The 56544-nt window shown below is 72.0% G+C and carries 51 protein-coding genes and 2 pseudogenes (2 of these 53 only partly in view); 23 read left to right on the top strand and 30 right to left on the bottom strand.

What is annotated here, in order from left to right; genetic code table 11:
• Together cofD and ACWCO8_RS25855 are read left to right on the top strand one after the other, a co-directional pair.
• On the top strand, nt 1-344 hold the 3' portion of the coding sequence (cofD, locus tag ACWCO8_RS25860; RefSeq protein ID WP_362015006.1) for a 2-phospho-L-lactate transferase. Its footprint begins 613 nt before the window's first position; only the last 344 of its 957 coding nucleotides appear in the window; the start codon falls outside the window, past its left edge; its stop codon occupies nt 342-344.
• Nucleotides 341-1741 (top strand): coenzyme F420-0:L-glutamate ligase, encoded by a 1401-nt coding sequence (locus tag ACWCO8_RS25855; RefSeq protein ID WP_451034251.1) that lies wholly within the window; start codon nt 341-343, stop codon nt 1739-1741. Before cofD ends, ACWCO8_RS25855 begins: the two co-directional genes overlap by 4 nt.
• Before the next feature lie 18 nt (nt 1742-1759).
• Here the strand turns inward: ACWCO8_RS25855 and ACWCO8_RS25850 are convergent, their stop codons facing one another.
• The 3 genes from ACWCO8_RS25850 to ACWCO8_RS25840 form a co-directional block, all read right to left on the bottom strand.
• A complete protein-coding gene (locus tag ACWCO8_RS25850; protein ID WP_451034250.1) occupies nt 1760-2776 on the bottom strand; it encodes a DNA-3-methyladenine glycosylase family protein in 1017 nt (338 codons plus the stop codon).
• Nucleotides 2777-2928: 152 nt separating this feature from the next.
• Entirely contained in the window at nt 2929-4011 is a 1083-nt protein-coding gene (locus ACWCO8_RS25845; RefSeq protein WP_451034249.1) for a sugar phosphate nucleotidyltransferase, read from the bottom strand.
• 113 nt (nt 4012-4124) lie between these two features.
• The gene (locus ACWCO8_RS25840) at nt 4125-5477 is read right to left on the bottom strand and encodes a peptidoglycan recognition protein family protein (protein WP_451034248.1); all 1353 of its coding nucleotides are present in this window, start codon (nt 5475-5477) and stop codon (nt 4125-4127) included.
• 138 nt (nt 5478-5615) lie between these two features.
• Between ACWCO8_RS25840 and ACWCO8_RS25835 the strand changes: the two genes are divergently transcribed.
• The 4 genes from ACWCO8_RS25835 to ACWCO8_RS25820 all read left to right on the top strand — a co-directional run bounded on the left by ACWCO8_RS25835 (nt 5616) and on the right by ACWCO8_RS25820 (nt 11661).
• Nucleotides 5616-6368: a TIGR03089 family protein gene (locus tag ACWCO8_RS25835; RefSeq protein ID WP_451034247.1), complete on the top strand. Its 753-nt coding sequence runs from the start codon at nt 5616-5618 to the stop codon at nt 6366-6368.
• A gap of 183 nt (nt 6369-6551) precedes the next feature.
• Nucleotides 6552-7796 carry an LCP family glycopolymer transferase gene (locus tag ACWCO8_RS25830; protein ID WP_451034246.1) on the top strand — a complete coding sequence of 415 codons (1245 nt, stop codon included), beginning with the start codon at nt 6552-6554 and terminating at the stop codon, nt 7794-7796.
• 269 nt (nt 7797-8065) lie between these two features.
• Nucleotides 8066-9829: an LCP family protein gene (locus tag ACWCO8_RS25825; RefSeq protein ID WP_451034245.1), complete on the top strand. Its 1764-nt coding sequence runs from the start codon at nt 8066-8068 to the stop codon at nt 9827-9829.
• A 47-nt stretch (nt 9830-9876) separates the two neighbouring features.
• On the top strand, nt 9877-11661 hold the full coding sequence (locus tag ACWCO8_RS25820; RefSeq protein ID WP_451034244.1) for an LCP family protein: 1785 nt from the start codon (nt 9877-9879) through the stop codon (nt 11659-11661).
• Between the two features lie 95 nt (nt 11662-11756).
• On the opposite strand, the gene ACWCO8_RS25815 is transcribed toward ACWCO8_RS25820, so the two are convergent.
• On the bottom strand, nt 11757-12779 hold the full coding sequence (locus ACWCO8_RS25815; protein WP_362014981.1) for a glycosyltransferase family 2 protein: 1023 nt from the start codon (nt 12777-12779) through the stop codon (nt 11757-11759).
• Between the two features lie 126 nt (nt 12780-12905).
• Here ACWCO8_RS25815 and ACWCO8_RS25810 point away from each other — a divergent pair, with 126 nt between their 5' ends.
• On the top strand, nt 12906-14381 hold the full coding sequence (locus ACWCO8_RS25810) for an LCP family protein (protein ID WP_451034243.1): 1476 nt from the start codon (nt 12906-12908) through the stop codon (nt 14379-14381).
• Between the two features lie 60 nt (nt 14382-14441).
• Here the strand turns inward: ACWCO8_RS25810 and ACWCO8_RS25805 are convergent, their stop codons facing one another.
• Entirely contained in the window at nt 14442-14975 is a 534-nt protein-coding gene (locus ACWCO8_RS25805) for an acyl-CoA thioesterase (protein WP_451034242.1), read from the bottom strand.
• A gap of 119 nt (nt 14976-15094) precedes the next feature.
• Between ACWCO8_RS25805 and ACWCO8_RS25800 the strand changes: the two genes are divergently transcribed.
• Both ACWCO8_RS25800 and ACWCO8_RS25795 read left to right on the top strand, forming a co-directional pair.
• On the top strand, nt 15095-16348 hold the full coding sequence (locus ACWCO8_RS25800) for an LCP family protein (protein ID WP_451034241.1): 1254 nt from the start codon (nt 15095-15097) through the stop codon (nt 16346-16348).
• A 94-nt stretch (nt 16349-16442) separates the two neighbouring features.
• Nucleotides 16443-17771 (top strand): UDP-glucose dehydrogenase family protein, encoded by a 1329-nt coding sequence (locus ACWCO8_RS25795; RefSeq protein WP_451034240.1) that lies wholly within the window; start codon nt 16443-16445, stop codon nt 17769-17771.
• 83 nt (nt 17772-17854) lie between these two features.
• On the opposite strand, the gene ACWCO8_RS25790 is transcribed toward ACWCO8_RS25795, so the two are convergent.
• The 4 genes from ACWCO8_RS25790 to ACWCO8_RS25775 all read right to left on the bottom strand — a co-directional run bounded on the left by ACWCO8_RS25790 (nt 17855) and on the right by ACWCO8_RS25775 (nt 21934).
• On the bottom strand, nt 17855-18778 hold the full coding sequence (locus tag ACWCO8_RS25790; RefSeq protein WP_451034239.1) for a membrane dipeptidase: 924 nt from the start codon (nt 18776-18778) through the stop codon (nt 17855-17857).
• Between the two features lie 179 nt (nt 18779-18957).
• Nucleotides 18958-20196 carry a dipeptidase gene (locus tag ACWCO8_RS25785; RefSeq protein ID WP_451034238.1) on the bottom strand — a complete coding sequence of 413 codons (1239 nt, stop codon included), beginning with the start codon at nt 20194-20196 and terminating at the stop codon, nt 18958-18960.
• Complete coding sequence (gene purE / locus ACWCO8_RS25780; protein ID WP_362014968.1) at nt 20193-20723, bottom strand: 5-(carboxyamino)imidazole ribonucleotide mutase; 531 nt, start codon at nt 20721-20723, stop codon at nt 20193-20195. Before purE ends, ACWCO8_RS25785 begins: the two co-directional genes overlap by 4 nt.
• Nucleotides 20720-21934: a 5-(carboxyamino)imidazole ribonucleotide synthase gene (locus tag ACWCO8_RS25775; RefSeq protein ID WP_451034273.1), complete on the bottom strand. Its 1215-nt coding sequence runs from the start codon at nt 21932-21934 to the stop codon at nt 20720-20722. Before ACWCO8_RS25775 ends, purE begins: the two co-directional genes overlap by 4 nt.
• Before the next feature lie 87 nt (nt 21935-22021).
• On the opposite strand from ACWCO8_RS25775, the gene ACWCO8_RS25770 reads away from it, so the two are divergent.
• Nucleotides 22022-22540: a GtrA family protein gene (locus tag ACWCO8_RS25770; RefSeq protein ID WP_362014962.1), complete on the top strand. Its 519-nt coding sequence runs from the start codon at nt 22022-22024 to the stop codon at nt 22538-22540.
• Nucleotides 22541-22576: 36 nt separating this feature from the next.
• Here the strand turns inward: ACWCO8_RS25770 and ACWCO8_RS25765 are convergent, their stop codons facing one another.
• Nucleotides 22577-23848, bottom strand: a complete 1272-nt coding sequence (locus ACWCO8_RS25765; protein ID WP_362014959.1) for an ATP-binding protein — start codon at nt 23846-23848, stop codon at nt 22577-22579.
• Between the two features lie 105 nt (nt 23849-23953).
• The gene (locus tag ACWCO8_RS25760; RefSeq protein ID WP_451034237.1) at nt 23954-24631 is read right to left on the bottom strand and encodes a response regulator transcription factor; all 678 of its coding nucleotides are present in this window, start codon (nt 24629-24631) and stop codon (nt 23954-23956) included.
• 429 nt (nt 24632-25060) lie between these two features.
• Here ACWCO8_RS25760 and ACWCO8_RS25755 point away from each other — a divergent pair, with 429 nt between their 5' ends.
• Nucleotides 25061-26581, top strand: a complete 1521-nt coding sequence (locus ACWCO8_RS25755; RefSeq protein ID WP_451034236.1) for a peptide MFS transporter — start codon at nt 25061-25063, stop codon at nt 26579-26581.
• A 91-nt stretch (nt 26582-26672) separates the two neighbouring features.
• Here ACWCO8_RS25755 and ACWCO8_RS25750 read toward each other — a convergent pair whose 3' ends face one another.
• The 6 genes from ACWCO8_RS25750 to ACWCO8_RS25725 all read right to left on the bottom strand — a co-directional run bounded on the left by ACWCO8_RS25750 (nt 26673) and on the right by ACWCO8_RS25725 (nt 31829).
• Nucleotides 26673-27992, bottom strand: coding sequence for a hypothetical protein (locus ACWCO8_RS25750; RefSeq protein WP_451034235.1), 1320 nt, complete (start codon nt 27990-27992; stop codon nt 26673-26675).
• 14 nt (nt 27993-28006) lie between these two features.
• Complete coding sequence (locus ACWCO8_RS25745; RefSeq protein ID WP_451034234.1) at nt 28007-29164, bottom strand: hypothetical protein; 1158 nt, start codon at nt 29162-29164, stop codon at nt 28007-28009.
• On the bottom strand, nt 29161-30018 hold the full coding sequence (locus ACWCO8_RS25740; RefSeq protein WP_451034233.1) for a hypothetical protein: 858 nt from the start codon (nt 30016-30018) through the stop codon (nt 29161-29163). The genes ACWCO8_RS25745 and ACWCO8_RS25740 overlap by 4 nt, the downstream gene beginning before the upstream one ends.
• Before the next feature lie 23 nt (nt 30019-30041).
• The gene (locus ACWCO8_RS25735) at nt 30042-30734 is read right to left on the bottom strand and encodes a peptidase (RefSeq protein ID WP_451034232.1); all 693 of its coding nucleotides are present in this window, start codon (nt 30732-30734) and stop codon (nt 30042-30044) included.
• A gap of 144 nt (nt 30735-30878) precedes the next feature.
• The gene (locus ACWCO8_RS25730; RefSeq protein ID WP_362014944.1) at nt 30879-31352 is read right to left on the bottom strand and encodes an ATP-binding protein; all 474 of its coding nucleotides are present in this window, start codon (nt 31350-31352) and stop codon (nt 30879-30881) included.
• A gap of 108 nt (nt 31353-31460) precedes the next feature.
• Nucleotides 31461-31829, bottom strand: coding sequence for an STAS domain-containing protein (locus tag ACWCO8_RS25725; protein WP_451034231.1), 369 nt, complete (start codon nt 31827-31829; stop codon nt 31461-31463).
• Nucleotides 31830-32047: 218 nt separating this feature from the next.
• Here ACWCO8_RS25725 and ACWCO8_RS25720 point away from each other — a divergent pair, with 218 nt between their 5' ends.
• The 3 genes from ACWCO8_RS25720 (at nt 32048) to ACWCO8_RS25710 (ending at nt 36410) form a co-directional block, all read left to right on the top strand.
• Nucleotides 32048-32983 carry an RNA polymerase sigma factor SigF gene (locus ACWCO8_RS25720; protein ID WP_362014938.1) on the top strand — a complete coding sequence of 312 codons (936 nt, stop codon included), beginning with the start codon at nt 32048-32050 and terminating at the stop codon, nt 32981-32983.
• Between the two features lie 174 nt (nt 32984-33157).
• A complete protein-coding gene (locus ACWCO8_RS25715; protein WP_451034230.1) occupies nt 33158-34372 on the top strand; it encodes a DegT/DnrJ/EryC1/StrS family aminotransferase in 1215 nt (404 codons plus the stop codon).
• Nucleotides 34365-36410 (top strand): lipopolysaccharide biosynthesis protein, encoded by a 2046-nt coding sequence (locus ACWCO8_RS25710; RefSeq protein WP_451034229.1) that lies wholly within the window; start codon nt 34365-34367, stop codon nt 36408-36410. Before ACWCO8_RS25715 ends, ACWCO8_RS25710 begins: the two co-directional genes overlap by 8 nt.
• 3 nt (nt 36411-36413) lie before the next feature.
• On the opposite strand, the gene ACWCO8_RS25705 is transcribed toward ACWCO8_RS25710, so the two are convergent.
• From ACWCO8_RS25705 to ACWCO8_RS25670, 8 genes are all read right to left on the bottom strand, one after another.
• The gene (locus ACWCO8_RS25705) at nt 36414-36665 is read right to left on the bottom strand and encodes a DUF6406 domain-containing protein (protein ID WP_451034228.1); all 252 of its coding nucleotides are present in this window, start codon (nt 36663-36665) and stop codon (nt 36414-36416) included.
• Between the two features lie 4 nt (nt 36666-36669).
• Nucleotides 36670-37827 (bottom strand): C2 family cysteine protease, encoded by a 1158-nt coding sequence (locus ACWCO8_RS25700; RefSeq protein ID WP_451034227.1) that lies wholly within the window; start codon nt 37825-37827, stop codon nt 36670-36672.
• A 52-nt stretch (nt 37828-37879) separates the two neighbouring features.
• Entirely contained in the window at nt 37880-38947 is a 1068-nt protein-coding gene (locus ACWCO8_RS25695; protein WP_451034226.1) for a glycoside hydrolase family 26 protein, read from the bottom strand.
• The gene (locus ACWCO8_RS25690) at nt 38944-39360 is read right to left on the bottom strand and encodes a hypothetical protein (RefSeq protein WP_451034225.1); all 417 of its coding nucleotides are present in this window, start codon (nt 39358-39360) and stop codon (nt 38944-38946) included. The genes ACWCO8_RS25695 and ACWCO8_RS25690 overlap by 4 nt, the downstream gene beginning before the upstream one ends.
• 20 nt (nt 39361-39380) lie before the next feature.
• Complete coding sequence (locus tag ACWCO8_RS25685) at nt 39381-41270, bottom strand: hypothetical protein (RefSeq protein ID WP_451034224.1); 1890 nt, start codon at nt 41268-41270, stop codon at nt 39381-39383.
• A 115-nt stretch (nt 41271-41385) separates the two neighbouring features.
• Entirely contained in the window at nt 41386-42192 is an 807-nt protein-coding gene (locus ACWCO8_RS25680) for a polysaccharide deacetylase family protein (RefSeq protein ID WP_451034223.1), read from the bottom strand.
• Nucleotides 42189-43451, bottom strand: coding sequence for a glycosyltransferase (locus ACWCO8_RS25675; RefSeq protein WP_451034222.1), 1263 nt, complete (start codon nt 43449-43451; stop codon nt 42189-42191). Before ACWCO8_RS25675 ends, ACWCO8_RS25680 begins: the two co-directional genes overlap by 4 nt.
• Before the next feature lie 18 nt (nt 43452-43469).
• The gene (locus ACWCO8_RS25670; protein ID WP_451034221.1) at nt 43470-44555 is read right to left on the bottom strand and encodes a GNAT family N-acetyltransferase; all 1086 of its coding nucleotides are present in this window, start codon (nt 44553-44555) and stop codon (nt 43470-43472) included.
• A gap of 371 nt (nt 44556-44926) precedes the next feature.
• Between ACWCO8_RS25670 and ACWCO8_RS25665 the strand changes: the two genes are divergently transcribed.
• Both ACWCO8_RS25665 and ACWCO8_RS25660 read left to right on the top strand, forming a co-directional pair.
• On the top strand, nt 44927-45631 hold the full coding sequence (locus ACWCO8_RS25665) for a hypothetical protein (RefSeq protein WP_362014917.1): 705 nt from the start codon (nt 44927-44929) through the stop codon (nt 45629-45631).
• A 26-nt stretch (nt 45632-45657) separates the two neighbouring features.
• Nucleotides 45658-46092, top strand: a complete 435-nt coding sequence (locus ACWCO8_RS25660) for a VOC family protein (protein ID WP_362014914.1) — start codon at nt 45658-45660, stop codon at nt 46090-46092.
• A gap of 66 nt (nt 46093-46158) precedes the next feature.
• Here ACWCO8_RS25660 and hutI read toward each other — a convergent pair whose 3' ends face one another.
• The 4 genes from hutI to hutU are packed head-to-tail and all read right to left on the bottom strand — an operon-like array spanning nt 46159 to nt 51657.
• Nucleotides 46159-47406 carry an imidazolonepropionase gene (hutI, locus tag ACWCO8_RS25655; protein WP_451034220.1) on the bottom strand — a complete coding sequence of 416 codons (1248 nt, stop codon included), beginning with the start codon at nt 47404-47406 and terminating at the stop codon, nt 46159-46161.
• A gap of 35 nt (nt 47407-47441) precedes the next feature.
• Nucleotides 47442-48776: a formimidoylglutamate deiminase gene (locus ACWCO8_RS25650; RefSeq protein WP_451034219.1), complete on the bottom strand. Its 1335-nt coding sequence runs from the start codon at nt 48774-48776 to the stop codon at nt 47442-47444.
• Nucleotides 48767-49978 (bottom strand): allantoate amidohydrolase, encoded by a 1212-nt coding sequence (locus ACWCO8_RS25645; RefSeq protein ID WP_451034218.1) that lies wholly within the window; start codon nt 49976-49978, stop codon nt 48767-48769. The genes ACWCO8_RS25650 and ACWCO8_RS25645 overlap by 10 nt, the downstream gene beginning before the upstream one ends.
• Entirely contained in the window at nt 49975-51657 is a 1683-nt protein-coding gene (hutU, locus tag ACWCO8_RS25640) for a urocanate hydratase (protein WP_451034217.1), read from the bottom strand. Before hutU ends, ACWCO8_RS25645 begins: the two co-directional genes overlap by 4 nt.
• Nucleotides 51658-51761: 104 nt before the next feature.
• On the opposite strand from hutU, the gene ACWCO8_RS25635 reads away from it, so the two are divergent.
• From ACWCO8_RS25635 to ACWCO8_RS25605, 7 genes and pseudogenes are all read left to right on the top strand, one after another.
• Entirely contained in the window at nt 51762-53102 is a 1341-nt protein-coding gene (locus ACWCO8_RS25635) for a diaminopimelate decarboxylase (protein WP_451034216.1), read from the top strand.
• 80 nt (nt 53103-53182) lie between these two features.
• On the top strand, nt 53183-53647 hold the full coding sequence (locus tag ACWCO8_RS25630) for an SRPBCC family protein (RefSeq protein WP_362014899.1): 465 nt from the start codon (nt 53183-53185) through the stop codon (nt 53645-53647).
• Between the two features lie 177 nt (nt 53648-53824).
• Nucleotides 53825-54067, top strand: a pseudogene (locus tag ACWCO8_RS25625) (hypothetical protein); the annotation flags it as partial.
• Nucleotides 54068-54193: 126 nt separating this feature from the next.
• Nucleotides 54194-54376 (top strand): annotated as a pseudogene (locus tag ACWCO8_RS25620) (hypothetical protein); the annotation flags it as partial.
• Complete coding sequence (locus ACWCO8_RS25615; protein ID WP_362014896.1) at nt 54373-55131, top strand: transcriptional regulator; 759 nt, start codon at nt 54373-54375, stop codon at nt 55129-55131. The pseudogene ACWCO8_RS25620 and the gene ACWCO8_RS25615, both read left to right, overlap by 4 nt.
• A gap of 41 nt (nt 55132-55172) precedes the next feature.
• On the top strand, nt 55173-55577 hold the full coding sequence (locus ACWCO8_RS25610; protein WP_384517658.1) for a roadblock/LC7 domain-containing protein: 405 nt from the start codon (nt 55173-55175) through the stop codon (nt 55575-55577).
• A gap of 34 nt (nt 55578-55611) precedes the next feature.
• The gene (locus tag ACWCO8_RS25605) at nt 55612-55983 is read left to right on the top strand and encodes a hypothetical protein (protein WP_451034215.1); all 372 of its coding nucleotides are present in this window, start codon (nt 55612-55614) and stop codon (nt 55981-55983) included.
• A 26-nt stretch (nt 55984-56009) separates the two neighbouring features.
• On the opposite strand, the gene ACWCO8_RS25600 is transcribed toward ACWCO8_RS25605, so the two are convergent.
• Nucleotides 56010-56544, bottom strand: partial view of a MurR/RpiR family transcriptional regulator gene (locus ACWCO8_RS25600; RefSeq protein WP_362014888.1) — the 3' portion only. The gene runs 308 nt beyond the window's last position; 535 of the gene's 843 nt are visible here — the last part of the coding sequence; the start codon falls outside the window, past its right edge; the stop codon is at nt 56010-56012.

Genomic DNA, 56544 nt, shown 5'->3' with positions numbered 1-56544 from the left:
TCGGCACGATCCTGTCCGTGCCGGGCATCCGCGAGGCGATCGCCGAGGCGGACGTGCCGGTGGTCGGCCTCTCCCCCATCGTCGGCGACGCGCCGGTCCGGGGCATGGCGGACAAGGTCCTCGCGGCGGTGGGCGTGGAGTCCACGGCCTCCGCGGTGGCCCGGCACTACGGCTCGGGTCTGCTCGACGGCTGGCTGGTCGACACGGTCGACGCGGGCGCGGTGGCGGACGTCGAGTCGGCGGGGATCCGCTGCCGGGCGGTGCCCCTGATGATGACGGATCTGGACGCGACGGCAGCGATGGCGCGGGAAGCGCTGGCGCTGGCGGAGGAGGTCCGGGGATGAGGGGGGCTGCGGGGGGCGCTTCGGGGGGCTGGGACGGCTCGGGCGGTACTTCGGAGGGCTTGGGCGACGGCTCGGGCGGTGCTTCGGGGGGCCTGGACGGTGTGCCTGGGTTTCGGGTGTGGGCGCTCTCCGGGTTGCCCGAGGTCAGGGCCGGCGACGATCTCGCCAAGTTGATCGCCTCCGTCTCCCCCGGGCTCCTGGACGGGGACGTCCTGCTCGTGACCTCCAAGATCGTGAGCAAGGCCGAGGGGCGGGTGATCGCCGCCGACGACCGCGAGGAGGCGATCGACGCCGAGACCGTACGGGTCGTGGCCCGGCGCGGCACGCTGCGGATCGTCGAGAACCGGCAGGGGCTTGTGATGGCCGCCGCCGGGGTCGACGCCTCCAACACCCCTGCCGGGACAGTGCTGTTGCTGCCCGTCGACCCGGACGCCTCGGCCCGCGCGATCCGCGAGGGGCTGCGGGACACCCTCGGCGTCGACGTCGGCGTCGTCGTCACGGACACCTTCGGGCGGCCCTGGCGCACGGGACTCACCGACGTGGCCATCGGCGCTGCCGGCGTGCGCGTCCTGGACGACCTGCGCGGGGGGACGGACGCGTACGGCAATCCGCTCAGCGCCACGGTCGTCGCCACGGCTGACGAGCTGGCCGCCGCCGGCGACCTCGTGAAGGGGAAGGCGAGCGGGCTGCCGGTCGCCGTCGTGCGCGGGCTGCCGCACGTCGTGGACGGTTCGGTCGAGGAGGGTGCCCGGGCGCTGGTGCGCGGGGCGGCCGACGACATGTTCCGGCTCGGGACGTCGGAGGCGGTACGGGAGGCGGTGACCCTGCGGCGTACGGTCCGGGAGTTCACCGACGAGCCCGTGGATCCCGGCGCCGTACGGCGCGCGGTCGCGGCCGCCGTCACGGCCCCGGCGCCGCACCACACGACGCCGTGGCGGTTCGTGCTCCTGGAGTCGGAGGCCTCTCGGGTCCGGCTGCTCGACGCGATGCGGGACGCGTGGATCGCGGACCTGCGGCGGGACGGCAAGTCGGAGGAGTCCATCGCCAAGCGGGTGCGCCGCGGGGACGTGCTGCGGAACGCGCCGTACCTGGTGGTGCCGTGTCTCGTCATGGACGGCTCGCACCACTACGGCGACCCGCGCCGGGACGCCGCCGAGCGCGAGATGTTCGTGGTCGCGGCGGGCGCGGGCGTCCAGAACTTCCTGGTGGCGCTCGCGGGCGAGCGGCTGGGGTCGGCGTGGGTGTCCTCGACGATGTTCTGCCGTGACGTCGTACGCGAGGTCCTCGGGCTTCCGGAGGACTGGGACCCGATGGGCGCGGTCGCGGTGGGCCACGCGGCGGCGCCGCCGAAGGAGCGGGCGGCGCGGCAGGCGGGGCGGTTCATCGAGGTGCGGTAGCGCGTCGATCCGGGTGGCTCAGAGGGCCGCGATGTTGCCCGGGGACATGCGTGGTGCCCTGCGCGGTGGGGTCTGGCCGCTGAGGAGGATGAGGCGGGCCGCGCGGTGGCGTTGGCCCGCGTACGGGGCGAGCAGTTCGAGCATGGCCGCGTCGTCGGTGGTGCGGTCGCCCGCGAGGGCGTAGCCGACGATGCCGGGCAGGTGGTAGTCGCCGACGGTGACCGCGTCCGGGGCGCCGTTGCTGCGCTGGATCGTCTCGGCGGAGGTCCAGGGGCCGATGCCGGGGATCAACTCCAGCCGCTGCTGGGCCTGTTCGGGGTCCATGGTCGCGGCTTCCTCCATGCGGGCGGCGACCTTGGTGGCGCGCAGCACGGTGGCGGCGCGCTTGTTGTCGACGCCGGCGCGGTGCCATTCCCAGGACGGGATCAGGGACCAGGTGCGGGGGTCGGGCATGACGTGGAGGCGGTGCTGCTCGCCGGGGCCGGGGGCGGGTTCTCCGTACTTGCGTACGAGCAGGCGCCAGGCTTGATAGGCCTCGGCCGTGGTGACCTTCTGCTCCAGGATCGAGGGGATCAGCGACTCCATCACCAGGCCCGTGCGGGTCAGCCGGAGGCCGGGGCGGCGGCGGTGCGTGGCGGCGAGGAGTCGGTGGCGGGGGACAAAGGCGGTGGGGTCGTCGTCTGCGCCGAGCAGTTGGGGGAGGCGGTCGAGGAGCCACTGCGCGCCGGGGCCCCAGGCTTCGGCCTCTGCGTGGCCCTCGCTCCTGCGGAGGGCGACACGGAGGGTGCCGGGGCCTTCCGGGGTGCGGGTGGCGCGCCAGACGGAGCCGTCGGGGGTGGTGCGGAAGGTGGGGTCGCCGACGCCGCGGCGGAGGGGGCCGAGGATGAGGCCGAGGTCGGTGGGGGCGGTGGGTTGCCAGCGGCGGGTCGTCCCACCCGCGGTGGGGGCGGGCTGTCCCGAAGCGGGTACGGGGATGTGGCCGCCGCGCACGGTGGTGCGGGTCGTGGGGGTGCGGGGTGCGAAGCGGCCGGCCATGTGTATGAGCGTAGCCGGGCGGGTGCCGCCCGGCGGGTGGTGCGCCCGGCCTCCGGCCGGGCTTGGTTTTCCCACCCGCACCACCCGTGCAACTGAGCAGACAGAGGTGCGGGTCTTCCGGTGGGCGGTTGCTCGCCGTCGGCGACTGCTGGTTACTGGTCCGACGAGAAGCGGATCGCGCCTGGGGGGAGTGTGGTGTTGCACCAGATGCGGATGCCTTCGCGGAGTTCGTTGTCCGCGCCCACGTGCGCGCCGTCGCCGATGACCGCGCCGGTGAGGATCGTGCGGGCTCCGATGCGGGCGCCTGCGCCGATCAGGGAGTCGGTGATCACCGCGCCCGGTTCCACGATCGCGCCCTCGTGCAGCGTCGAGCCCGTGACGCGGGCGCCCTCGCCGACCACCGCGCCCGCGCCGACGACCGTGCCGCCCGTGAGCTTGGCGTCCGGGGCCACGCGGGCCGTCGGCAGGACCAGGCGGTCGCCACAGCGGCCCGGGACCGCCGGGGACGGGGCGTGGCCCAGGACCAGGTCGGCCGAGCCGCGGACGAAGGCCTGAGGGGTGCCCAGGTCCAGCCAGTAGGTGGAGTCCACCAGGCCCTGGAGGTGGGCTCCGGTGGCGAGGAGTTCCGGGAACGTTTCGCGCTCCACCGAGACCGGGCGGCCCGTCGGGATCGTGTCGATGACCGAGCGGCGGAAGACGTACGCCCCCGCGTTGATCTGGTCGGTCACGATCTCCTCGGGCGTCTGCGGCTTCTCCAGGAACGCCGTCACCCGCCCGGTCGGGTCCGTCGGGACCAGGCCGAACGCCCTCGGGTCCTCGACCCGCGTCAGGTGCAGCGAGACGTCCGCGCCCGAGGCGTCGTGCGTGGCGACCAGGGCCCGGATGTCCAGGCCGGTCAGGATGTCGCCGTTGAAGACGAGCACCGGCTCGTCCGGGCCCGAGCGCAGGCGCGAGGCGACGTTGCGGATCGCGCCGCCCGTGCCGAGCGGCTCCTCCTCGGTGACGTACTCCAGGCTGAGCCCCAGCGACGAACCGTCCCCGAAGTGCGGTTCGAAGACCTCCGCGAGGTACGAGGTGGCCAGGACCACATGGTCCACCCCCGCCGCCTTCGCCCGTGCCAGCTGGTGCGTCAGGAACGGCACGCCCGCCGCCGGGACCATCGGCTTCGGTGTGTTCACCGTCAGGGGCCGTAGCCGTGTGCCCTTGCCACCGACCAGGAGGATCGCTTCTGTCACCTGTCGTCTCTGCTTCCTGTCCGGGGCCGGTCTCATCGCCCGTACGGGCTCGTTTCGCTCGTCTGGGCGATATGACCGGTCAGTTTATGCAGATGGTCGGACCGGCGGCCGCATCACGGCCGCCCCTGGTACTTCGCCGAGGCGGTACGGGCGGTGCCGAGCTTCCCGTAGAGGCGGGCTCCGGGGCAGGCCGTGGCGTAACCGTCACGGTGTCCGGCGATGGTGTTGAACTTGACCTTCGTGCCCTTCTTGTACCGGTTCCCACCGCCCGAGGTGAGCGTCGCCTTCCCCTTCGGATTCCCCCCGTGCAGCCCCAGCTTCCATGCGGTCAGTCGCGCGATCGCCGTCGTCACGGCGGCCGGCGGAGTGCTCGAACTGAAGGTGCCGAGGACGGCGATGCCCATGCTGTTGGTGTTGAAACCGAGCGTGTGGGCGCCGAGGACCGGCTTGCCCACTCCCCCGGCGCGGCCTTCGTAGATGTTTCCGCACTTGTCGACGGCGAAGTTGTAGCCGAAGTCGCGCCAGCCGCTGCTCTGGGTGTGGTACCGGTAGATACTGCGCAATACGGAGGGCGCCTGCTTGCAGGTGTACTTGTTGCCCGTCGCGCTGTGGTGGACGAAGGCCGCTTTGACGGACTTCGTGTACTTGAAGCCCTTCTCGCGCAGCTTCTCGTTCGCCCCCCAGCCCTTGCGCGTGATGATCTTCGGCCGCGGCCCGATGTACGGCTTCGCCGCGGCCGCCGCCGGGATCACGGCCGTACCGACCGGGGCGAGCTGCGCGTTGACGGAGAACGCCGCCGCCTCCTCGACCGTCGGACCCCGGTGGGTCGTGTGGGTCGCTCGGGTCATGGGGGCTTTGTCGTCCAGCGCGCCGGACCGGTCCGGCGCGCCCTCCGGCGCCCGCTCCTCCCCCGGGTCCACCAGTTCGAGGCGGAGGCCCGTGGGAAGCGGTTCGGTCGGGCCTCGGTCCGCGCCGCTGCCGTCCACCGGCTGTACGCGGATCTCGACGCCGTCCGAGTCGCCGACCCACAGCGGCGCGGTCGACCCGCGGACCGCCGCCGCCGCGGCCTCGGCGGTGCCGGGATCGGCCCCGTGTTCGTCGTTGTGGGTCTCCAGCTCCTGCCACGCCGACCACTCCCCGCTCCCGGTCGCCCGGGTGCGGACCTGGACCGTGCCGTGCAGGTGGGCGTGGGCGTCGTCCCAGACGACGCCGACGAGGGAGAAGGGTCTGACGTCCCTTCGGGTCAGCCCCTGCGCCACGCCGGCGGTGCCGGGCGAGCCGATGGCCCGACGGTCGTCCCGTAGGGGGGCGAGGGGCAGGGACTGGGTGGACCCGGCGACTTCCACGTCAGGTCTCGCGGCGTACGCGGCCGGCTTGTGCGACGCCGCCGGCGTCGCGAGGGACAACGGCAGGGCGAGCGCCGCCGCGCACGTGACGGCGATCGAGGAGGCGAGGTAGGCACGCATGTAAGGGATCGTCCGTACCCCGGGCGCGTTCCGCTCGGTGGGATCCGGGCCGGAAACTGACGGCGCGTCGGTCCGACCGGAGGACGGCGTCACCGGTACGGCGGGTCCCCGCACCCCCGCCCGCGTACCCTTGCCCGCGTGAACGCCAGCGACCGCACCCCCGCCGACCTGCTGCGATCCGCGCTCGCCGCGGACCCCGCCCGCCCCTTGGTCACCTTCTACGACGACGCCACCGGTGAGCGCGTCGAATTGTCCGTGGCCACCTTCGCCAATTGGGTGGCCAAGACGGCCAATCTGCTCCAGGGCGAGCTGTCCGCCTCCCCCGGCGACCGCCTCGCCCTTCTGCTGCCCGCGCACTGGCAGACCGCCGTGTGGCTGCTGGCCTGCTCCTCGGTCGGCGTGGTCGCCGAGATCGGCGGCGACCCGGCGGACGCCGACTACGTCGTCGCCGGGCCGGACGGTCTCGACGCCGGGCTCGCCTGCTCCGGGGACCGGATCGCGCTCTCCCTCGCCCCGCTGGGCCGCCGCTTCCCCGCCGCGCCCGCCGGGTACGCGGACTACGCGGTGGAGGTGCCGAGCCAGGGTGACCGGTTCGCCCCGTTCGTCCCGGTGGACGCGGGCGCCCCCGCGCTCCTCGTCGACGGTGCGGAACTGACGGGCGCCCAGCTGGTCGAGCGGGCCCGCGCGGACGCCGAGGCCCTCGGCCTCGCCCCCGGGGCGCGGCTGCTCTCGGGGCGTCCGTACGACGGCTGGGACGGTCTCTCCGCCGGGCTCTACGCGCCGCTGGCGGCCGGGGCGTCCGTCGTCCTGTGCCGGAACCTGGACCAGCTGGCCCCCGAGTCGCTCGACAAGCGGGTGGAGAGCGAGCGCGTCACCGCGACCGCCGTATGACCACCCACTGAGGTCCACCCGTTCCACCCATATGGCGCACCGACTCGCCGAGTCCCCGGGTCCGTGCGTCAACTCCGGTACATGATCGGCGGGTACGCACCCCTCCCGCACAACCATGCGTCCGGTTCGGCCGTCCCACTCTTCGAACGGCGGCTCCCGGGCGCGCCGCCGACGCCGTGAAGGATGGACTCAGACGTGACGGACAGTGCCGGCACGCCCGCCGAACCGGAGGCGGAACCGGAGACCGAACCGGAGACCCCGCGCAAGCGTCACTGGTTGCGCTGGACGGCTCTCGGGTGCTCGGTCGTCGTCCTCGCCGCGGCGGGTACCGGCTGGTGGCTCTACCGCAAGCTCGACAACAACATCACCACCGACACCGACGCCGCCGCCGAGCTGCGCGCGTACGACAAGGAGCGGCCCACCGCGGTCGCGATGGGCGCGCAGAACATCCTGCTCATCGGCTCCGACACCCGGACCGGGGCGGGCAACACCAAGTACGGCAAGGACAAGGGCACCCAGCGCTCGGACACGACGATCCTGCTGCACATCGCGGCGGGGCGGTCGAGTGCGACGGCCGTGTCGATTCCGCGTGACCTGATGGTGAACATGCCGAGTTGCAGGACGAAGGGCGGAAAGCGGACCGGGGAAATGTTCGCCCAGTTCAATTCCGCCTTCGAGATCGGCGGCACGGCGTGCACGATCCGTACCGTCGAGCGGCTGACCGCGATCCGGATCGACCACCACATGGTGATCGACTTCCGGGGCTTCAAGAAGATGGTCGACGCCGTCGACGGCGTCGAGATCTGCCTGAAGGAGCCGATCGACGACAAGGACGCCAAGCTGAAGCTGCCGGCCGGGCGCCAGACGCTCCACGGCGAGCAGGCGCTGGGCTTCGTACGGGCCCGCAAGACGCTGGGCAACGGCAGCGACACGGAACGCATGGACCGCCAGCAGCAGTTCCTGGGCGCGCTGGTCAACAAGGTGCAGAGCAACGGCGTGCTGCTGAATCCGACCCGGCTCTACCCGGTCCTGGACGCGGCGACGAAGTCGATCACGACCGACCCGGGGCTCGACTCGCTGCGGGACCTGTACGACCTGGCGCGGTCGATGCGGGCGATCCCCACGGAGAAGGTGCAGTTCCTCACGGTGCCCCGGCGGCCGTACTCGTACAACGCGAACCGGGACGAACTCGTACAACCTGAGGCGAGCCAACTCTTCAAGCGGCTACGGGAGGACAAGCCCGTCACCGTCGCTCCGGGCGCCGAGCCCTCGCCGTCCCCGGGCGCGAGCGGAGCCGGAGCGAGTCCGTCCGCGAGCCGGGGCCCGGACCAGGTCAGCGACGGGAAACCGGACGACGCGAGCTCTCCGAGCGCGGCACCGACCCCGACGTTCACAGGGCGCAGCGCGGCGGAGGGAGCGTGCTCCTAGGGGATGGATGAGTGGCGGAAAAGTGACCGGTGAGTAAAAGGGAGTCCAAGGAGTTCGGGGGGATGGCGGTGACGGAAGAGGTTTGGGCAAATTGCCCAGTTGTAAGGGCCGTGGAATTTGTCACGGACGTCGCCCCACGCTGAACTGGGCGGATAGTGTGACGCGATCCGGTGCGTCCGACCGCGTGGTCGCGCACTCAACGGATCGAACGACCGAGCGCCTGCCGGGGGAGGCGCCTCGCGTGGCACCGACGGAGGATTCAAGTAACCGTGGACGCGCACAGCCGTGGACAGGCGGATGAGATCGACCCCGCCGACCAGTGGGTCCTCAACCCGCAGACAGGCAACTACGAACTGCGACTGAACCACTCCGCTGGGCAGTCCCAGCCGCAGTCGCCGTCGCAGTCCCGTCCGCGCGGCGCGACGCCTCCGGGTCCGAGAACCCCCCAGGGATCACGCTCCGGCCAGCGCTCCCGTACGACCGGCACGCCGACCGGCACGCCCGCCGAGACTCCCGTCCCCGGCCAGCGCCGCCGCCGCGCCCCCGAGGGGCCCGCGGGCGGCGTCCCGCAGCAGGGCCGGCGCAAGCGCAAGAACGCGAAGTCCCGCAAGAAGAAGGTCCTGCTGTGGACCGGCGGGGCGATGGCCTTCGTGCTCGTGGGCGGCGCGGTGGGCGCGTACGCGTACTACGACCACCTCAACGGGAACATCAACAAGGTCGACGTGGTCGGGGCCCAGAGCACGGGCTTCAAGAAGGACCAGGCCGTCAACATCCTGCTGATCGGCACGGACAAGCGGACCGGTGACGGCAACCAGGGCTACGGCGACAAGAACAGCCCCGGCCACGCCGACACCACGATCCTCTTCCACGTCTCCAAGGACCGGACGAACGCCACGGCGATGTCCATCCCGCGCGACCTGAAGACCGAGATCCCCGAGTGCCAGACGAAGATGCCGGACGGGTCGATCAAGACGATCCCGGGCCAGGCCGACGAGCGGTTCAACGTCAGCCTCGGCCAGTCCGACCGCGACCCCGGCTGCACGATGCGTACGGTCAAGCAGCTCACCGGGCTGACCGTCGACCACTTCATGATGGCCGACTTCAACGCCGTCAAGGAGATGACGACGGCCGTCGGCGGCGTGAAGGTCTGTCTGGTGAAGCCGGTCAAGGACAAGGACTCCAAGCTCAACCTGCCGGCCGGCGAGTCGACGATCCAGGGCGAGCAGGCCCTCGCCTTCGTCCGTACCCGCCACAGCTTCGGCAACGAGAGCGACCTCGACCGGATCAAGATCCAGCAGCAGTTCCTCTCGTCGATGATCCGGCAGATGAAGTCGGACGAGACCCTGACCAGTCCGAGCAAGCTGCTCGACCTCGCCGAGGCGGCCACGAACGCGCTGACCGTCGACTCCGGCATAGGCAGCATCGGGAAGCTGAAGTCCCTCGGCGAGGAACTCGCCAAGATCGACACGAAGAACATCACGTTCACGACGCTGCCGGTCATCGACAACCCCGCCGAGAAGATCAAGGCGACGGTGGTGCCCGACCCGACGAAGGCGCCGCAGCTCTTCGCGATGCTGAAGTCCGACACCTCGCTCACCGAGGTGAAGAAGCAGCAGCAGGACGCCAAGAACGCCCAGGCCGCCCTGTTGAAGGGCACCCGCTCCACCGCGCGCGAGGTGCGCGTCGACGTCTACAACGGCAGCGGCATCACGGGCGCCGCGCAGTCGACGATCAACTGGCTGCAGAACGAGCAGGGCGTCATCAGGTCCAGCAACAAGAGCAACGCCCCCGAGAAGGCGGCGAAGACCACGCTCGAATACGCACCGAACCAGGCCGCTCAGGCCCGCAAGCTCGCGGACATGATGGGCCTGCCCGCCACGGCGCTCAAGCCGGGCACGCAGAACGCCGAGGCGCTCGCACCCATGACGCTCGTCCTCGGCTCCGACTTCAAGGGCGCGGGGGTGCCCATCACCGGTCCGGCAAAGGCGCCGGAGGGTGCTCAGACCGCAGACAAGAAGGTGTGCGCCGAGTGACCCGGAAACACCGGGCTTCGGCGCGCTCCTGAGGAGGGGGACCAGGGGTGGGACAGAACAGCGTGCGTGGGGAGGGGACCCGGGGTCGCGTTCCGCACGCCCGCGAATTGGGCTGGGACGAGAGTCTCTACGGGGACGAGGGCGAACCGGGGCCGGGCGACCGGGCTTCGGGCGACCGCGCTTCGGGCAACCAGCGAGCGGGTGACGGGACTTCGGGCGCCGGGGCTTCCGGCGACGGGGACCCGAGCGGTCCCGGGCGGAGCGCCGGCGAAGGCCGTGCGAGCCACCGGCGCAAAGGGCCGCGCAGGCGCGCCAAGAAGAGCGGCAAACGCAAGGTGCTGCGCTGGGTCGCCGCGACCCTGTCGTTCCTGATACTTGGGACGGCTGCCGCCGGATACCTGTACTACCAGCACCTCAACGGCAACATCCGCGGCGGCAGCCGCGCCGGTGGCGACAGCGGTGTGAAGAAGGCCGCGCCCAACGCGCTCGGCGACACCCCGCTCAACATCCTGCTGATCGGCTCCGACAGCCGCGCCGACGACAAGAACGTGGCGCTGGGCGGCGGAAAGAACGAGCGGGACCGCAAGGCCCTCGCCGATGTGCAGATGCTGTTGCACATCTCGGCGGACCGCAAGAACGCCAACATCATCTCGATCCCGCGCGACACGATCGTCAGGATCCCCGCGTGCAAGGACGGGGACGGCAAGCAGTACGCCGAGACGACCACCAGCCCCATCAACGAGACCCTGGCCCGCGGCGGTCCCGGCTGCACGCTCACCACCTGGGAGAGCATCACCGGGGTCTACATCGACCACTGGATGATGGTCGACTTCGCCGGTGTCGTCGCGATGGCGGACGAGGTCGGCGGCGTCCCGGTCTGTGTGAACACCGGTGTGTGGGACCGCTCGACCCGGCAGGTGAAGGGCGGTTCCGGGCTGAAGCTGCCGAAGGGGACCACCGAGGTCAAGGGCGAGCAGGCGCTCCAATGGCTGCGCACCCGGCACGCGTTCGGCAGCGACCAGAACCGCGCCAAGGCCCAGCACATGTACATGAACGGCATGATGGAGAAGCTCCAGAGCCAGAACGCCTGGACCGACACCGGACGCCTCATGGGCCTGGCCGAGACCGCCACCAAGGCGCTCCAGGTCTCCGACGAGATCCGTTCCGTGTCGAAGCTCTTCGACCTCTCCATGCAGCTCAAGAACGTGAAGCTGGACCGCCTCACGACGGCGACGATCCCCACCACCGAGTGGACCCAGGACCGGAACAAGCTCGTCATGGTGCCGACCGCCGCCGACAAGATCTGGTCGATGCTCCGCGACGACGTCGCGTTCGACAAGAACGGTGACCCGGCCGACGCCAAGCCGTCCGCGTCGGCGTCCGCGAAGCCGAAGCCGCAGGGCCCGACCGCTGCCGCGCCCGCGACGCTCGCCGTCACGGTCGTCAACGGCACGGCCGGCGACGGCGCGGCGCCCACGGAGGGCCGGGCCGGCGCGATGGAGGAGACCCTGCAGGGCAAGGGGTTCACGCAGGCGGACGCCTCGCGGAGCGCCGAGCCCCGCAAGGACACCGTCGTCAAGTACCCGAAGTCCGGCGGCGATCAGGGCAAGGCGGACGCGCTGTCCGTGGCCAAGGCGCTCGGTCTGCCCGACACGGCGGTCCGCGCGGACGCGACGGCGCAGAACATCACCCTCGTCATCGGCGCGGACTGGCGCGAGGGCGCCACGTACAAGAAGCCGAAGACCGAGGCGGGCGACCTGCCCGACGGCGCGGACGACAAGGTGAAGTGCATGGACGTCTACAGCGTCTACAAGTGGGACGGCAAGAGCTGACCCCCTGAGCGCGCGAGAACGGCGAACGGCCGAGCCCCTCGGGGCCCGGCCGTTCGCCGTTCTCGTACGAAGATCCTTCGCGCGCGGACGCGTTCTCAGACCTGCGAGGCGCTCGTCGTCACCGCCGGGCGGCGGCTCGCGATGACCTTCTTCGCGAGGGCGCGCGGGCTCGTCAGGAAGCCGTAGCCCCAGGACATGTGCATCGTCGCGAGGGCCACCGGGATCTGCAGGCGGGCCTTGAGCGGGAGGCCCTTGCCGGCCGGGACCGAGCCCGCGGTGATCGCGGCCAGGTAGCCGGCCGGGATCAGGAAGCCGAGCGGGGTGAGCACCGCGCCGACCACGACACCGGCCGCGATCGCGCAGACGGCGGTCGGCGGGGCGAGGTAGCGGAGGTTGATCGAGCCCTGGTGGTAGCGGGCCACGACGTGGCGCCAACGGCCGTAGTCCTTGTACTGCTTCGCCAGCGCGCGGACGCTGGGCCGCGGGCGGTACTGGACGCGCAGCTCGGGCGAGAACCAGATCAGGCCGCCCGCCTCGCGGATACGGAAGTTCAGCTCCCAGTCCTGGGCGCGGATGAACTCGATGTTGTAGCCGTCCTGCTGCTCCAGGGCCTCGCGCCGGAAGACACCCAGGTACACGGTCTCGGCCGGGCCCGCCTGGCCGCCGGTGTGGAAGGCCGCGTTGCCGACGCCGATCTTCGAGGTCATCGCGGCGGCGACCGCGTGCTCCCAGTCGTTCTCGCCCTCGGCGTGCATGATGCCGCCGACGTTCTGCGCGCCCGTCTCCTCCAGGAGGCGGACGGCGGTGGCGATGTAGTTGGGCGACAGCATGCCGTGACCGTCGACCCGCACCACGATCGGGTGGCGGGAGGCCTTGATCGCCGCGTTGAGGGCGGCGGGCGTGCGGCCGGTGGGGTTCGGCACGGTGTGGACCCGAGGGTCCTCTCGTACGAGTTCGGCGGCGATCTCGTCGGTGCGGTCCGTGGACGGGCCGAGCGCGATCACCACCTCCATCTCGCCGTCGTACTCCTGCTCGAGGATGTGACGGACCGAGTTGCGCAGGTGCCGCTCCTCGTTGAGGACCGGCATGATCACGGAGACGGGGGGCGTGGCGTTCATTGCCGGCCACGTTACCGCGAATGGGGGACAGGAAGCGCGTCACGGCGAGCGCCGCACCCTTGCGCTGATCGTATGGGCCTACGGTGCTCACGGTTCCCCTTGTCACACCCGCGGAGGTGTCCCCCGGTGCCCACACCGCCCCGCACGCCCCGTCCCCGGCCGGCCGCCCGTCCCGTACCGGCGCGCCGCGGCAGACGGGTCGCGCGGCCCCGGTGGGGCATGCGGATGGCGACCACCCTCTCCGTCGTCGTCCTCGGGGCGGGCGGCATCGGGCACGCGCTGGTCACCGGCCTGGACACCGGGATCAACCGGGTCGACCCGTTCAAGGACATGAAGAACCGCCCCCGGGCAGGGGACGGCATGAACGTGCTGGTCGTCGGCACGGACGGGCGCGACAGCATCACGCCCGAGCAGCGGAAGGCGTACCGGCTGGGCGGGGCGCCCTGCCACTGCACGGACACCGTGATGCTGGTGCACATCAGCGAGAAGCGGGACCGGGCGAGTGTGGTGAGCCTCCCCCGCGACTCGTACGCCGAGATGCCCGAGCACACCGACGCGACCACGGGGAAGCGGCACGAGGCGCACCCGGTGAAGCTGAACGCCGCGTACGCGGAGGGCGGGCCCGGGCTGACGGTGCGGACGGTCGAGAACATGACGGGGGTGAAGATCGACCACTATCTGGAGGTCGACTTCACCAGCTTCATGAAGACGGTCGACGCGGTCGGCGGAGTGGAGATCTGTACGCCCCGGCCGATGAAGGACACGTACACGGGGCTCGACCTGGCGGCCGGTCCGCACCAGCTGAACGGCGGGCAGGCGCTGCAGTACGTGCGCTCGCGCCATGTCGACGGCGCGGCCGACATCGGCCGGATGCAGCGCCAGCAGCGCTTCCTCGCGGCGCTCATCGACCGGATGTCGAGCGGCGGGGTGCTGCTGAACCCGGTGCGGTTCCGTGAGGTGGCGACGACGATGCTGAACTCGGTACGGGCCGACGCGGGCTTCGGGTCGGAGCAGCTGCTGTCCCTCGCCAGGGCGATGCAGGGGTTCACCCCGGCGTCCTCGGAGTTCGTCTCCGTACCGGTCGGGGACATGAGCTTCCCCGTGCCGGGCATCGGCTCGACGGTGAAGTGGGACGCGCCCAAGGCGCAGAAGCTCTTCCAGGCGCTGCGCGAGGACCGGCCGCTCGCCCCGCCGCGGGCGGAGACCGCGGACGCGAAGGGGCGGCCGAAGCCGGTGGTGGTGGACGTGGCCCCGAAGACGATCCGGGTGCAGGTCTACAACGGGACCCGGACGGACGGCCTCGGCCGCAAGGTGGACGACGCGCTGCGGGCCACGGGCTTCAACACGACGCGGGCGCCGCGCACCGGGGAGGGTCCCGAGCGGCGGCGGACGCTGGTGGAGTACGACCCGCGCTGGGACCGCTCGGCGAAGTCCCTGGCGGCGGCGCTGCCGGGGGCGGAGCTGAAGCCGGTGAAGGGGCGGGGCGCGACGCTGCGGGTGGTGGCCGGCCTCGACTTCAAGGGCGTCACGCCGGTGCGGGCGGACGAGCCGGATTCGGGACCGTTCGAGGCGGTGTCGGGGGACCAGGTCGTCTGCCCGTAGGCGAAGCCCCTGGTCCTCTGGTCCGCGGTCCTCTGGTCCTCGTAGCCCTCTAGCCCTCTGCTAGTCCTCGTAGCCCTCTGCCGCTCGCTGTTCGCGGAGTTCCTTGATCGCTCGGCGGCGGGCCAGGCGGTGGGTGCGGCGGATCTGGGCCTCCTGGTAGCGGCGCTTGTCCTTCTCCGTCTCCGGGACGACCGGCGGCACCACGCGCGGCTTGCCGTCGGCGTCGACCCCCGCGAAGACCAGGTAGGCCGAGCCGACCTGCTGGGCGGGCGTGGACTCGTTCCAGCGTTCGGCCATGACCCGGACGCCGACCTCCATGGAGGACCGGCCGGTCCAGTTGACCTGGGCCTTCACATGCACCAGGTCGCCGACCCTGACCGGCTCCAGGAAGACCATCTCGTCCATGGACGCGGTCACCGCCGGGCCGCCCGAGTGGCGCCCCGCGACAGCGCCCGCCGCGTCGTCCACCAGCTTCATGATCACGCCGCCGTGCACCGTACCCAGGAGGTTGGTGTCGTGGCTCGTCATGATGTGGCTCAGTGTGGTGCGGGACGCCGAAGTGGGCTTGCCCGGGATATCGCCCTGGTCTGTCATGCCCTCCACCTTATGCCGGGTCCTGGTCCGGTCCTGTTTGCATCAGCTTGGCAACAGCGCCGCCCCGAATCCCCACCCGCCCTGTCGACCCCCGAGGGGCGGCCTGCAAGATGGTCGGTATGAATGACTGGCCGAACTCGCAGCCCGACGGACCCCGCCGGATGCGTCACGTGCAGCGCCCGCAGGTGCCCCAGCAGCCGCAGTACGACCAGGGCTACGACCAGGGCCAGCAGCAGTACAACCCGAACTTCACGCAGCAGCAGGCCTCCGGCTACGACAGCGGCTACAGCAACGGCCAGGTCTACGGCTCCCCGCAGGGCGGCGGCCGCGGCACCATTCCGCCGCAGCACGACCCCCGGTACGCGCCGCAGCCGCAGCCCGGCCGTCCCGCGCCCGACTGGCGCCGCCGGATCAAGATCGGCTCCATCGTGCTCGTCGTCGGCGTGCTCGCCTGGAGCGTCGGCACGTACGCCTGGGCCAGCTCCCAGATGCGCAACGAGGTCGATCTCTCCAAGGTCATCGAGCGGCCGGCCGAGGGCGACTGCACCACGTACCTGATCGTCGGCTCCGACAGCCGTGAGGGCATGTCGGCCGAGGAGAAGAAGAAGCTGCACACCGGCTCCGCCGAGGGCAAGCGGACCGACTCGATGATGATCCTCGCGGCCTGCTCCAGCGGGAACACGATGGTCTCCCTCCCCCGTGACTCGTGGGTGACGATCCCCTCGTTCGTGGGCTCGGAGTCCGGGAAGAAGTTCGGCGCGCGCGGCGGCTCCAAGCTCAACGCGGCGTACGCGATGGACGGCCCGGAGCTGCTGGTCCGCACGGTCGAGTTCAACACCGGCCTGCGCATCGACCACTACGCGGAGATCGGCTTCGCCGGCTTCGCGAACATCGTGGACGCGCTCGGCGGTGTCGACCTGAACATCGAGAAGGGCTTCAAGGACAAGAAGTCCGGCGCCGACTTCCAGGCGGGCGAGCAGACCCTCAACGGCGAGCAGGCCCTGGCCTTCGTCCGTACCCGGTACGCCTTCGCCGAGTCGGACCTCGCGCGGACGAAGAACCAGCAGAAGTTCCTCTCCGCCCTGGCCAACCAGGCGGCGACGCCGGGCACGATCCTCAACCCGTTCAAGCTGTACCCGACGCTGGGCGCCGGCCTGGACACGCTGATCGTGGACAAGGACATGTCGCTGTACGACCTGGGCAAGATGTTCTTCGCGATGAAGGGCATCAGCGGCGGCGACGGGAAGTCGATGAACATCCCGATCTCCGGCAGCGCGCCGCAGGGCTCCCTGAAGTGGGACATGCCCAAGGTGAAGCAGCTGGTCTCGCAGATCCAGAACGACGAGCCGGTCACGGTGACGTCGGACCGCTGACCCCGGACGGGGCCCTTCCGGGCCCCGGACCTGGGCACGAGAGCGCACGACTATGCTCGGGCAGGCATTCCGCCCGACCTCCCTGGAGTCCCGTATGGCCCTCAAGATCACGGTGATCGGCACCGGCTACCTCGGCGCCACGCACGCCGCGGCCATGGCGGAGCTCGGCTTCGAGGTCCTCGGCCTCGACGTCGTGCCCGAGAAGATCGAGCTGCTGTCCACCGGTCGCGTACCGATGTACGAGCCCGGTCTGGAGGAGCTGCTCTCCCGGCACGTCGCCGGGATCGAGGGGTCGACCGGGCGGCTGCGCTTCACCTCCTCCTGGGAGGAGGTCGGCGCCTTCGGCGACGTCCACTTCGTCTGCGTGAACACTCCGCAGAAGCACGGCGAGTACGCGTGTGACATGAGCTACGTCGACGCCGCCTTCGGCTCGCTGGCGGCCGTGGTGCGCGAGGGCGCGCTGGTCGTCGGCAAGTCGACGGTCCCGGTCGGCTCGGCCGAGCGCCTCGCGGGCCTGCTGCCGGAGGGCGTGGAGCTGGCCTGGAACCCGGAGTTCCTGCGCGAGGGCTTCGCCGTGAACGACACCCTGCACCCGGACCGGGTGGTCGCGGGCGTGACGAGCGAGCGGGCCGAGAAGCTGCTGCGCGAGGTGTACGCCACACCGATCTCCGAGGGCACGCCCTTCGTCGTCACCGACTTCCCCACCGCGGAGCTGGTGAAGACCGCCGCGAACTCCTTCCTCGCGACCAAGATCTCCTTCATCAACGCGATGGCGGAGGTCTGCGAGGCCGCGGGCGGCGACGTCGCGAAGCTGGCCGAGGCGATCGGCTACGACGAGCGGATCGGCTCCAAGTTCCTGCGCGCAGGGATCGGCTTCGGCGGCGGCTGTCTGCCGAAGGACATCCGCGCGTTCATGGCCCGCGCGGGCGAGCTGGGCGCGGACCAGGCGCTGACCTTCCTGCGCGAGATCGACTCCATCAACATGCGGCGCCGCGGCCAGATGGTCGAGATGGCCCGGGACGCGGTCGGCGGCGGCTCGTTCCTCGGCAAGCGGGTCGCCGTGCTCGGCGCGACCTTCAAGCCGGACTCGGACGACGTACGGGACTCCCCCGCGCTGAACGTGGCCGGCCAGATCCACCTGCAGGGCGGACAGGTCACGGTCTACGACCCGAAGGGCATGGAGAACGCGCGTCGGCTCTTCCCGACCCTCGGGTACGCGCCGACGGCCCTCGAAGCGGTGCGCGGCGCGGACGTCGTGCTGCACCTCACGGAGTGGCGCGAGTTCCGCGACGAGCTCGACCCGGCCGAGCTGGCGCCCGCGGTGACCTCCCGCGTGATCCTGGACGGCCGCAACGCCCTGGACGCCACCCGCTGGCGCGAGGCGGGCTGGGTGTACCGGGCGATGGGGCGCCCGCGCGCGTAACGCGTTCTTCTGCGCGAAGGGTCCCGCCACCCGTGAGGGAGGCGGGACCCTTCCGCGTTCTCAGGCCGCTGTCACCGCCGCTTTCAGGCCGCGCGGCGCAGGCGCGTCGTGCGGGAGAGGAACTCCGCCTCCCGCAGGGTGCGCGTGGCGTTGCCGTGGGAGAGGGCGACCAGGTCCGGGGCGGGCCAGTCGCGGCGGAGGAGCTCGGCGAAGAGCGGGGCGTAGCCGGTGGCCGGGTCCGTGGTGTGCGAGAGGCCCACGCAGTGCGGGCCCGCCAGGGCGCGGATCCGGTCGAGGGCGTCCGCGGTCGCGGACAGGTCCTCGGTCACCGGGACCATGCAGACGCCGCCGTTCTCGCCGAGCAGGCCGAGGACGTCGTCGGGCAGGCCCTCCGGCTCCGCACGGGTCAGCAGGACCGGGGCCCTGGTGACCGCGAGGGTCCGGCGGACCGACTCCGGGTCGGCCCCGGAGAGGTCCACGACGAGGCCCAGGCGGTTCATCTCCCGTACGGCCTCGCGGGCGAAGCCGTCGAACCGGGTGAGGTTGACCGCCCGTACCCCGAGCGCGTGGTACGCCCGCAGCGCGGCGACCGAGCCGGCGAGCGCCGACCAGCTCACCGGGCCCAGGAGCACCGCGGTCCGGCCGCAGTTGACGGCGTGGGCCGTCTCGGCGGTGGTGTGGGCGAGCCGCAGGTCCTCGGGGTACGCGGCGACGAGGGCGCGGATCCCGTCGATCCGGCGGAGGGTGCCGACGACGCCCTCTTCCGGCTGGACGCCCAGGGACCAGAGCTGCGCTCCGGTCTCCGCCGCCCGCACCGGCGGAAGGTCCTCCGGGTCGAACGCCCGGGGTGGGTCGGCGTGCCCCTCGACGACGGGTTGCGCGGCGAGAAGTGCCTGCGCACGGGTGAACTCGTCGAGAGGCGGCGGTTGTTCGGGGGAGTCGAGGTCGCCGGACGCGGGGCCGGTGTGGTCGACGGAGAAGGGATGATGATCTTCAAGATCTGCCATGGTGTGACAACTCCGAACTGACTGAGGCAGTACCGTCCACCGTGGCACGAAGGCCCTCGTGAGGAGCGGTGGAGTAGGCCGTTCGGGGGACGGCGGTGATCTCGGCCGCGTCGGCGCAGACGGCCGTGGCCCGCTGCCGGTTCGGTTCGGCGACGGGCCACGTGTGCAGTGACGGACCGTCAGGAGGCGGGCGTGTCCAGGGAGTCGAGCGTCGCGTTCGACGGGCCCCGGCGGGCGCTCAGGTCGCGGGACACGGCCTCCGCGTCCCGCAGCGCGCGCACCGCATTGGACCAGGTCAGCTTGGCCAGGTCGGCGTGGGACCAGCCGCGGTGGAGAAGCTCGGCGATCAGGTTCGGGTAGCCCGCGACGTCGTCGAGGCCGGCCGGGGTGAACGCCGTACCGTCGTAGTCGCCGCCGATGCCGATGTGGTCGACGCCGGCCACCTCGCGCATGTGGTCGAGGTGGTCCGCCACCGTCGCCGCCGTGGCGATCGGGCGCGGGTTCTCGGCCTCGAAGGCGCGGTGCAGCTTCATCGCCGCCGCGGTCGTGTCCAGGTGGTGGAAGCCGTGCGCGCGCAGGTTCTCGTCGGCCCGGGCCGTCCACTCCACCGCCGCGGGCAGGATGAACTTCGGTACGAACGTGGCCATCGCCACCCCGCCGTTCGCGGGCAGCTGGGCCAGCACGTCGTCCGGGACGTTCCTCGGGTGGTCGCAGACCGCGAGGGACGAGGAGTGCGAGAAGATCACCGGTGCGACGGAGGTCGCGAGCGCGTCCCGCATCGTCGTCGCCGCGACATGGCTGAGGTCGACGAGCATGCCGACCCGGTTCATCTCCCGGACGACCTCGTGGCCGAAGGGCGAGAGCCCGCCGACGCCCGGCTCGTCGGTCGCCGAGTCCGCCCACGCGGTGTTGTCGTTGTGCGTGAGCGTCATGTAGCGCACGCCCAGGGTGTGCAGCGCGCGCAGGGTGGCGAGGGAGTTGTTGATGGAGTGGCCGCCCTCGGCGCCCTTGAGCGAGGCGATACGGCCCTGGCGGCGCGCCGCCTCCATGTCGTCCGCGGTCAGGGCGGGGGCCAGCTCGGCGGTGTACCGCTCCAGGAGCTGGTCGACGATGTCGATCTGCTCCAGAGTGGCGCTCACCGCGTCGTCGCCGGTCAGCTCGGTGGAGACGTACACCGACCAGAACTGGGCGCCGACGCCGCCGGCGCGCAGCCGGGCGAGGTCGGTGTGGAGCGCGCCGGTCTGGTCGGCGGCGATGTCGAGCCGGTCCAGGTCGTAGCCGACGTGCTTGCGCAGCGCCCAGGGGAGGTCGTTGTGACCGTCGACGACGGGGGTGGCGGCGAGGAGCTCGCGCGCCTCGGCGAGGCGGTCGGCCGCGCTGGTGCCGGTGCCCGTGCCCGTACGCACCTCGGCGCTCACTTCGCGAAGCCGAACGACTCCGAGCCCTCGACCTTGGCGCGCAGCCGCTTGCCCTTCTCGGTCGCCTGGTCGTTCAGCTCCTGCTGGAACTCCCGCATGCGGCCGAGGAGTTCGGCGTCGTGGGCGGCGAGGATCCGGGCCGCGAGCAGGCCCGCGTTGCGCGCGCCGCCGACCGAGACCGTGGCCACCGGCACGCCCGCCGGCATCTGCACGATGGAGAGCAGCGAGTCCATGCCGTCGAGGTACTTCAGCGGGACCGGCACGCCGATGACCGGCAGCGGGGTCACCGAGGCGAGCATGCCCGGGAGGTGGGCGGCGCCGCCGGCGCCCGCGATGATCGCCTTGAGCCCGCGGTCCGCGGCCTGCTCGCCGTACGCGATCATCTCGCGCGGCATCCGGTGGGCGGAGACGACGTCGACCTCGTACGCGATCTCGAACTCGTCCAGGGCCTGGGCCGCGGCCTCCATGACGGGCCAGTCGGAGTCGGATCCCATGACGATGCCGATGACAGGGCTCACAGGGCTCATTCGGTGATCGTTCCTCGCAGGTAGCCGGCGGCGTGACGGGCGCGCTCCAGCACGTCGTCGAGGTCGTCGCCGTAGGTGTTGACGTGACCGACCTTGCGACCGGGCTTCACGTCCTTGCCGTACATGTGGATCTTGAGCTGGGGGTCCCTGGCCATGCAGTGCAGGTACGCGTAGTACATGTCCGGGTAGTCGCCGCCCAGCACATTGCACATGACCGTCCACTTCGCGCGGGGGCGGGGGTCGCCCAGCGGGAGGTCGAGGACGGCGCGGACGTGGTTGGCGAACTGCGAGGTGATCGCCCCGTCCTGGGTCCAGTGGCCGGAGTTGTGCGGGCGCATGGCGAGCTCGTTGACGAGGATGCGGCCGTCGCGGGTCTCGAAGAGCTCCACGGCCAGGTGGCCGACGACGTCGAGCTCCTTGGCGATGCGCAGCGCGAGCTCCTGGGCCTGGCCCGCCAGCTCGCCCGACAGGTTCGGCGCGGGCGCGATCACCGTGTCGCAGACGCCGTCGACCTGCTGGGACTCGACCACCGGGTAGGCGACGGCCTGGCCGTGCGGGGAGCGGACGATGTTCGCGGCGAGCTCGCGCGTGAAGTCGACCTTCTCCTCGGCGAGGACCCGGACGCCCGCGCGGAACGGGTCGTGGGCGTCCTCCTCCGTACGGACGAACCAGACGCCCTTGCCGTCGTAGCCGCCGCTCACGGTCTTGAGGATGATCGGGAAGCCGCCCACCTCCGCCGCGAAGGCCGCCGCGTCCGCCGGGTCGGCGACGATGCGGTGGCGGGGGCTCGGCGCGCCGATCTCGTCGAGCTTGGCGCGCATCACCCCCTTGTCCTGGGCGTGCACCAGCGCGGCGAGCCCGGGGCGGACGACGACGCCGTCCTCCTCCAGGGCGCGCAGATGGCTCGCGGGGACGTGTTCGTGATCGAAGGTGATCACGTCACAGCCGCGCGCGAAGTCACGGAGCGTAGTCAGGTCGCGATAGTCGCCGATGACGACCTCGCTCACCACCTGCGCCGCCGAATCCTGCGGGGTGTCACTGAGCAGCTTGAACTTGATGCCGAGGGGGATGCCCGCCTCGTGGGTCATACGGGCGAGCTGACCGCCACCGACCATGCCGACTACCGGGAACGTCACCCTCTTAGGGTATCCGCACCATGCGGGAAGCCTCCGCCGCCTGTGCTTTACGACAGCGGAACCGGATTTTCCGATGTTTGCAATGTCTCCGGGCGGGTCACAGGTGGGCTGGTTAGCATGGCTGGGTTGACGAAACCGAACGGACGGGGCTGGACCATCACCATGAGTGAACGAAGCGCACTACGTGTGCGGCTTGACCGGCTCACGCGTGAGTTCGCCAAGTTCGGAGCGGTCGGCGGTCTCGGCCTGCTCGTGGACCTCGGGGTCTTCAACCTGGTGCGCCATCTGACGGAGCTGCCCGTGGTCCGGGCGAGTGTCATCGCCACGGTCGTGGCGATCGGCTTCAACTACCTGGGCTTCCGGTACTTCACGTACCGCGACCGCGACAAGAGCCAGCGGACGAAGGAGCTGACGCTCTTCCTGCTGTTCAGCGTGGCCGGGCTGATCATCCAGAACGGCATCCTGTACGCGGCGACGTACGGCTTCGGCTGGGACACCCCGCTGCAGAGCAACGTCTTCAAGTTCCTCGGGATCGGCGTCGCGACGCTGTTCCGCTTCTGGTCGTACCGCACCTGGGTGTTCCGTACGCTGCCGGCCCGGGAGGCGGTCCAGACCGCCGAATCGTTCCTGGAGCAGGCCCCGAAGCAGACGGCGCGCAAGCAGCCGGACCGCGTGCGCTAGCCCCGTAACCGCTTGTGCCGGCCCGTCCGCCGATTCCTAGCGGACCGGGCGTTCCCGCTGCTCGTCCCTGCGGCTCCTGACCTCGCGGCTCAGGAAGAGCGCGAAGACCGGGGGGTGCTGCTGGAGCAGCTCCAGACGGCCGCCGTCCGCCTCCGCGAGGTCGCGGGCGACCGCGAGGCCGATGCCCGTGGAGCTGCGTCCGCTGACCGCCCGCTCGAAGATCCGCGCGCCGAGGTCGGCGGGGACGCCGGGGCCCTCGTCGGTGACCTCGATCACGGACTGATTGCCGGTGACCCTCGTCCGCAGGGCGACGGTGCCGCCGCCGTGCATGAGGGAGTTCTCGATCAGCGCGGCGAGCACCTGGGCCACGGCCCCGGGGGTGCCGACCGCGCGCATGCCCTGCTTGCCCGAGTGGACGATGGCGCGGCCCCCGCTGCGGTAGGCCGGGCGCCACTCCTCGATCTGCTGCTTGATGACCTCGTCGAGGTCGAAGGCGAGGGCGGAGCCGGTGCGGGGGTCGCGGGAGTTCGTGAGGAGCCGCTCGACGACATCGGTGAGCCGCTCGACCTGCGTGAGCGCGATCGTCGCCTCCTCCTTGACCGTGTCGAGGTCGTCGGCCACGGCGACCTCCTCCAGGCGCATGGAGAGCGCCGTGAGGGGCGTACGGAGCTGATGCGAGGCGTCGGCGGCGAGCCGGCGCTCGGCGGTGAGCATCCGGGCGATCCGCTCGGCGGAGGAGTCGAGGACATCGGCGACCCGGTCGAGTTCCGGCACCCCGTACCGCTTGTGGCGCGGTCGCGGATCGCCGGAGCCGAGCCGTTCGGCCGTCTCGGCGAGGTCGGTGAGCGGGGACGTCAGCTTGTTGGCCTGCCGTACGGCGAGGAGGACGGCGGCCACGACGGCGAGCAGGGCCACGGCCCCGATGATCAGGAGGGTGCGGCCGACCTCGCTGGTGATCGTGGAGCGCGACTCCTCGACGGTCACGGTCTCGCCGCGTTCGCCCTCGGCGGTGCCGCGGATGACGCTGCCCTCGGGGCGGTCGCCGATCTCGATGGGGGCGCGGCCGGGGATCTCGATCAGGGCGTACCGCTTGGCGCCGCTCTGCTCGGCGAGGATGTCGGGGTTGACGGGCTCCCCGCCGATGAGCCGGCTGTCGACGATGGAGACAAGGCGCACGGCCTCGGAGTCCACGCTGTCCTGGGCGCTGGAGGAGATCGTGCGCGTCTCGACGATGACGAGCGAGACGCCGAAGACGGCGATGACGACGAGGACCACGGCGAGCGTGGAGTTGATCAGACGGCGACGCACGGGTCCCTCCGGGGGAGGCCGGGGCAGGAGAGGCTCCCCCGAGCCTACGGGCCGCGGGCCCTGTCCCTCGGCCGGCTCGGTCGCGGGGGCCCCGGCCGGGGTCCGTCAGCTCTTCTCGAAGCGGAAGCCGACGCCGCGGACCGTCGCGATGTACCGCGGGTTCGCCGCGTCGTCGCCCAGCTTCTTCCGCAGCCAGGAGATGTGCATGTCGAGGGTCTTCGTGGAGGACCACCACGTGGTGTCCCAGACCTCGCGCATCAGCTGGTCGCGGGTGACGACCCGGCCGGCGTCGCGGACGAGGACGCGCAGGAGGTCGAACTCCTTGGCGGTGAGCTGGAGCTCCTCGTCGCCCATCCAGGCGCGGTGCGACTCGACGTCGATCCGCACGCCGTGCGTGGCGGGGGCGACGGCCGGCTCGGTGGCGCCGCGCCGGAGCAGGGCCCGGACCCGGGCGAGGAGTTCGGCGAGCCGGAAGGGCTTCGTCACGTAGTCGTCGGCGCCCGCGTCGAGCCCGACCACCGTGTCGACCTCGTCGGCGCGGGCGGTCAGGACCAGGATCGGAACCGTGTGCCCCTCGGAGCGCAGCCGCCGCGCGACCTCCAGGCCGTCCATGCCCGGGAGTCCGAGGTCGAGCACCACGAGGTCGATGCCGCCCTGGAGGCCGGCGTCGAGGGCGGTCGGTCCGTCCTCGCGCACCTCGACCTCGTATCCCTCCCTGCGCAGCGCGCGGGCCAGCGGCTCCGAGATGGATGCGTCGTCCTCGGCGAGCAGTACACGGGTCATGGGGTGATGGTAGTCCGCGCCGCCGACGCCCCGGGGCATGATCCACAGGCTCGGGTCGGACCCTGCGGATCAGGGTGGATATCCTGCACATGACCTTGGATTGGCGACCGTTGGTTCCTTGGTCACCTGTGATCCATCTCTCAAGTGCTTCCAATTCAGGCACTGTGGTGTCGTATGGTGTCGAGACGTCTGTAGCGGTAAACGGGGACCTTTGGCTCGCTAATCACGCCAAGGGTCTCTTTTCTGCACGAGGTCGGCATCGCCAACCTTGAGGACAGTGAATGACCTGTGGGCCGGGTTCCGGTACGCGATGACGCGGACCGGGGCGTGGATCCCGGCGGGGTGCGACCGAGCTCCCCCCGGTGCCGGCCTCCCCCACCGGGCGCACCACGCTCACAAGGCGCGCGTCCCGACAGAGCAAGGATCGACATGGCGTCCAGCCTGACGACGGCTTCGACCGGAACCCCTGGTTCCGAGAAGACGTTCCTCGGCCACCCCCGCGGCCTGGCCACCCTCTTCTTCACCGAGATGTGGGAGCGCTTCTCCTACTACGGCATGAGGGCCCTCCTCGTCCTGTACCTGGTCTCCGGAGGCGCGGACGCCGCGACCGGCAGCCAGGGTGGCGGCCTCGCGATGACGGCGGCCACGGCGACGGCGATCTACTCCGTCTACGTCTCGATGGTCTACCTGATGGCCATGCCGGGCGGTTGGTTCGGCGACCGTGTCTGGGGCGCCCGCAAGACCGTCACGATCGCCGGTTTCGTGATCATGGCCGGTCACGCCTCGCTGGCCATCCCCGGTCAGGCGATGTTCTTCGTCGGCCTGGCGCTCGTCGCCGTCGGCTCGGGTCTGCTGAAGGCCAACATCTCCACGATGGTCGGCCACCTCTACAACGGCCCGGACGACCCGCGCCGTGACGGTGGCTTCACGCTCTTCTACATCGGCATCAACCTCGGTGCGTTCGTCGCCCCGTTCGCCGTCGGCACCCTCGGCGAGAAGGTCAACTGGCACCTGGGCTTCGCCCTCGCCGCGGTCGGCATGGGCCTGGGCCTCGCCTGCTTCCTGGCCTTCACCAAGAGCCTGAGCCCGAAGAGCAACGTCGTCCCGAACCCGCTCTCCGCCGAGGAGCGCAAGAGCATCCTGGTCAAGGTCTGCGTGGCCGTCGTGACCGTCGCCGTCTTCTACGGCGCCGTCATCGCGATGGGCATGTACACCCTGAAGTGGGCGCTCGTGCCGATCACCCTCGCGGGTCTGATCATCCCGGTCGCCGTCCTGGTCCGCATCAAGCGCGACAAGGACCTCGACAAGGGCGAGCAGTCGAAGATGAACGGCTACATCTGGTTCTTCGTCGCCGCCGCCGTCTTCTGGATGATCTACGACCAGGGCGGCTCCACGCTGTCCCTCTTCGCCGACGGCAAGACCGCCGACTCGCTCTTCGGCTTCAGCTTCCCGGCCACCTGGTTCCAGTCCCTGAACCCGCTCTTCGTCATGGCGCTGGCCCCGGTCTTCGCCTGGCTGTGGCTCTGGCTGGCCCGTAAGAACCAGGAGCCCAACACCATCGTGAAGTTCGCGATGGGCCTGGTCCTGGTCGGCGCCTCGTTCTTCGTCTTCATCGTTCCGATGGGCATGGCGGGCGACGGCACCAAGGTCTCCCCGATGTGGCTCGTCTCGATCTACATGATCCAGACCATCGGTGAGCTCTGCCTCTCCCCGGTCGGCCTCTCCGTGACGACCAAGATGGCGCCGCAGAAGTACGCCTCCCAGATGATGGGTGTCTGGTTCCTCGCCGTCACCGCCGGTGACTGCACCACGGGTCTGCTGTCGCTCGCGGGCGTGGACCTCAACGGCACAGGAATCATCGGTATGCAGGCGGCCCTGGCCGTCCTCGCCGGATTCGCGGTCTACATGTACCGCAAGAAGGTCCAGTCGATGATGGGCAGCGTCCACTGACGCCTCGCTCCGTACGCTCCGTACGTGCCTGAGGGCCGCCGCACCGGTTTCGGTGCGCCGGCCCTCAGCCGTTTCCGGACGTACCGCTGGGTCAGCGCCTCAGCCGCGCCCACGGTGTGAACGTGAACACCGCGCCGCCGAGGAGGATCACCGTGCCCGCGACCAGGGCGAGGGCGCGCAGGGCGCCGTCGTCCTCGGCGCCGGTGTTGGCGAGGCCGCCCGAGCCGCCGGCGGCGGAGCCGCCGCCGGCCGCCGCGTCACTGCCGCCGCCCACCGCGCCGCCGTCCACCTTCGACGTGTCGAGTTCGAGGGAGGCCTGGACGGAGCCCTTGACCTGGCACGGGATCACGATCGGCGAGCCGCCGAGCGAGACATTGATGGTCAGCGTGCCGGGGCTGAGCGTCGACTTGCCGTTCGCGCCGGGCTTGTACGTGCCCTTCATGTCCGGCAGGTCGACCGGCTTGCCCTGCTCCAGCGGGGCGGCGTTCGCCGGGCCCTCGACCTTGACCGTGCCGCTGTCGGCGCCGCCGAGCTTGACCGCCATCGACGGCTTGAGCGCGCCCGCGGGCAGCGGGGCCGGGCTGTCCATGACGCCCTTGGCAGTCTTGACGGTCAGTTCGTAGTTCCCGCCGCTCTTCTTGGCGTTGATGGTGACCTTGGAGGTGATGTTCGCCGGGCCGGGCGACTGGCAGGAGAACTGGACCGCGACCTCCTTGCCGGTGAAGTCGGTCTGCCCGCCACCGCCGCCGGAGGTGCTGCCGCCGGAGGTCGTGGTGCCGCCCGAGGTGGTGGTCGTGCCGCCGGACGTCGTCGTACCGCCCGACGTGGTCGTGGTGCCGCCGGACGTCGTCGTACCACCGCCCGACGTCGTCGAGCCTCCGCCGCCCTCCGTCACCTTGATCTTCGCCGCGACCGGCACCGCCTCCTTCGGCGCGCACTTCGTGTCCGTCGACAGCGGCTTGGAGACGTTGATGTTGTACTTGTCCGGCGTCAGCGTGATCTCGCCCGCCTTGTCCAGCTTCAGCTTGCCCTTCATGTCCGACAGCTTCATCGGGCTGTTCTTCGGGATCGCCGGGTTCGAGCGCGGGCCCTCCATGGCGAGCGTGCCGCTCGCCGCGCCGCCGATCTTGATCTCACCGGTCGGCTTGACCGTGTCCTTCTCCAGGTCGAGGACGTCGGGGTTCTTGGACGCGGCCTCGACCGTCTTCCAGACGACCTCGACCTCGTCACCGACCTTCGCCTCCGCCGGCGCGGTGATCTCCACCTTCGTGGTGCCCTGCACCGGTGGAAGACCGGAGATGGACGGCGGAATGCACTCGGTCTTGTACGAGACCTCGGCCGCCTGCGCGGGGCTGGCGGCCAGCAGGATCCCCGCGCCGCCGAGCATCAGCGCGACTCCCGCCGCGCTCATCCTCCGTTGCGTGCTCACTGATGTCCCTTCGTCGTCGGGCTGATCTCTGACGGTGCGGACGGTGCGGAGTCCGGGGTGAACCACGGCAGAACCGTGGTGGCTGTGGCTTCGTCCCGCTCGGGAGCGGGGCGGGGTTCGGGGGTACGTACGAGAGGCGTACGGACGAGAGTGCGGCGCCGGCCCCGGTGGCCGGAGCGGGCCCCGGCGGCGCCGCCGGGCCTGACCCGGTCCACCACCGCCATCCCGATCCGGAAGAGCGCGGCCGGGACGACCACGGCGAGCAGCAGCCAGAAGAGCGTCACGCCCCAGGGCCTGCCGACCCCCCACGGCTGGTCGACCAGGACCTTCCCGGCGTACTTCACCGAGACCTCGTAGTCGCCGTGCGCGCCCGCCGACAGTTCGACGGGCAGCTTGATCTGGGCCTTCTTGCCGGGCTGGATGGTGCCGCGCCACTGCCGTTCCTCGTACTGCGGCGAGAAGACGCCGTGGCTCGTGCCGACCTGGAAGACCGGGTCCTTGACGGGGGTCTGGCCGAGGTTGCCGACGGTGAAGACGACCTCGCGCCGGGCGGGCGCGCCGAACCAGACGAGGACGCCGCTGGAGCCTTCGAGGCGTACGGAGGCGAGGACGGCGAGCCTGCCCGTGCCGGTGGCCTCGGGGAGCGGGGCGGTCGGGTGGCCCGCGACCGTGAACGCCACGTCCACGACGTCCTGTTGGCCGGTGACCCCGGCGACGTGCACCACGCACGGGCAGGGCTTGGGCGGTTCGGCGACCGGCATCTTCTGGCTGAAGGCGCCCTTGGCGTCCACCGTGGCCGCGCGGCCCTCGGTGTTGGCGCAGGAGTTGGTGCCGCCGACGACGCCCTTCCCGGGCTCGCCCTGGCCGCAGATCAGGAGCATGAGCAGCGCGCCCGGTTTCCACCCGGCGCCGCTCACGGTGATCTCGCCGCCCTTGCCGCCCTCGGTCTGCGACAGCGCGACGGTCGGCCCGGACGCCCGCGCCTGGGCCTGCGCTTGGGCTTGGGCTTGGCCTTGGGCTTGGCCTTGGGCTTGGCCTTGGGCTTGGCCTTGGCCTTGGGCTTGCGCGACGGTCGGCAGCAGGGCGAGGAGCAGGGCGGCGAGCACCGCCCCGGCGAACGCGCCCGCGCGCCGTCCCGTACCGCTCGTTCTCATCGGTCCGCTCCTGCCGTCACGTCCACCAACTGGGCTTGTTCCACCGGGATCCCGGGCTCGTCAAGGGGCTCCTCCACGGCACCGGCCCGGCGTCTTCGGAGGACCAGGCCGGCCGCCCCCGCCGCCACGAGCAGGGCGCCCGTGCCGGCGGTGGCCGCGCCCGTCGACACGAAGACGCGCTCGGCGCGGGCCTCCGCCTCCGTCGCGCCGGGCGCGGTCGCGCGGACGTGGACGGTGACCGAGTCGAGGGCGGGCGGGTCGGGCCAGGGTTCGGCGCGGGTGGCGCGCTCGCCGGGGCGGAGGGCGAGCGGCAGGGCGCGGGACGGGCGGTCGAGGACCGTGCCGAGGACGCCCTCCGCGCGCACGGAGAGCCTCGGCGCGAGGACCGTGCTGCCCCGGTTGACCAGGGTGTACGTCAGGGTGCCCAAGGTGTCGAGCGTGACGTCCTCGACCGTGAGCGCCGCCAGGCTCGGCCCGCTGACCCGCAGGTGCACCGGCACCCGCACCTCGCGCCCGCCGGCCGCCACGGTCACCGTGCCCCGGTGGTCGCCGGGGGCGGTGTCGGCGGTCACGGTCACCGCGAACGGCACGTCCGCGCGCGTCCGCGCCGGTACGGTCACCGTCCGCGCGGCGAAGGCGAGCGGGGTGCCCTGCCCGCTGAGCCGTACGGTGAGCGGTCGCGCACCCGGGTTGCTCACCGAGAGGGTGTCCTGGAGGACGCTGCCCGCCGCGCCTTCGAGGTAGACGTACGGCCGCTGCTCGCTCGCCCCCGCCGCACCCGCCGTCCATCCGGAGGCCGGTGGGGGCGCGGGCGCCGCCGCCACCGCTCCGAGCAGCGCGGTGACGGCGGTCACGGTCCCGGCCCACGCCCCCCGCATCAGCGAGCCGTGCGCCGGGTGAGCCAGAGCACGCCGGCCGCGCCGGTCAGGAGGACCGTGCCGCCGAGCGTGCCGAGCGCCGTCGCGGAGTCGAGCGGGCCGGTCTTGGGCAGTTCGCCGCCGCTCGGGGACTGGCCGCCGCCCGAGTCGTCGGAGCCGCCGCCGGAGTCCGAGGAGCCGCCCGCGGCCGTGACGTCGAGTTCGAGCGCGGGCGCCGGGTTGTTCTTCGGCGTACAGACCGCCGCGTCCATGCCGAGCGCGTGGACGGTGAGCAGGCCGGCCGTGAAGGTGACCTTGCCGCTCTTCTTGGGTGTGTACGTGCCCGTCAACTGCCCGATCTTGATCGGTGTGTTGGGCGGGATGGCCTCGGTGTTCGGCGCGCCCTTGACCTTGAGCGTGCCCGAGTCGGCGCCGCCCAGCTTGAGCTCGGCGCGCGGGGTCATGACCCCTTTGGGCAGCTCGATCGGGCTGTCCGAGACGCCCTTCTCGAAGGACATCGTGACGGTGTAACCGGAGCCGCTCTTCTCGGCCTTGATGTCGACGGGCGAGACGGCGCTCTTCGGGCCGATCTTCGTCTCGCAGGCGTAGTTCACGTCGACGACGGTGGCGTGCGCGGCGGGGGCCGAGGCCAGGACCGCCGAGCCCGCAGCCGCCGCTGCCAGCGCGAACGCTGTTCTCCTTCGGTACGGCACGATCCAAGCACCCCTCACGCGAAGTTACTGACGGCACATCAGATTGCGCGTCAAGGTACGCCTGGGGCCTTGAGGAGGGAAGACAAGAGGAGGACCGAAAGTGGGCTCGATCACATCGGTCCGCGCGTCACGGCCAGTCAAGCACTAGGAGGGCGCGGCGAGTTCCGCCCAGACGGTCTTGCCGGGGGTGCCCGCCGTGCGCGCGATGCCCCAGTCGAGGCAGAGCCGCTGGACGATGAACATGCCGTGCCCGCCGGGCCGCGCGGCCCGGTGCGGGGTGCGCGGCGCGGGGTGCCCCGCGCCGACGTCGGTGACTTCGAGGCGCAGCACCTTGGCCCGGCGCACGACGCGGAGCGTCTCGGGGCCCTCGGCGTGCAGGCAGGCGTTGGTGACCAGCTCGGAGACGACGAGGAGGACGTCCTCGGCGGCGGCTCTGGCGTCGGCGGTCGCGGCCGGCAGCCAGCCCCAGTCGTACAGCGCGGTCCTGGTGAAGTCGCGGGCGAGCGGTACGGTCCCGCTGGTGGCGCCGAGCGCGAGCGTGCGTACGTCGAGAACGGCGGCGTCCACGACGGAACCCACCGACTCCTCGACCTCCCTGCCACCGGCAGCAGTGTCCATCAGCGCTTCACCTCACCGAATCCACCAGAAAGATTCACCAGACAACGGACGAAACCGGGGCTCTCCTGCCCGGTCATCTCCGGACGACACCCGCCCACCGGTCGCGTACTAGTCGGGCAGTGCCGCGCCAAGCGTTTCGTGCACGGTGAAGACGACGTCCGCACCGGTGATCTCGAAGACCCTGGCCACCATCGGCCGCATCCCCGTCAGATGAACCCCGCCCCCCGCGGCGTCGGCCTTCAGGCGGGCCCCGAGGAGCACGTTGAGGCCGGTGGAGTCGCAGAAGTCGAGCTGTGAGCAGTCGACGACGAGCCGTGAGCGGCCCGCTTCGAGCGCGCGGTCGAGTGGCGCACGCAACACTTCGGCCGTGTGGTGATCGAGCTCACCCACGGGGGTGAGCACCTCGCTCGCCCCCACGGTGCGGACCTCGACCCGCAGCCGTCCTGGCTGCGTGCTGCCGATGTGCTGGCGGTCCATGCCCGTGCCTCTTCTCGCTCTCGCGGATGCCGGATGACGGATGACGTGCCACGAACCATACAAGCGCGGCGTCAAGGCTTGCACCCGAACACCACCACACACCCCCGCAAACCGGACAATTGACACTTGCCAGCGTGTGCGTCGAGCAGGTAGGGCTAGTAAGGAACGTTCGCACACGACCGGCTCGGAGGCGCCGCAAACCGCAGCAGGAAGAAACGATGGAGGAGACCATGTCACCCCGGCTCGACGTCCCGCGTACCCACGACGCGCCGTCGGCAGAAGCACCCCAGTCCCCCGCCCACACCCCCACCCAACCCCCCACCCCCCAAGACTTTCACGGGATCGCCGAGTTCGACGAGATCTCCGGCATCGGTCCCTTCGACCAGGTCGACCCGCTGGACGCGCGGGCGCTCTCGAAGACGCTCTTCGCCCGTCTCGACGCCCTCGAAGAGGGCACGCACGAGTACGCCTACGTCCGCAACACCCTGGTCGAACTCAACCTGGCCCTGGTCAAGTTCGCGGCCTCCCGGTTCCGCTCCCGCAGCGAGCCGATGGAGGACATCATCCAGGTCGGCACGATCGGCCTCATCAAGGCGATCGACCGCTTCGAACTGACCCGTGGCGTCGAGTTCCCCACCTTCGCGATGCCGACGATCGTCGGCGAGATCAAGCGCTTCTTCCGCGACACCTCGTGGTCCGTGCGCGTTCCGCGAAGGCTCCAGGAACTCCGCCTCGACCTCGCCAAGGCCGGGGACGAGCTGGCCCAGCGCCTCGACCGCGCCCCCACGGTCGGCGAACTCGCCGAGGAGCTCGACCTGAGCCGCGACGAGGTCGTCGAGGGCATGGCCGCGAGCAACGCGTACACCGCGAGCTCGCTGGACGCCCAGCCCGAGGAGGACGACGGTGAGGGCGCGCTCGCGGACCGCATCGGCTACGAGGACCACGGCATCGAGGGCATCGAGTACGTCGAGTCCCTCAAGCCGATGATCGCCTCGCTGCCGCCGCGCGACCGGCGCATCCTCTCCCTGCGGTTCGTCGCCGGCATGACCCAGTCGGAGATCGGCGAGGAGCTGGGCATCTCCCAGATGCACGTCTCCCGTCTCCTTTCGCGGACGCTGACGCGGCTGCGCAAGGGGCTGACTCTGGAGGAGTGACCCAGGAGGAGTGACCCCGGTCGAGGCGCTCTCCCCCGCGCTCCGGCGCACCCCCTTCCGGGCACCCCAAGTGACCTGTGGAAAGGGCCTGTTCTTCACCGGACAGGCCCTTCCGCGTTATTGACGGGTCGCCCGGAATGGGACACATTGGGCCGGGGTTCAGGGGGGAATCGCATGGTTTCTGCGTACGCGGAACTGGAAGAGCGCATGCGCGGCCGGCTCGGGGGCAGGGAGTGCCTCCATGTGCCGTCGTGCCGCTTCGGTCTCTATCTCGCGCTGCGCCACTGGTGCGCGCCCGGCGGCCGGGTCCTGATGTCGCCGGTCAACGACGACGTGATCTTCTTCGTGGTCCTGGCCGCCGGGCTGCGCCCGGTCCAGGCGCCGTTGGACCCGCGCGACGGCTCGATCGACATCGCCGCCGTACCGGAGTCCGTCTGGCGGGGGCTCTCCGCCGTCCTCACCACCAATCTGTACGGGAATCCCGACCCGGCTCCCGAACTGCGGGCCCGCTGCGACGCGTTGGGCATCCCGCTCCTGGAGGACGCGGCCCACGCCATCGGCTCGCGGATCGGCGGCCGCCCGGTCGGCACGTGGGGCGAGGCGTCCGTGTTCAGCCTCTCCAAGCACACCGGGGCGAAGACGGGCGGCTTCCTGTCGATCGCCGACCCGGTTCAGCGGGCCGAACTGGCCGCCGCACGGGATGAGTTGCTGCACCCGTCGCGTGCGACCGCCGAACTGGCCTATCTCGTACGGCCGTACGCCGAGGCCACCGTCCGCGCGCTGCGGCTCGTGAAGGCCGCGCACGCCACGCTGCGGCTGCTCGGGCAGCAGGAGCGCGAGGAGATCCGGATGCCGCTGCGGGCGGACGAGCTGAAGCAGGCGCTCGCCGCCGCGCCGGGGCTCGCGCCCTTCCACCCCTGGGTCCGGGTCGACATGCACGACTACCGCCTCGGTGCGGGCGCGGTCAGGCTGCGCCGTACGGAACGCCTCCTGGCCCGCCTGGACACCACGCTCGCCGTCCACCGGGCGGGTACGGAGCGGCTCGCGGCGAGCGAGTGGGGCACGTGCGCCGAGAGAGCCGGGATCCAGCCGCTGTTCCGGGTCCCGCTCCTTGTCGACGACCGGGACGCGGCGATCGCCGCGCTCGCCCGCCGCCGGATCGTCACGGGCTACCTCTACGACCCCCCGCTCGACACGTACGCGGGCGAACTCTTCACCGACCCCTCCCCCGCCCCGGAGCCGGCGACCTGGTTCGCCCGGCACGCCCTGCCGGTGGACCCCAGGCGGGCGGCCGAGGTGATCGGGGTGCTGGACGCGGCGGGGGTGCGGCCGGTGCGGTACGAGGACGGCGACGGCAGCGACGGCAGCGACGGCAGCGACCGTGGCTGAGTCCGTCCGGCTGCGCAAGCCGGATGGGGCGGCGCAGGAGCGGGCGCAGGAGGTGTCGCAGCCGGCTCCCGACGCGTCGGGCGGGGACTCGATGTTCCGGAACGCGTACGCCCTCATGCTCTCCACCGGCGTCTCGGCCGCGCTCGGACTCGGCTTCTGGCTGGTCGCCGCCCGCTACTACTCCGAGGAGGCCGTCGGGCAGGGCTCCGCGGCCATCGCCGCGCAGCGGCTGCTCGCCTCCATCACCGCGACGACGATGATCGGCGCGGTCGTCCGGTACGTCCCCCGGGCGGGCCGGGCCACCGGCCCGCTGGTCGGCCGGATCTACCTGGTCAGCTCGGTCGTGGTCGCCCTGGCGTGCGGGGTCTTCCTCCTCACGCTGGACTGGTGGGGCCCGTCGTACGCCCCGCTGGGCTCGCTCTCCGCCGGTCTCTTCTTCACCGCGTCCTGCGTCGGCTGGGCGCTCCTCACCCTCCAGGACGGTGTCCTCACCGGGCTCAGGCGCGCCTTCTGGGTGCCGATCGGGAACGCCGGCTTCTCCATCGGCAAGCTGTTGCTGCTCGCCGCCTTCGCCACGACCATGCCGGTCCTCGGCGTCTTCGTGTCCTGGTCGGCGGCGATCGCGCTGTCCGTCGTCCCGCTCGGCTGGCTCGTCTTCCGCCGGCTCATCCCCCGGCAGGCCCGCGCCGACCGCGACCGCGAGCCGCCGGCGATGCGGGAGATCGGCCGCTTCATGGCCGGAGACTCGGTCGGGGCGCTGTTCAGCCTCGCCATGATCAACCTGCTGCCGGTGATGGTGGCGGTCCGCTTCGACGCGGCGCACAACGCGTTCTTCTACACGGCGTACACCGTCGGCGGCACGATGGAGTTCATGGCCATCAACATGGCCTCCTCGCTCACCGCGCACGCCTCGCACAGCCCGGAGTCGCTGGCGGAGGGCGTGCGCGGGGCGCTGCGCAGGATGGCGCTGCTGCTTGTCCCCGTCGTCGTCTTCCTCGTCGTCTTCGCGCCGTACATCCTCGCGCCGTTCGGCCCGGACTACGCCGACCACGGCACGACGGTGCTGCGTCTGCTGGCCGCGGCGGCGCTGCCCCGGGTGGCCGTGGAGCTGTACATCGGGGTGCTGCGCGTCCAGGGGCGTACGGGCGCGCTGGCCGCGCTCCAGGGCGCGATGTGCGTGCTGGTCCTGGGCAGCGCGGCGCTGCTCCTCGGCCCGGTGGGGATCTCGGGGGCCGGGCTGGCGATGCTCGGCTCGATGACGCTGATGGCGGCGGCCTCGGCGCCCGGACTGCGCGCGGCCCTGAAGGGCGGCCGTACGGATGTCGAGTACGGCACGAGCTGGGCGCGGCGGGCGGCGGAACAGGAGTGGGCGCCGAGGGAGGCGTCGACGCTGGGCCTGCCGGTGTACGTACCGCGCCCGATCGCCGTGCCGGACGACGCCGACGGCCGGGAGGACCGCCCCGGCACGGTCCTGTGGCTCCTCCTCGCCCTGGCCACGGCCCTCTTCTGGCTGCCGCTCGCCCACACGGACGCGGTCGCCGCGGACCGCCTCTCCGGTACGGAACTGATCGCCGCGCTCCCGCCGGTCACGCTGGGCGCCGGGGTCCTGCTGGTGGCCCTGCACACGGCGGCGGTGGCGCGCCGCCAGGTACGGCGCCTCTACGCCGCGACGGTCTTGGCCACGACGTTCCTGGCCCTGCACCTCGCGCCACCCCTCCTTGGCCTCACCCCGGAGACGGCAACGGGCCCGGGCACGACCCTGACCCCGGCCTTCGTCCCCACCGAAGCCCTGACGGCCCTCCCGATCGCTCTCCAGGCCCTCTGCCTGGCCCTGGCGGCCGTCCTCCTCCGCGCCCTGGGCACAAGCGTCCGCGTAACGGCCTGCACGGTCTGGATCCTCACCTGGGCAGGCTGGGCAGCCCAACACACCTTCGCCGAGGCCCCGTTGCCCATCCTCCTGGGCATGAGCGGCGCCACGATGACGGCGGTGGCGGTACGGGGCCTGCGGGGCGCCGGCCGCCGTTCCGGCGGCAGGTGACGGTCAGGCGACCTTGCGCAGGAGGACGAGCCAGCGCTCGGTCTCCAGGTTCTCGACCCGCTCGAACGTCCAGGTCTCGTCCCGAACGGGAAAGGTGTCCCCCACGTGCAGGGTGTACGTGCGCTCGTCATCGGCCGCGACCACGAGCTGAATGCTGAGCGGCTCACCGGCCGGGGCGTAGAGGTGGACGACCGAGAATCGGGCGTTGTCCGAGTCGCCGACCACACGTGGCCACAGCCAGACTTCGTTGATCATGTTCCTATCCCATCGTGGTGAACTGGCCGTGGCAGTTGGCCCTGAGTTCCTTCGCCGTGAGCGGCTTCGGATCGTTGATGTTGTGCGGATTACGCAGATGGATGAGTCCGCGGTCGTCCACGCCCTTCACTTCGTAGGCATGACCGTCCACCAGTCCCTTGGGGAGAGCCGGCTCGTCCTTCCCGATCTTTCGCGTGCCGACCAGTATCGGGCAGCCCGCGTCGAGTTTCTCCCGGAACATGGTGAGCAGCTGGCGCTCAGGGCTGACCCCGTTCATGTCGTACTGCGTGGGGATGTCGTCGGTGTAGGCGGGCCGCCCGGTGAGCTGGGTCAGCATCTCGGCGCGGTGGCTCGCCCGGGTGCCCAGGTCGAGGCGTTCGTAGCCAGTCTTCCCGGAACGGTCCTCCTCCCAGGTCTGGTCGACTCCCGCGAAGGCCTTCTCCAGGACGGCGGGCCAGGCGACGCCGTCTGCGCCCGGACGGGCATAGGCGGGCCGTTCCGGGCGGTCGTACTCCACGACCAGCTCGGGCGTGATCGTGAGAACGGTGACAGCGCCATTCGGTTCGCAATGGGTGAAGTCGCCACTGCTGGTCTTCTTCACCTGATGGAGGGTCACCTCGTAGGAACCGTCCTCGTTCTCCTTCACGCACTCCGAGATCGCTTCCGGAAGATGCGAGGCAACAGCCCCCATGGTGGCGATGACGCCGCAGTCCCCGAGCCGTCCCTGTTCGGTCTGCTCACGCCTGGGGGGACCGTCGAACAGCGGGGCGCGCTGTCCGTCCGGGCGCTCGAGAGGTGTGCCGTACTGGAAGAGGGTCACACCGTACTCAGGGATCGCCATGGCGTTGAAATCCGGCCGCTTGACGGTGGCGTACCGGTCGACAGGCCCCTCCGCCGGCTCGCGCGGTCCGGCGATGGTGTCGCGCAGCTTCGAGAAGACATCGCCCAGGAAGGCGCGTTCGGGGTCCGGGCCGCCGTCGGCCCGGTCCGGGTCGTCCTCGGGCTCCTCTGGCGCTTCGGGTTCCTCCCGGTCCTCCGGGTCCCCCAGCTCCTCGGGCTCCCCCGGCTCCTCCGGTTCCGCGTGCTCCGTGCCGACCTCGATCGAAGCGGCAGACCGCGGATCCGCCTCCGCAGCACGGTCAGCCGTGTGCAACTCGCTCATGACGCCCCCGTCCCGGCCCCCTCGGCCACCAGCCGAAGATCGTACCGGGCCGTCAGCGAGGGACGCCCTGCCGGAAGTAGTCGGCCTGGCCCGCCGTCTTGTAACCCTCCAGCGCCGGGCCCGAGTTGACCGTGAGGTCGCAGGATGGGCCGCCTGGGACCGCGCGGTTCCAGTGGACGTAGGCCTTGGCTCTGGGGAGGGTGGGGGCGACCTTCGGGATCTGGGTGTACCAGTCGCGTTGGCGGTCGGGGCGGGTCGGGTCGGGGGCCGTGGCGAACTCCGAGAGCATGATCGGCTTGTTCGCGGAGATCGTCTTGCGGAGCCACTCGTACGTCGGGCGCTGACTAGCCTCGAAGTCCAGCCAGTTGGGGGACTTGTGGCACTGGTAGTAGTTGTATTGGTCCATGCCGATCCAGTCGACGTACGCGTCCCCCGGGTACAGCGCCTTCATCGTGTCGGCGTTGCCCAGGTAGCCGGAGACCGTCCATACCCAGACGACGTTGCGGACGCCCAGGCGCTCGAAGCGGTCGCGGAGGTGGCGGTAGGCGGCGACGTACTCCTCGGGGGTGCCCGCGCCCTCCTTGATGCGCATGTCCGTCTCCTGGTCGAAGGAGAAGAAGACCCGCTTGCCGTACGCCTTCAGGCGGCGGGCCTGCGGGTCGATGATCGAGGCGTCGTACTTGCCCGACGCGATGTTCTTCCAGCCGAGCTGCGTCTCGCTCCAGCCCGCGTGGTGCTTCTCCTTCCACACCGTGGACTCCCAGGCCAGCATCAGCAGCCGGTCCTCGCCCAGTTCCACCTCGTCGGGGGTGAGGAGTTCGCCGTCCGTCGGCTTCCCCGACATGTCGTGGTAGGTGTAGATCACATCCAGCTTGCGGCCTATCTTTCGCTCGAAGGCGTACACCGGCTTCGTCAGCGAGCTGTTCTCGTCGTACGGGATGTACGCGCCCCACCACGCGCCCTCGCACGGCAGGACGAGCTTGCGGTCGGGCGCGCAGCGGTCGTCCCTGTCCTGGGTGCTCCAGACGCCGATCGCGGCGGCCAGCGCGCCGACCGCCGCCAGGGCTATCGCCATCATCGGTGACCTGCGCGGCGGCGGCGCGGCATGGCCTCGGGTCATCGCGCGCCACCGGGCTTTCGTTTGGTTCGCGCGCTCTCCCGCTCCACCGCGCCCCGTGTCGCCGCCGGCAGCGGGACGCCCGGCAGGGCGGCGACGACCGTCACGAAGACGGCGAGCGAGATCAGGAACGCGGTCGTCGAGAACCCCTTCACCAGGAACAACGACGTCGCCGCGAGCGCCGCGAGCGACAGGCTCACGGGCGCCGCGAGCGCCAGCGCCTCCAGGCGGGCGCCGGGGCGCAGCCCGCCCGGCTGCGGGTGGAGCAGCGCGAGCCCTGGCGCGAGCGCCACGAAGGCAAGGACCGGGATCCAGCGCAGTGGGGAGCCGCCCGGCAGCGCGGTGGCGCCGAGCGCGACCCAGCCGGAGGCCGCGAGGCCGATTCTGAGCCGGAGGTGTGCGGGTGCGGGTGCCATGGCTTACGTACTCCCTCTGGTCAGGGCGTCGGCGACGGGCTCGGGCGGTATTCCAGGACCAGGCCGTGTTCGGTCTCCTCCACCACGTGGAAGAGCGGGGAGCGCTTGAGGTCCTCCTGGAGGGTGCGGAAGCTGCCCGGTGGGAGGTAGCCCTCGCCGATGACCGCCTTCTCCTGCGTCGGCGTCAGGATCACGAACGCCGGACGGCCCTCCGGGATGCCCCGGGCCAGGTAACCCGCCGGGTCCTTCAGCATCTTCAGGTTCTCCGGCACTTCCTGCTCCGTGAAGAACCAGCGCTCGTAGTGGTCGTAGCGGTAGTACGCGCCCGGGAACGAGCCCGTCGTGGCGAGGATCAGGGCGCCGTCCGGGGCCCGGTCGTAGGCCCGCTGGGTGAGGGCGAGTTCGGCGGGCGGGGCGTAGTGCATGCCCTCCTTGCCGTAGTACGAGGGCAGGAAGCCGGCCAGCAGGGCCGTGAGCGCGAGCGGCAGCGCGACGGTGGCCACGCGCCGGGCCGCCTTCGCGCCCCGGCCGGCCGCGCCCGCCGCCGGGACGAGCGCGGCGGCGGCGAAGAACGCCGTGCCGGGGAGCCCGAACAGGTAGACGCGGAAGAGCATTTCGCCGCCGTAGTCGTTGACCGCGAACATCGGCACCGGCGCCGCCGCGGCGAGCAGCAGCGGCAGCGCGCTGCGGACGAGCCGGCGGCGCAGCAGCACGGCCGTGCCGGCGAGCGCGGCGAGCGCCAGGACCATCACGATGTTCGCGGCGCCGACCAGCTCGGGCCCGGGTCCGGTGGGCTCACCGGCGTAACCGGCACGGGAGTTGGAGAGCAGGTCGCCCGCCGAGTCCTTGAGCGTGCTCATGGTCTCCAGGAAGAGGACCCGGCCCATGGTGAGGTCCCAGGCCAGCATGATCAGGCCGGTCACGACGAGCAGCCCGACGTTGCGGTAGCGGCGGGTGAGGCAGAGCGCGAAGAGCGTGGCGCACAGCATCACCGGGGTCAGCTGGTGCGAGGCGTTGATGGTCGCGATCAGCGGGGCGACGATCAGCACGGCGATCGCGCGCTGCCGCACGGTCGTCGGCGGCGGCACGGCGGCCGCGGCCGGGTCCAGGAGCGTACGGTCGCGCAGCCGGCCGGCGGACCCGGGCCGCACGAAGTGCCGTACGACGACGGCGAAGACGGTCAGATAGAGCAGGTACGCGAAGCCCTGCGGGGACAGGTAGTCCTGGCCGACCCAGTTGGCCAGCTGGAAGATCCACACCCCGGTCCACACGAGCCGCCAGTCGTCGCTGAACGTGCGGTAGATCAGCAGCAGGACGGGGAGGGTGAGGAGGCCCAGGGCGATCGGCGCCCAGTTGATGAACGAGGCCGCCGACTCCACGCCGAAGGCGCGGACGAGCGCCGCGTCGAGCGAGAAGAACCCGGGCCACTGGTCGTACGCGGACATCCCGCCGGACAGCTCGCGCTGCGGGTACACCGTGCCCTCGGCGAGCAGCCGGCTGATCACGGCGTCGTGCTTGGAGGCCCAGGCGTAGCGGACGGAGTCGTACAGGATCGCCGGCGGCGCCTTCAGCGCCACCAGCATCGCGACGCTGTACGCGGCCGGCCACCACGGAGCCGTCCCCGCCCGCCGCAGGGTCACCAGGAACCCGCAGGTCAGGACGGCGAGGGAGGCGTAGAAGGCGAGCGGGAAGCGGTCGAGGAGCCCGTAGTCGGCGATGGCGCGGAAGCCGATCCGGGGCAGCGCGTACAGCCAGAGGGCGGCGGCCACGAGCAGCGGGAGCGCGCTGAGGAGGGCGTGCGGGCCCGGACGCGGTACGCGCGGTACGCGCCACCGGCGCGGCGGAGCGGAGGCGGGGGCGCCGGCGTCCGGCTCCGCCTCGGGCCGCCGGGCGGCGGGCAGCGGAGACACGCCGCTCTCCTCGACTGGCGCGGGCACACGTTGCTGCACGGTCGCACTCCCCCTACGTACTGCCTCTTGCGTACTGCCTACGGATCCGTCGTCGCTCGGCTCTCGCGGCCGAACCTCAGCCCGCGAACTCCGGGCCCCTGACCAGCGCCCGGGCCCTGCGGTACAACCGCCAGCCCACCGTCGGCAGCGAGTCCGGGTACGGCGCCGCCTTCGCGCCCCGGCCGTCCATCCAGTGCTCGACATCGGCGACGGTGTGGCCGCGGCGGACGATGAGCCGGGCGATCCGGTACCGCTCGTCGGTCTCGGAGCTGAGCGCGTGCCGCACGGCGACCGCCGAGGCGTACCCGGCGGCGGCGACCGCCCGGCGCACGGCCGGGCTGTTGTAGCCGTGCGGGTAGGCGAGGTGCCGGACCGGGTGGCCGAGGACGTCCTCCAGGACGGCCTTCGGCTCGCGCAGCTCGCGCCGCAGCTCCTTCGGCGGCAGCGTGTCGAGCTGCGGGTGCGTCGCGGTGTGGGCGCCGACCTCCATCCCGTACTGCTCCAGGAGCGACGCCTGGCCGAGGGCCATCATCGGCGCGGGCGGCAGCAGACAGGCCCGGCCCGGGGTGATCGCCCCGGTGGTCAGGTACGCGGTGGCGGGCAGCTCCCGGGCGGCGAGCGCCTCGGACGTCCGCCCCGGCAGGTCGGCGAAGCCGTCGTCGAAGGTGAGGACGACCGGCCGGGGCGGCAGCGGGGCGCGCCGCGCGAGATGGTCGGCGAGGACGCCGACCGTGATGGGAGTCCGGCCGCTGTCGACGATCGCGTCGAGCTGGGCCTCGAACTCCTTGGGCGTGACGGTGAATTCGGCGATCCACGCGGGCGGGTCGTCGCACACGGCGTGGTAGAGCAGGACCGGGATCCGGGTGTGGGCGGGTGCGCTCATCTCGAACCCCCCTTCCGCAGGCGGGCCTTGGCGTAGCCGAGGGGGCCGTAGAGCATGCCGCGTCGCTCCAGTCGGGAGAGGCTGCGAGGCCAGGGGTGGGAGTGCTCGCCGTGCGCGCCGGGCACGCCGGTGCCTTCCGCCACCTCTCGCCGCGCGGTCATGTTCCTGGCGTGCGCGAGGCCGCGCGGCAGCCGGGCGAGGAGCGCGGGCAGCAGGGCGGGGCGGCGGACGAGGGTGGCGGTGAGGTACGCGGTGAGGCCGGCGCCGTACCCGAAGGCCTGGTTACGGAGGTCCTGCGGGCTCTCGCGGTGGTGGTGCCAGACGAGGGCGTCGGCGGTGTAGCGGAGCCGGAACCCGGCGGAGAGGACGGCGACGAAGGCGTACAGGTCGTCCCCGCCGCGGGCGGCCGTGCCGGTGCCGGTGGCCGGGTCGAAGCCGCCCGCGGCCTTCAGGGCCCGGGTCCGGAAGGCCATGTTGGCGCCGGAGCCGAAGCTGCCCGCGGTGAACGGGAAGAGCGGCTCGTCGGCGGGCGGGCGCAGCGGGTCGTAGAGCCGGGGCGCGAAGCCCTTGGCGAAGCCGCCGTGCGATTCGAGGAGGATCTGGGCGGGGGTCCGCAGCCGGGCGGGCAGGATGAGCCCGGTGACGCAGCCGAGCCGCGGGTCGGCGGCGAAGGGCGCGGTGAGGGCGGTCAGCCAGTGCGGGTCCGCGACGACGTCGTCGTCGGTGAAGGCCACGATCTCCGCGCGGGCGTGCGCGAGCCCGGTGTTGTGGGCGACGGCGAGCCCGGGGGTGTCCTCGCGGACGTACCGGACGCGGTCGCCGTACTTGCGGGTGACCAGCTCCTCGGTCTCCCGCGTGCGCGGCGCGTTGTCGACGACGAGGACGTCGTGGTCGGGATGGTCCTGATCGAGGAGCGAGTCCAGGGCGCGGGCGAGCTGGTCGGCGCGCTCCCGGGTGGCGACGACGACGCAGGCGCGGGGCGGGGCGGCGTACGGCTCGGCGGGCGGGATGCCTGACGGGTCACTGGCCGGGGCGGCCAGGAGCCGCTCCCGGGCAAGGGCCGCCAGCACCTCGGCCGGGTCGTCGTCCTCCCCGATGTGCCCGAGGACGGTGGCGGCGGGTCGGCCGCGGAGCCGTACGAGGGCGTAGACGTCACCGGGTCCTGGCGGCGGGCCGCCGGGCGCGGGGCGCAGGGAGAGGACGGGTCCTTCGGGTGAGCCGAGGTCGAGGTCGACGACGGCTCGTGGTCGCAAGCGCATGGTTCCCCCGCTGTCGGCTCAGGGCTGACCGGCGACGCCGCCGCGCAGGCGGGCGAGCCGGTTGAGGGTGCGGCGGCCGCGCGCGGCGAGCGCGGGCCGGTTGCGTACGTAGCTGTGGGCGCGGCGGGTCGGCTCGTGGGCGAGCCAGTGGAGTCCCGCGCGGAGGCCCGGCCGGGTCACCGACCCTTCGTAGACGGTCAGTTCGCCGGTCTTGAGCGCGTCCTTGTACTCGGCGGCGCCGCGGCCGAGGTCGAGCATGCCGATCCCGGCCGCCGCGGCGGCCTCCGCCATCCGCAGATGGAGGACGAGACCGGGCGAGTACTTCGCGAACTCGGGGTCGTAGGACGGGAACCAGCAGGAGAGGACGGTGCGCGAGCGCAGCCCGAAGTGGGCGGCGATCGGCCGCTCACCGGCGTAGAGGACGGACAGGACACCGGAGCAGCCGGGCTCGCGCAGGGCGTGGAGCCCCCGCACCAGGCCGTTGATCCACTCCTTGGCGAAGCGGTCGCGGCGGCCGGTCCTGCGGTACTGCGCGGACTTCCACTCCATGAGGGTGCGCAGGGCGGCCGGATCCCGCTCGTCGAAGACGAACCGCAGCGGACCGACCTGCCGCCCGAGCCGGCGCTCCTTGGCGAGCGTGGTCTTGAGGAACTTGGGCGACTGGACCCGTAGGACGTCCTCGTACGCGGCATATCCCGCGCCGACGTCGATGACGGGCGAGGAGAACGCCTCGGGGGTGCCACCGGAGCCCCCGAGGAACACACCCTGCCCGTCCTCCAGGTTGTCGAACTCCCAGGCGGAGAGCCCGCAGAGGCGGAGGAGCGTCCGGGGCGAGGGCGCGAGACCGGGCCGCAGCACGGCCCCCTGGCAGTCGGACACCCCGAGGCCTACGGCCCGCCCGTGCCCGAACGCCCCTTTCTCGTACGGGAAGAACCCGACGGGCTCCCCGTCCTCCCACCACACGGCGACCCGCACGCGCGGCCGCACGGCGGCGACGGCGAGGGCGAACTCGGGCCCCATGAACGGGTTCTCGGGCGCCCCGGTCTTCCCCCGCAGCTCCCGCCACGCCTCGATCTCCCGCGGCCCGAGCTCCCTCGGCGCCACGACCTGTACTTTTCGCGGCCGTCCCGCGTGCTTCCCCCGCACACGGACAGCCTGATCACGGACAGCGCTCAACTCTCCGACCCCCCGGTCTTCCCCCCTGAGTCCTGCCGCTACAGGACGGTACCGGTCGAAATCCCTCCGGGACAGGGCTACTCGACCACTCTGTGACCGAGGGGAATTCGTGGTGATCAAGGGACCAATGGGGCGTGGTGGTTGGGTGCCACCTGGCGCGCGCACTCCTGCCGCGCGCGGTCCGTCCGCACCGTCCGCTCCCTCCGCACCATCCGCGCCATCTTTGCGACTCCCGACCCTTGACGCACCCAACTCCCCTTACCATGCGGTGACTTGAAGCTGTCGGGGGAGGCTTGAGCATGACGTTCGGTTTCGAGCACATCGTGTTGGTCGGCCTGATCTGCTGGCTGATCTACGCGATCTTCGTGTGGATCCGCGGAGTCGTCCACCGGTGGCGGCTGCCGCAGCCGACGCTCGCCCAGGGCCAGTTGGAGATGAGCCAGGGGCAGGCGTTCCGCGCGATCTGCCGACAGGCCCAGCAGCCGGGCGTCCATGTGGCGATGAACGACTACTTCGCCGAGCGCGGATGGAACCGGGCGGACGCCATGCACATCCTGGCCGAGCCGCTCAAGCACAAGCTGATCAAGGTCAAGGGCTGGCGGTTCGGCGGGTACAGCGTGACGCGCAAGGGCTGGTCGGAGTACCGGGACAAATTCATCTGGACAGGAGGCGACGGGGTGAACATCTCCGTGAAGGACGGCAATCTGGTCGCGAACGTCAACAGCCCTCATGCGAGCGCGCACGGCGGCTACGGAAACCGGGCCGGCGCGCTCGAGATCCCGCACCAGCGGCTGATCGACGCGCTGCGGGCGGACGCGGACGCGGACACCGCGACGCCCGACGAAGCGGTACGGGCGCGGGAGTACGCCGACGACCTCGCCTCCGCCGTCGACGCGCAGGACGCGGACCGCACCACGCGCGTCCTCGGCAGGATCAACGCCCTGCTGGCCTCCGCCTCGGCCGCCTTCACCCTGACCCGGGAACTCCTACCGCCTGGATCGTAGGAACGCGCGCGTCCTATGGTGGGCCGATGGCGTCGATCAAGCAGGTCCAAATCACGTTCGACTGCGCCGAACCGGAGCGCGTCGCCCGGTTCTGGTGCGAGGTGCTGGGGTACGTCGTACCGCCGGCGCCCGAGGGGTTCGCCGACTGGGACGCGTACGAGCGCACCCTGCCGCCGGAGCAGCAGGGTGCGGGGTTCGTCGCCATGGATCCCTCGGGTGTCGGCCCGCGCATGTACTTCCAGCGCGTCCCCGAGGGCAAGGTCGTGAAGAACCGCGTGCACCTCGACGTCCGGGTCGGCACCGGGCTCGTGGGTGAGGAGCGCCTCGCCGCCCTGGAGGCGGAGTGCGCACGCCTGGTCGCGCTCGGCGCGGTGCGCGGGCAGCTCCTGCTGGCCGACGAGTACAACGAGTCGTGCCAGAACATGCAGGACATCGAGGGCAACGAGTTCTGCCTCGACTGAGCGGTCGACTCGACTTCAGCTCTGTCCCGGCCGAGGGGTCGTGGTCGACCCCTCGGCCGATCGCTGTCAGACGACCCGGGTTCCCTGTCGCCAGACTTCCGACACGAGCGGCACGCCCGGGCGGTAGGCCAGGTGGACGTGGGACGGGGCGTCCAGGACCGTGAGGTCGGCCCGCGCGCCCGGGGACAGGCGACCGACGTCCGTACGGCGGAGGGCCCGCGCGCCGCCCGCCGTGGCCGACCACAGCGCCTCGTCCGGGGTCATGCCCATGTCCCGTACCGCGAGCGCGATACAGAACGGGACGGACGAGGTGAACGACGAGCCCGGGTTGCAGTCCGTCGACAGGGCCACCGTCACGCCCGCGTCCAGGAGGCGGCGGGCGTCCGGCCACTGCGCCCGGGTGGAGAACTCCGCCCCCGGGAGGAGGGTGGCCACCGTGGCGCCCGAGGCAAGGGCATCCACGTCCGCGTCCGTCAGGTGCGTGCAGTGGTCCGCGCTCGCCGCGTCCAGCTCCACCGCCAGCTGGACACCGGGGCCGTACGAGAGCTGGTTGGCGTGCACCCGCGGGTGGAGGCCCTTCGCCTTGCCGGCCGTGAGGATCGCCCGCGCCTGGTCCCCGTCGAAGGCGCCCTTCTCGCAGAAGACGTCCACCCAACGGGCGTACGGAGCGCAGGCGTCGAGCATCTCGCCCGTCACCAGGTCCACGTAGCCGGCCGGGTCGTCGGCGTAGTCCGGGGACACGATGTGCGCGCCCAGGTACGTGACCTCGTCGGTGTGCTCAGCCGCGATCCGCAGCGCCCGCGCCTCGTCCTCCACCGTCAGGCCGTAGCCCGACTTCGTCTCGAACGTCGTCGTGCCCTGGCGCAGCGCCTCCCGCAGGAAGCGGGCCACGTTCGCTCCCAGCTCCTCGTCGCTCGCCGCGCGCGTCGCCGCCACCGTCGTCCTGATGCCGCCCGCCTTGTACGGCTGGCCCGACATCCGCGCGTTGAACTCCGCCGTGCGGTCGCCCGCGAAGACCAGGTGCGAGTGGGAGTCCACGAACCCGGGGATCACGGCCCGGCCGCCCGCGTCGACCCGGTTGTCAGTGGCCGGTGCTTTGCTTGATTCACCGACCCAGACGACCCGGTCGCCTTCGATGACGACGGCCGCGTCCTGGATCAGGCCAAGGGGAGTGCTGTCACCGAGGGAGGGATCGTTCGTGACCAGGCTGGCGATGTTGACGATGGCGGTGGCCGCCGTCGCCACGGCGCTGTTCGCGCTCGTGGGGGCGGAGATCGCCGCCGGGTTGTTCCTCGTCGCGGGGCCGGTGTTCATGGTGCGAGATCTCTCCTTCAGCCGGTCAAGGCTCGTCAGCCGCGGACCGCGGCGATCGCTTCCGTCAGGGCGCGGGGCACGTCCGGTACGGACTGGTGGACGCCGTCCCGGACGATCGTCCGGCCACCCACGACGACATGGCGCACATCCGCGGCCGACGCTGCGAATACCGCCGTCTCGGCTGCCAGACGCGGCAGCGGCCCCGCTGTCCTGACCGAGTCGAGCGCGAGCGTCGTGAAGTCGGCGAGCGCGCCCGCCTCCAGGGTGCCCGCCCCGTCCCAGCCGAGCGCCGCGTGACCGTCGGCCGTGGCCGCCCGGAGCAGCGCGGCGGCCGTCCAGTGGCCGCGCGTGCGGGAGCGGAGGCGTTCGTTCAGCTCCATCGCCCGCGCCTCCTCCAGGAGATCGATCACCGCATGGCTGTCGCTGCCGAGCGACAGCGGGGAACCGGCCCGCTGGAGCGCGACGGCCGGGCCGATGCCGTCCGCCAGGTCCCGTTCCGTCGTCGGGCACATGCAGGTGCCGGTCGACGACGAGCCCAGAAGGGAGATGTCCGCGTCCGTCAGGTGGGTGTTGTGGACGCCCGTCGTCCGTGCGCCGAGGACCCCGTGGTCCGCGAGGAGCTGCGTCGGGGTGCGGCCGTGCGCCGCCTGGCAGGCATCGTTCTCGGCCGTCTGCTCCGAGAGGTGGACATGGAGCGGCACCGCGCGCGACTGCGCCCAGCCGGCCACCGTCGCCAGCTGGTCGGCCGGGACCGCGCGGACCGAGTGGATCGCCGCCCCGATCCGGACGCCCTCGCGCTCCTTGAGCGACGAGACCCGTTCCGCCCACGCGTCCGCCGTGCCGTCCGAGAAGCGGAGCTGGTGCCGGTCGGGCGCCGCACCGAAGCCGGAGGAGAGGTACGCCGTGTCGAGGAGGGTGATCCGGATGCCCGCGTCGGCGGCCGCCTGGATCAGGGCCTCACCCATCGCGTTGGGGTCGGCGTACGGGGTGCCGCCCGGAGCGTGGTGGAGGTAGTGGAACTCGCCGACGGCCGTGATGCCGGCAAGGGCCATCTCGGCGTACACCGCGCGGGCCAGCGCGTGGTACGTCTCCGGGGTCAGCTCGGACGCCACCTGGTACATGACCTCGCGCCACGTCCAGAAGGTGCCCGAGCCGACCTGGACGGTGCCGCGCAGGGCCCGGTGGAAGGCGTGCGAGTGCGCGTTCGCCAGGCCCGGGATCGTCAGGCCGCGCAGGACCACGGCGCCCGGGGGCGGGGCGTCCACCCCGAGGCGTACGGCGGTGATGCGGCCGCCGGCCACGTCCAGCGCCACGCCGGGCTCCACGTTGGTGTCGAGCCAGGCGTGCTCCAGCCAGTACGTCACCTGCACGCCAGTCCCTCCAGTACGTCGGCCAGGGCGATGACCCCCGCGACGCAGTCGTCCTCGGCCGCGAACTCGGCCGGGGAGTGCGAGACGCCCGTGGGGTTCCGTACGAACAGCATGGCGGTCGGGATCGATTCGGACAAAATGCCCGCGTCGTGGCCCGCGCCCGTGCCGAGGACCGGGGTCTTCTCGCCCAGGACGGACGCCAGCTCGTCCCGCAGGGCGTGCGCGAACTCCACGACCGGCGTGAAGGACTCCCGTACGACCGTGAGGTCGATGCCGTGCCGGTCCGCGTAGTCACGGGCCGCGCTCTCGACGCCCGCCGTCACGGTGTCGAGCGCCGACTGGTCGGCGGCGCGGGCGTCGAGCCAGCCCCGGACCAGGGACGGGATCGCGTTGACGCCGTTCGGCTCGACCGCGATCTTGCCGAACGTGGCGACCGCGCCCGCGAGTTCGGCCTCGCGCCGGGCCGCGAGGACCGTCTCCGCGTAGGTGAGCATCGGGTCGCGGCGATCGACCAGGCGGGTGGTGCCCGCGTGGTTGGCCTCGCCGGCGAAGTCGTACCGCCAGCGGCCGTGCGGCCAGATCGCGGAGGCGATGCCGACGGCGTCCCCGGAGAGGTCGAGCGCGCGGCCCTGCTCGACGTGCAGCTCGACGAAGGCGCCGATCCGGGCGAGCCGCTCGGGGTCGGGGCCGATGGCCTCGGGGTCGAATCCGGCGGCCTCCATCGCCTGCGGGAGGGTGATCCCGTCGCCGTCCCGGAGCTCGTACGCCTGCTCCTTCGTCAGCCGCCCGGCCGTCAGGCGCGAGCCGACGCAGGCCAGGCCGAAGCGGGCGCCCTCCTCGTCACCGAAGTTGGTGATCGCGAGGGGCCGCTTGAACACGACGCCACGGGAGCGCAGTTCGTCGAGCGCCGCGAAGGCGGAGACGACGCCGAGCGGGCCGTCGAAGGCGCCGCCGTCCGGTACGGAGTCCAGGTGCGAGCCGGTGACGACCGCGTCACCGGCCGCCGGGTCACCGAGCCAGGCCCACTGGTTGCCGTTGCGGTCGACCTCGTAGTTCAGCCGACGGGCCTCGGCCTGCATCTGGAACCAGAGCCGGCAGTCCGCGTCGGCGGCGGTCCAGGCGTAGCGGCGGTAGCCGCCCGAGGCGGCGCTGCGGCCGATGGGCCGCAGCGACCGCCACATGGCGTGGAACGTCTCGCTCACGCGGAGCCGCCCTCGGAGCCCTCGGAGCCCTCGCGCATCGGGACGCGTACGCCCTTCTCCTCCGCCACGCGCTCCGCGATGTCGTAGCCCGCGTCCACGTGCCGGATGACGCCCATGCCCGGGTCGTTGGTCAGGACGCGGCGGATCTTCTCGCCGGCCAGCTTCGTGCCGTCCGCCACGGAGACCTGGCCCGCGTGGATGGAGCGGCCCATGCCGACGCCGCCGCCGTGGTGGATGGAGACCCAGGAGGCGCCGGAGGCGACGTTCACCATGGCGTTCAGGAGCGGCCAGTCCGCGATCGCGTCGGAGCCGTCGAGCATGGCCTCGGTCTCGCGGTACGGGGAGGCCACCGAGCCGCAGTCGAGGTGGTCGCGGCCGATCGCGAGGGGCGCGGCGAGGGTGCCGTTGCCGACCATGTCGTTGAACATGTCGCCCGCCTTGTCGCGCTCGCCCTGGCCGAGCCAGCAGATGCGCGCCGGGAGGCCCTGGAAGTGGACGCGCTCGCCGGCCATCTTGATCCAGCGGTGCAGGGACTCGTTCTCCGGGAAGAGGTCGAGGATCGCCTTGTCCGTCTTGTGGATGTCGCTCGCCTCGCCGGAGAGCGCGGCCCAGCGGAACGGGCCCTTGCCCTCGCAGAAGAGCGGGCGGATGTAGGCCGGCACGAACCCGGGGAAGGCGAACGCGCGGTCGTAGCCCGCGAGTTGGGCTTCGCCGCGGATGGAGTTTCCGTAGTCGAAGACCTCGGCGCCGGCGTCCATGAAGCCGACCATGGCCTCGACGTGCTTGGCCATGGACTCGCGGGCGCGGGTGGTGAAGCCCGCCGGGTCCTTGGCCGCCGCGTCCGCCATGTCGTCGAAGGCGATGCCGATCGGCAGGTACGCGAGCGGGTCGTGGGCCGAGGTCTGGTCGGTGACGATGTCGATCGGCGCGCCCTCGGCGAGCATCTGCGGCAGCAGCTCCGCCGCGTTGCCGAGCAGGCCGATGGAGAGCGGACGGCGGGCGTCGCGCGCCTCGACGGCCAGCTGGAGCGCGTGGGCGAGGTTGTCGGCCTTCACGTCCAGGTAGCGGTGCTCGATGCGGCGCTCGATGGCGCGCGGGTCGACGTCGATACAGATCGCGACGCCGTCGTTCATCGTCACGGCGAGCGGCTGGGCGCCGCCCATGCCGCCGAGGCCGGCGGTGAGGGTGATCGTGCCGGCCAGCGTGCCGTTGAACTTCTTCGCGGCGACGGCGGCGAAGGTCTCGTACGTGCCCTGCAGGATGCCCTGGGTGCCGATGTAGATCCACGAACCGGCCGTCATCTGGCCGTACATGGTGAGACCGAGCTGCTCCAGGCGCCGGAACTCCTCCCAGTTGGCCCAGTCGCCGACCAGGTTGGAGTTGGCGATGAGGACGCGCGGCGCCCACTCGTGGGTCTGCATGACGCCCACCGGGCGGCCGGACTGGACGAGCATCGTCTCGTCCTGCTTCAGGGTCCGCAGCGTGCGCACCATCGCGTCGAAGGAGCGCCAGTCGCGGGCGGCCTTGCCGGTGCCGCCGTAGACGACGAGCTTGTCGGGGTGCTCGGCGACCTCGGGGTCGAGGTTGTTCTGCAGCATCCGGAGGGCGGCCTCCTGCTGCCATCCCAGGGCGCTCAGTTCCGTACCGCGCGGGGCCCGTACGGGTCGGGGTCCTGACATGGGGCAGCCTCCTGACGATGTGAACCAGATATTCACATCCTGGCCTGCTGAATACTTGTAGTCAACAGCTGCGGCGGGACCCGTCGCGGTGGTCCCATGGATCCATGGCTTCCCACCCCGCCGGGGCCCGTCGCGATCGGGCCGTCCGCGCCGCCGTCGAGCAGGGGCTCGTCTCCCCCGCCGACCCCGACCGCCAGATCGTCGCCCTCCTCGACACCGCAGGCATCCGCGCCTCCGCGGCCGCCCTCGTCGCCGCCTTCGCCGCCATCACCGACGCCCCCGTGCTGCACGCCTTCGCCGTGAAGGCCTGCCCGCTGGTGCCCGTCCTGCGGCTGCTCGACGCGTGCGGGCTCGGCGTCGAGGTCGCGAGCCCCGGCGAGCTGGCCCTCGCCCGCGCGGCCGACGTCCCGCCGTCCCGTACCGTGCTCGACTCGCCCGCCAAGACCCCGGCCGACCTGCGCCAGGCCCTCGCGCTCGGGATCGCCGTCAACGCCGACAACCTCCAGGAGCTGGCCAGGCTCGACGCCCTCGTCGCCTCCGCGCCGACCGCCTCGCCCCTCGGCATCCGGGTGAACCCGCAGGTCGGAGCCGGTTCCATCGGGGCGCTCTCGACCGCCACCGCCACCTCGAAGTTCGGGGTGGCCCTCCGGGACGAGGGCGCGCGGGACACGGTCGTACGGGCCTACCTCGACCGGCCCTGGCTGACCCGCCTGCACACCCACACCGGCTCCCAGGGCGTCCCGCTCGCCCTCATGGCCGAGGGCGTCGCCGCCGCCTACGAGCTCGCCGAGGAGATCAACGCCAAGGCGGGGCGGCAGCAGATCGACACCCTCGACATCGGCGGCGGGCTGCCCGTGAACTTCGCCTCCGACGAGGAGACGCCCAGCTACGCGGAGTACGCCGGGCTGCTCGCCGAGACCGTCCCCGGACTCCTCGACGGGCGGTACGGCCTGGTCACCGAGTTCGGCCGCTCGCTGCTCGCCAAGCACGGCACGATCCTGGCCCGCGTCGAGTACACCAAGACCTCCGGGGACCGCCCGGTCGCCGTCACCCACGCGGGCGTCCAGGTGGCCACCCGTACCGTCTACGACCCGGCCTCCTGGCCGCTGCGCGTCCTCGCGTACGACTCCGAGGGCCGCCCCCGCACCGGGGAGGAGACCGTCCAGGACGTGGCGGGCCCGGCCTGCTTCGCCGGCGACCTGCTCGCCACGGCGCGCCCGCTGCCGCTGCTGCGGCCGGACGACATCGTGGCCGTACCGGACACCGGCGCGTACTACTTCGCCCACCACTACGCGTACAACAGCCTGCCCCGGCCGGCCGTCCACGGCTTCACCGTCTCCGACGACGAGGGGACGGTCGCCTTCTCGACCGTACGGCGGGCGCAGAGTCTGGACGAGATCGTCGCCGAGGCGGGCGGCGACCGGGCGGACGCCCTGCTGGGGTGACGGACGCATCGCCGGGCCGGCGGACGCCCTGTTGGGCCACAACGGAGGCGCGGGCCCGGAGCCGGTGCTTCGATGGAGCCATGGCCATGAAGAGCATCGTCGTCGAGCGCCGGATCCAGGCACCCCCCGGACCGGTCTGGGAAGCGATGACGGACCTGCGGGGCATGGAGCGGATGCTCGCCGGCGTGGAGCGCGTCGAGGTCCTCACCGAGGGCGGCTTCGGCGTGGGCACCCGCTGGCGCGAGACCCGGAAGATGTTCGGCAAGGAGGCCACGGAGGAGATGACCGTGACCGAGGCCGAGCCGCCGGACCGCTATGTGACGGTCGCCGACTCGCACGGCATGCACTACGAGTCCGAGATCGCGCTGCGCCCGGACGGCGCCGGGGCGACCGTGGTGCGGATGACGTTCTCGGGAGGCCCGGCCGAGGGGAACCGTCTGGGGTTTCTCGCCAGGCTGCTGAGCGGCCTCGGCGCCAGGGCGGCGAGCCGGGCGCTCGCCAAGGACCTGGACGACGTGGCGGCCACGGTGGAACGACGCGGCTGACCCGTACGCGGCGAGGAGTGACCGCTCACGGCGGGGACCGATCGCGCGAGGGCGAATTCAAGCAAGCCTGAGGCATGTTCCGATGGAAAATGCCAGAACTCCTGCCCACGGCGGAAACGTTGAGTAGCGTCACGGTCACAGCCGTACGCCGCGCGCCGCATCGGGAGGGGAATCCGCGTGCCCGGAATCGACGAGTGCCTGCTGGAGGCCATGAGCCTGCCGGGTGCACGTGGAGCCTGGCTGGTCGACTGGACCAGCGGGCTCGCCCTCGGCGCGGCGGGCGAATCGCCGGTCGGAGACCACGAGACGACCGCCGCCGAGGCGGCCGAACTGGCCCGCGCGGCGGCGGAGTACGACTCCTTCGCCGGCGCCGCCCCACCGCCGAGACCGACCGCCCCACCGACGGCGGGCGTGCCGGGGCCGACCCGGCCCACGGCCGTCCCGCCCCTGCCCACCCGACCGCCCACGGCGCGTGCCGGCGGACCCAGCAAAGAGATAGCCCTGCGCCCCGGCACCGAACTCGCGCTCCGCGAGCGGTCGTTGACCAAGGGGCCGCCCGTCGAGGACCTGATCGTCACGACCCGGGGCGGCTACCACGTCCTCCGCTTCGTCGAGACCTCCTTCGACAGCAGCGTCTTCCTCCACCTGTGGCTCGACCGGGACACCGGCAACCTCGCGCTCGCCCGCATGCGGCTGCGCGACCTCGCGGAGAAGCTGGTGCTCGGATGACCGTCTCCCCCATGCTCGTCCGCCTCGCCGCCGAGCGGGCCACCGGCGCCCTGCTGCGCGACCACGGCACGCTCTACCTCGTCGACGGCCGGGTCACCCACGCCGAGAGCCCCGCCGCGCCCGGGCTCGACGTCCTGCTGACCGCCGGCGGCCGACTGGCCCGCGAGCGCTGGGACGAGGCCGTCGACCGGGCGGGCGCGCGGCGCGAGGTCGGCAGGTTCCTGGTGGAGAGCGGCCGGCTGCGCGACGGCGAGCTGGAGATCTGCCACCTCGGCGCGGTCTACGACGCCGCGTTCTTCGCGCTCGCCCCCGCCGCGGGCCCGACCCGCTTCCGGTACGGCGTGGCCCACTGGTTCGGCGCGGTGCGGCCGGTCTCGACCGAGGCCGTCGAGCGCGAGACCGTACGCCGCCGCGAACTGCTCGACAGCGTCTGGCCGTACGGCTCCGTCGACACCGCCCCCGTCGTGCCCCGCGCCCCCGCGCCGGGACAGACCGTGAGCCTGCGCCAGCGGGCGCTGCTCGCCGCCGCCGACGGGGTCCGTACGCCGGCGGAGATCGCGCGGGTCCTCGGCCGCCCGGCCTTCCACACGCTCCTCGAGGTGCGCCGTCTGGCCGCCGCCGGCCTGGTGGAGACCCCGGCCGAGCCCGTGGTGGTCGCGGCGCTTCCTGTCCCCGCCTGGGTCGGCGAGATCGCGCACGACCCGGACATCGCCCTGCTGCGCCGGCTCCGTGACGCCCTGGAGGCAAGTCTGTGATGAGGCGTGCCCTGCGCCTGCGCGCCGAGAGGAGATTACTGATGTCGGCAGAAGCCGAGGTGCTCGGCGAGCTGAGACGGCTGCGGGCCAGGCTGCCCCAGCTGACCGGGGCGCTCGCCGCGAGCATCGACGGCCTGGTCCTCGCCCACGACACCGTCGACGCCGAGGCGGAGGGGGTGGCCGCGCTGACGGCCGCGTCCCTCGGAGTCGCCCAGCGGATGACCGAATCCACCGGACAGGGCGGCTTCCGCGAGCTGCTCGTCCGGGGCGAGGGCGGCTATGTCGCCACGTACGCGGCCGGCGGCTCCGCCGTGCTCACCCTGCTCGCCGAGCCCCGGATCAACGTGGGCCGGCTCCACCTGGAGGCCCGTAGGTCCAGCGCCCGGATAGGCGAGCTGGTCGACGGGGCCCTCGACCGCAAAGACCTGAACCGACCCACCCCGTAAGACCACTTGAAACCGAAAAGGAAGTGCGACACCCATGGCGAACTCCGACACCGCTCTGAAGGAATCCATGACCATCGAGGGCGCGATCGGCGCCGCGCTGGTCGACTACACCAGCGGCATGGCCCTCGGCACGATCGGCGGCGGCAAGGAACTCGACCTGAACATGGCGGCGGCCGGCAACACGGACGTGGTCCGCGCCAAACTCAGGACGATGGAGATGCTCGGCCTCAAGGAGGACATCGAGGACATCCTGATCACGCTCGGCTCCCAGTACCACCTGATCCGGCTGCTGAAGGGCCGGGGGACGGGCGGCCTGTTCCTGTACCTGGCGCTGGACAAGGGCCGGGCGAACCTGGCGATGGCACGCCACCAGCTGAAGAAGATCGAGGCCGAGCTGGACGTCTGACCGGCCCGCTCCCGCTGGGGGCCGCCCTACTCCACGAACAGCCCGCGAGCCGCCGCCTTGGTGTCGAACTCCTCCAACCGCGCCTGCGCGTCGGGCAGTTCGTCGGCCATCGCCTCGAGCAGGACCCGGCCGAGCAGCATCGGCGCACACGCCGTGTCGAAGGCGAGCCCGGTGCCGACGGCGGCCGGGATCAGCAGGTCGCTGTGGGCGGCCACGGGCGCGAACGCCGACTCGGCGACCGTCACCACGGTGAGCCCCGCCCCCCGCGCGTACTCCAGCGCCTCCACGACCTCGCGGGGGTGGCGGGGCAGCGCGAAGCAGAGCAGGGCCGTCGCCCCGGCCCGTACCGTCGCGTCGATCCGGTCGGTGAGCATCGAGCCGCCCTCGTCGAGGAGGCGGACGTCGGGGTGGACCTTGGCGGCGAAGTACGCGAAGCCGCGCGCCTGCGAGGAGGCGGCCCGCAGCCCGAGCACGGGCAGCGGCCGCGAGGCCGCGAGCAGCCGACCGGCGCGCTCGACGGGCGCGGGGTCGGCGAGCAGCTCGGCGAGGTGGCGGAGGTTC

The sequence above is a fragment of the Streptomyces sp. NPDC001927 genome (genome assembly GCF_053594455.1).
Note: the sequence above shows the minus strand (reverse complement) of the source record. Positions and strands in the feature narration are given on the sequence as shown.

Coding starts and splice junctions, on each gene's coding strand:
- ACWCO8_RS25610 (WP_384517658.1), top strand. CDS start 55,173: ATGTCGGCAGAAGCCGAGGTGCTCGGCGAGCTGAGACGGCTGCGGGCC.
- ACWCO8_RS25700 (WP_451034227.1), bottom strand. CDS start 37,827: ATGAGCGAGTTGCACACGGCTGACCGTGCTGCGGAGGCGGATCCGCGG.
- ACWCO8_RS25745 (WP_451034234.1), bottom strand. CDS start 29,164: ATGAGAACGAGCGGTACGGGACGGCGCGCGGGCGCGTTCGCCGGGGCG.
- ACWCO8_RS25705 (WP_451034228.1), bottom strand. CDS start 36,665: ATGATCAACGAAGTCTGGCTGTGGCCACGTGTGGTCGGCGACTCGGAC.
- ACWCO8_RS25635 (WP_451034216.1), top strand. CDS start 51,762: ATGGCTTCCCACCCCGCCGGGGCCCGTCGCGATCGGGCCGTCCGCGCC.
- hutI (WP_451034220.1), bottom strand. CDS start 47,406: ATGAACACCGGCCCCGCGACGAGGAACAACCCGGCGGCGATCTCCGCC.
- ACWCO8_RS25755 (WP_451034236.1), top strand. CDS start 25,061: ATGGCGTCCAGCCTGACGACGGCTTCGACCGGAACCCCTGGTTCCGAG.
- ACWCO8_RS25665 (WP_362014917.1), top strand. CDS start 44,927: ATGACGTTCGGTTTCGAGCACATCGTGTTGGTCGGCCTGATCTGCTGG.
- ACWCO8_RS25730 (WP_362014944.1), bottom strand. CDS start 31,352: ATGGACACTGCTGCCGGTGGCAGGGAGGTCGAGGAGTCGGTGGGTTCC.
- ACWCO8_RS25795 (WP_451034240.1), top strand. CDS start 16,443: ATGGCCCTCAAGATCACGGTGATCGGCACCGGCTACCTCGGCGCCACG.
- ACWCO8_RS25630 (WP_362014899.1), top strand. CDS start 53,183: ATGGCCATGAAGAGCATCGTCGTCGAGCGCCGGATCCAGGCACCCCCC.
- ACWCO8_RS25605 (WP_451034215.1), top strand. CDS start 55,612: ATGGCGAACTCCGACACCGCTCTGAAGGAATCCATGACCATCGAGGGC.
- hutU (WP_451034217.1), bottom strand. CDS start 51,657: ATGTCAGGACCCCGACCCGTACGGGCCCCGCGCGGTACGGAACTGAGC.
- ACWCO8_RS25615 (WP_362014896.1), top strand. CDS start 54,373: ATGACCGTCTCCCCCATGCTCGTCCGCCTCGCCGCCGAGCGGGCCACC.
- ACWCO8_RS25715 (WP_451034230.1), top strand. CDS start 33,158: ATGGTTTCTGCGTACGCGGAACTGGAAGAGCGCATGCGCGGCCGGCTC.
- ACWCO8_RS25800 (WP_451034241.1), top strand. CDS start 15,095: ATGAATGACTGGCCGAACTCGCAGCCCGACGGACCCCGCCGGATGCGT.
- ACWCO8_RS25770 (WP_362014962.1), top strand. CDS start 22,022: ATGAGTGAACGAAGCGCACTACGTGTGCGGCTTGACCGGCTCACGCGT.
- ACWCO8_RS25840 (WP_451034248.1), bottom strand. CDS start 5,477: ATGCGTGCCTACCTCGCCTCCTCGATCGCCGTCACGTGCGCGGCGGCG.
- ACWCO8_RS25760 (WP_451034237.1), bottom strand. CDS start 24,631: ATGACCCGTGTACTGCTCGCCGAGGACGACGCATCCATCTCGGAGCCG.
- purE (WP_362014968.1), bottom strand. CDS start 20,723: ATGAGCCCTGTGAGCCCTGTCATCGGCATCGTCATGGGATCCGACTCC.
- ACWCO8_RS25850 (WP_451034250.1), bottom strand. CDS start 2,776: ATGGCCGGCCGCTTCGCACCCCGCACCCCCACGACCCGCACCACCGTG.
- ACWCO8_RS25690 (WP_451034225.1), bottom strand. CDS start 39,360: ATGGCACCCGCACCCGCACACCTCCGGCTCAGAATCGGCCTCGCGGCC.
- ACWCO8_RS25855 (WP_451034251.1), top strand. CDS start 341: ATGAGGGGGGCTGCGGGGGGCGCTTCGGGGGGCTGGGACGGCTCGGGC.
- ACWCO8_RS25750 (WP_451034235.1), bottom strand. CDS start 27,992: ATGAGCGCGGCGGGAGTCGCGCTGATGCTCGGCGGCGCGGGGATCCTG.
- ACWCO8_RS25830 (WP_451034246.1), top strand. CDS start 6,552: ATGGACTCAGACGTGACGGACAGTGCCGGCACGCCCGCCGAACCGGAG.
- ACWCO8_RS25675 (WP_451034222.1), bottom strand. CDS start 43,451: ATGCGCTTGCGACCACGAGCCGTCGTCGACCTCGACCTCGGCTCACCC.
- ACWCO8_RS25815 (WP_362014981.1), bottom strand. CDS start 12,779: ATGAACGCCACGCCCCCCGTCTCCGTGATCATGCCGGTCCTCAACGAG.
- ACWCO8_RS25790 (WP_451034239.1), bottom strand. CDS start 18,778: ATGGCAGATCTTGAAGATCATCATCCCTTCTCCGTCGACCACACCGGC.
- ACWCO8_RS25720 (WP_362014938.1), top strand. CDS start 32,048: ATGGAGGAGACCATGTCACCCCGGCTCGACGTCCCGCGTACCCACGAC.
- ACWCO8_RS25660 (WP_362014914.1), top strand. CDS start 45,658: ATGGCGTCGATCAAGCAGGTCCAAATCACGTTCGACTGCGCCGAACCG.
- ACWCO8_RS25725 (WP_451034231.1), bottom strand. CDS start 31,829: ATGGACCGCCAGCACATCGGCAGCACGCAGCCAGGACGGCTGCGGGTC.
- ACWCO8_RS25695 (WP_451034226.1), bottom strand. CDS start 38,947: ATGACCCGAGGCCATGCCGCGCCGCCGCCGCGCAGGTCACCGATGATG.
- ACWCO8_RS25680 (WP_451034223.1), bottom strand. CDS start 42,192: ATGAGCGCACCCGCCCACACCCGGATCCCGGTCCTGCTCTACCACGCC.
- ACWCO8_RS25805 (WP_451034242.1), bottom strand. CDS start 14,975: ATGACAGACCAGGGCGATATCCCGGGCAAGCCCACTTCGGCGTCCCGC.